General features: G+C 62.6%; 52 protein-coding genes, 1 tRNA gene and 1 riboswitch (2 of these 54 only partly in view). Of the genes, 20 read left to right on the top strand and 33 right to left on the bottom strand.

Going from position 1 to position 56382, the window contains the following annotated elements; all coding sequences use genetic code 11:
* From ACO06O_RS00605 to ACO06O_RS00695, 19 genes are all read right to left on the bottom strand, one after another.
* Positions 1–92, bottom strand: the beginning of a protein-coding gene (locus ACO06O_RS00605; protein ID WP_421875223.1) for an ABC transporter permease. It extends 865 nt beyond the left edge of the window; only the first 92 of its 957 coding nucleotides appear in the window; it begins with the start codon at positions 90–92; the stop codon falls past the left edge of the window.
* Between the two features lie 207 nt (positions 93–299).
* On the bottom strand, positions 300–1910 hold the full coding sequence (locus tag ACO06O_RS00610) for an ABC transporter substrate-binding protein (protein WP_421875226.1): 1611 nt from the start codon (positions 1908–1910) through the stop codon (positions 300–302).
* Positions 1911–2391: 481 nt separating this feature from the next.
* Complete coding sequence (locus ACO06O_RS00615) at positions 2392–4656, bottom strand: nitric oxide reductase activation protein NorD (protein ID WP_421875229.1); 2265 nt, start codon at positions 4654–4656, stop codon at positions 2392–2394.
* A 6-nt stretch (positions 4657–4662) separates the two neighbouring features.
* Positions 4663–5463, bottom strand: coding sequence for a CbbQ/NirQ/NorQ/GpvN family protein (locus tag ACO06O_RS00620; RefSeq protein WP_421875231.1), 801 nt, complete (start codon positions 5461–5463; stop codon positions 4663–4665).
* 66 nt (positions 5464–5529) lie between these two features.
* Complete coding sequence (locus ACO06O_RS00625) at positions 5530–6570, bottom strand: aliphatic amidase (RefSeq protein ID WP_420416041.1); 1041 nt, start codon at positions 6568–6570, stop codon at positions 5530–5532.
* Positions 6571–6629: 59 nt separating this feature from the next.
* Positions 6630–7328, bottom strand: a complete 699-nt coding sequence (urtE, locus tag ACO06O_RS00630) for an urea ABC transporter ATP-binding subunit UrtE (protein ID WP_421875233.1) — start codon at positions 7326–7328, stop codon at positions 6630–6632.
* Entirely contained in the window at positions 7321–8073 is a 753-nt protein-coding gene (urtD, locus tag ACO06O_RS00635; protein ID WP_420416039.1) for an urea ABC transporter ATP-binding protein UrtD, read from the bottom strand. Before urtD ends, urtE begins: the two co-directional genes overlap by 8 nt.
* The gene (gene urtC, locus ACO06O_RS00640; RefSeq protein ID WP_421875235.1) at positions 8070–9221 is read right to left on the bottom strand and encodes an urea ABC transporter permease subunit UrtC; all 1152 of its coding nucleotides are present in this window, start codon (positions 9219–9221) and stop codon (positions 8070–8072) included. The genes urtD and urtC overlap by 4 nt, the downstream gene beginning before the upstream one ends.
* 12 nt (positions 9222–9233) lie before the next feature.
* Positions 9234–10103: an urea ABC transporter permease subunit UrtB gene (gene urtB, locus ACO06O_RS00645; RefSeq protein WP_420416037.1), complete on the bottom strand. Its 870-nt coding sequence runs from the start codon at positions 10101–10103 to the stop codon at positions 9234–9236.
* An 89-nt stretch (positions 10104–10192) separates the two neighbouring features.
* On the bottom strand, positions 10193–11428 hold the full coding sequence (locus ACO06O_RS00650; protein WP_420416036.1) for a transporter substrate-binding domain-containing protein: 1236 nt from the start codon (positions 11426–11428) through the stop codon (positions 10193–10195).
* 261 nt (positions 11429–11689) lie between these two features.
* Complete coding sequence (locus tag ACO06O_RS00655) at positions 11690–12355, bottom strand: ANTAR domain-containing response regulator (RefSeq protein ID WP_420416035.1); 666 nt, start codon at positions 12353–12355, stop codon at positions 11690–11692.
* Positions 12356–12369: 14 nt separating this feature from the next.
* Positions 12370–13509 carry a transporter substrate-binding domain-containing protein gene (locus ACO06O_RS00660; protein WP_421875238.1) on the bottom strand — a complete coding sequence of 380 codons (1140 nt, stop codon included), beginning with the start codon at positions 13507–13509 and terminating at the stop codon, positions 12370–12372.
* A 390-nt stretch (positions 13510–13899) separates the two neighbouring features.
* Positions 13900–14397: a MarR family winged helix-turn-helix transcriptional regulator gene (locus ACO06O_RS00665; RefSeq protein WP_421875240.1), complete on the bottom strand. Its 498-nt coding sequence runs from the start codon at positions 14395–14397 to the stop codon at positions 13900–13902.
* A 70-nt stretch (positions 14398–14467) separates the two neighbouring features.
* On the bottom strand, positions 14468–16063 hold the full coding sequence (locus ACO06O_RS00670) for an indolepyruvate oxidoreductase subunit beta family protein (protein ID WP_421875242.1): 1596 nt from the start codon (positions 16061–16063) through the stop codon (positions 14468–14470).
* On the bottom strand, positions 16060–18213 hold the full coding sequence (locus ACO06O_RS00675) for a thiamine pyrophosphate-dependent enzyme (RefSeq protein ID WP_421875244.1): 2154 nt from the start codon (positions 18211–18213) through the stop codon (positions 16060–16062). The genes ACO06O_RS00670 and ACO06O_RS00675 overlap by 4 nt, the downstream gene beginning before the upstream one ends.
* A 12-nt stretch (positions 18214–18225) precedes the next feature.
* Positions 18226–19542 carry a TRAP transporter large permease gene (locus ACO06O_RS00680; protein WP_420416030.1) on the bottom strand — a complete coding sequence of 439 codons (1317 nt, stop codon included), beginning with the start codon at positions 19540–19542 and terminating at the stop codon, positions 18226–18228.
* 4 nt (positions 19543–19546) lie between these two features.
* Positions 19547–20047: a TRAP transporter small permease gene (locus tag ACO06O_RS00685; protein ID WP_421875247.1), complete on the bottom strand. Its 501-nt coding sequence runs from the start codon at positions 20045–20047 to the stop codon at positions 19547–19549.
* A 10-nt stretch (positions 20048–20057) separates the two neighbouring features.
* Entirely contained in the window at positions 20058–21029 is a 972-nt protein-coding gene (gene dctP, locus ACO06O_RS00690; RefSeq protein WP_421875249.1) for a TRAP transporter substrate-binding protein DctP, read from the bottom strand.
* Between the two features lie 282 nt (positions 21030–21311).
* Positions 21312–22463 carry a TauD/TfdA family dioxygenase gene (locus tag ACO06O_RS00695; protein WP_421875251.1) on the bottom strand — a complete coding sequence of 384 codons (1152 nt, stop codon included), beginning with the start codon at positions 22461–22463 and terminating at the stop codon, positions 21312–21314.
* Between the two features lie 106 nt (positions 22464–22569).
* Between ACO06O_RS00695 and ACO06O_RS00700 the strand changes: the two genes are divergently transcribed.
* Positions 22570–23481 carry a LysR substrate-binding domain-containing protein gene (locus ACO06O_RS00700; RefSeq protein ID WP_421875253.1) on the top strand — a complete coding sequence of 304 codons (912 nt, stop codon included), beginning with the start codon at positions 22570–22572 and terminating at the stop codon, positions 23479–23481.
* A gap of 145 nt (positions 23482–23626) precedes the next feature.
* Here the strand turns inward: ACO06O_RS00700 and ACO06O_RS00705 are convergent.
* From ACO06O_RS00705 to ACO06O_RS00715, 3 genes are all read right to left on the bottom strand, one after another.
* Positions 23627–23715, bottom strand: a tRNA-Ser gene (locus ACO06O_RS00705).
* A gap of 117 nt (positions 23716–23832) precedes the next feature.
* On the bottom strand, positions 23833–24978 hold the full coding sequence (locus ACO06O_RS00710; RefSeq protein WP_421875255.1) for an aromatic ring-hydroxylating oxygenase subunit alpha: 1146 nt from the start codon (positions 24976–24978) through the stop codon (positions 23833–23835).
* A 109-nt stretch (positions 24979–25087) separates the two neighbouring features.
* On the bottom strand, positions 25088–25981 hold the full coding sequence (locus ACO06O_RS00715; protein WP_421875257.1) for a LysR substrate-binding domain-containing protein: 894 nt from the start codon (positions 25979–25981) through the stop codon (positions 25088–25090).
* A gap of 213 nt (positions 25982–26194) precedes the next feature.
* On the opposite strand from ACO06O_RS00715, the gene ACO06O_RS00720 reads away from it, so the two are divergent.
* A complete protein-coding gene (locus ACO06O_RS00720) occupies positions 26195–27151 on the top strand; it encodes a PDR/VanB family oxidoreductase (protein ID WP_421875259.1) in 957 nt (318 codons plus the stop codon).
* A gap of 7 nt (positions 27152–27158) precedes the next feature.
* On the opposite strand, the gene ACO06O_RS00725 is transcribed toward ACO06O_RS00720, so the two are convergent.
* A complete protein-coding gene (locus ACO06O_RS00725; RefSeq protein WP_421875261.1) occupies positions 27159–28055 on the bottom strand; it encodes a LysR substrate-binding domain-containing protein in 897 nt (298 codons plus the stop codon).
* A 119-nt stretch (positions 28056–28174) separates the two neighbouring features.
* On the opposite strand from ACO06O_RS00725, the gene ACO06O_RS00730 reads away from it, so the two are divergent.
* Together ACO06O_RS00730 and ACO06O_RS00735 are read left to right on the top strand one after the other, a co-directional pair.
* Complete coding sequence (locus tag ACO06O_RS00730) at positions 28175–29170, top strand: ornithine cyclodeaminase family protein (protein ID WP_421875264.1); 996 nt, start codon at positions 28175–28177, stop codon at positions 29168–29170.
* A gap of 87 nt (positions 29171–29257) precedes the next feature.
* Positions 29258–29848, top strand: coding sequence for an OmpA family protein (locus tag ACO06O_RS00735; protein ID WP_421875266.1), 591 nt, complete (start codon positions 29258–29260; stop codon positions 29846–29848).
* A 28-nt stretch (positions 29849–29876) separates the two neighbouring features.
* On the opposite strand, the gene ACO06O_RS00740 is transcribed toward ACO06O_RS00735, so the two are convergent.
* On the bottom strand, positions 29877–32330 hold the full coding sequence (locus tag ACO06O_RS00740; RefSeq protein WP_421875270.1) for a CHAT domain-containing protein: 2454 nt from the start codon (positions 32328–32330) through the stop codon (positions 29877–29879).
* 192 nt (positions 32331–32522) lie between these two features.
* On the opposite strand from ACO06O_RS00740, the gene ACO06O_RS00745 reads away from it, so the two are divergent.
* The gene (locus ACO06O_RS00745) at positions 32523–32984 is read left to right on the top strand and encodes a flavodoxin family protein (RefSeq protein WP_420416018.1); all 462 of its coding nucleotides are present in this window, start codon (positions 32523–32525) and stop codon (positions 32982–32984) included.
* A 99-nt stretch (positions 32985–33083) separates the two neighbouring features.
* Positions 33084–33605, top strand: a complete 522-nt coding sequence (locus tag ACO06O_RS00750; RefSeq protein WP_421875273.1) for a PAS domain-containing protein — start codon at positions 33084–33086, stop codon at positions 33603–33605.
* A 23-nt stretch (positions 33606–33628) separates the two neighbouring features.
* On the opposite strand, the gene ACO06O_RS00755 is transcribed toward ACO06O_RS00750, so the two are convergent.
* From ACO06O_RS00755 to ACO06O_RS00775, 5 genes are read right to left on the bottom strand one after another with little or no spacing between them, the layout of a single operon-like run.
* The gene (locus tag ACO06O_RS00755) at positions 33629–34033 is read right to left on the bottom strand and encodes a DUF2155 domain-containing protein (protein WP_421875275.1); all 405 of its coding nucleotides are present in this window, start codon (positions 34031–34033) and stop codon (positions 33629–33631) included.
* Positions 34030–34788: a class I SAM-dependent methyltransferase gene (locus ACO06O_RS00760; RefSeq protein ID WP_421875277.1), complete on the bottom strand. Its 759-nt coding sequence runs from the start codon at positions 34786–34788 to the stop codon at positions 34030–34032. Before ACO06O_RS00760 ends, ACO06O_RS00755 begins: the two co-directional genes overlap by 4 nt.
* A gap of 23 nt (positions 34789–34811) precedes the next feature.
* Positions 34812–35261 carry an outer membrane lipid asymmetry maintenance protein MlaD gene (gene mlaD, locus ACO06O_RS00765; RefSeq protein WP_420416014.1) on the bottom strand — a complete coding sequence of 150 codons (450 nt, stop codon included), beginning with the start codon at positions 35259–35261 and terminating at the stop codon, positions 34812–34814.
* 5 nt (positions 35262–35266) lie between these two features.
* Entirely contained in the window at positions 35267–35752 is a 486-nt protein-coding gene (locus ACO06O_RS00770) for an MlaD family protein (RefSeq protein ID WP_421875279.1), read from the bottom strand.
* A 49-nt stretch (positions 35753–35801) separates the two neighbouring features.
* Entirely contained in the window at positions 35802–36164 is a 363-nt protein-coding gene (locus ACO06O_RS00775; RefSeq protein WP_420416012.1) for an NADH:ubiquinone oxidoreductase subunit NDUFA12, read from the bottom strand.
* Between the two features lie 339 nt (positions 36165–36503).
* Between ACO06O_RS00775 and ACO06O_RS00780 the strand changes: the two genes are divergently transcribed.
* From ACO06O_RS00780 to ACO06O_RS00795, 4 genes are all read left to right on the top strand, one after another.
* Positions 36504–40211 carry a vitamin B12-dependent ribonucleotide reductase gene (locus ACO06O_RS00780; protein ID WP_421875283.1) on the top strand — a complete coding sequence of 1236 codons (3708 nt, stop codon included), beginning with the start codon at positions 36504–36506 and terminating at the stop codon, positions 40209–40211.
* Between the two features lie 147 nt (positions 40212–40358).
* On the top strand, positions 40359–41486 hold the full coding sequence (locus ACO06O_RS00785) for a hypothetical protein (RefSeq protein WP_421875285.1): 1128 nt from the start codon (positions 40359–40361) through the stop codon (positions 41484–41486).
* Positions 41487–41593: 107 nt separating this feature from the next.
* Positions 41594–42028 (top strand): GFA family protein, encoded by a 435-nt coding sequence (locus ACO06O_RS00790; protein ID WP_421875288.1) that lies wholly within the window; start codon positions 41594–41596, stop codon positions 42026–42028.
* Between the two features lie 34 nt (positions 42029–42062).
* Positions 42063–42656: an HAD family hydrolase gene (locus ACO06O_RS00795; protein WP_421875290.1), complete on the top strand. Its 594-nt coding sequence runs from the start codon at positions 42063–42065 to the stop codon at positions 42654–42656.
* Between the two features lie 798 nt (positions 42657–43454).
* Here ACO06O_RS00795 and ACO06O_RS00800 read toward each other — a convergent pair.
* On the bottom strand, positions 43455–43913 hold the full coding sequence (locus tag ACO06O_RS00800; RefSeq protein ID WP_421875293.1) for an Lrp/AsnC family transcriptional regulator: 459 nt from the start codon (positions 43911–43913) through the stop codon (positions 43455–43457).
* A gap of 167 nt (positions 43914–44080) precedes the next feature.
* Between ACO06O_RS00800 and ald the strand changes: the two genes are divergently transcribed.
* Positions 44081–45208: an alanine dehydrogenase gene (ald, locus tag ACO06O_RS00805; protein ID WP_421875295.1), complete on the top strand. Its 1128-nt coding sequence runs from the start codon at positions 44081–44083 to the stop codon at positions 45206–45208.
* A gap of 63 nt (positions 45209–45271) precedes the next feature.
* Here ald and ACO06O_RS00810 read toward each other — a convergent pair whose 3' ends face one another.
* Positions 45272–46615, bottom strand: coding sequence for a glutamine synthetase family protein (locus ACO06O_RS00810; RefSeq protein WP_420416005.1), 1344 nt, complete (start codon positions 46613–46615; stop codon positions 45272–45274).
* 184 nt (positions 46616–46799) lie between these two features.
* On the opposite strand from ACO06O_RS00810, the gene ACO06O_RS00815 reads away from it, so the two are divergent.
* The 3 genes from ACO06O_RS00815 to ACO06O_RS00825 all read left to right on the top strand — a co-directional run bounded on the left by ACO06O_RS00815 (position 46800) and on the right by ACO06O_RS00825 (position 49876).
* A complete protein-coding gene (locus tag ACO06O_RS00815; RefSeq protein WP_421875297.1) occupies positions 46800–48185 on the top strand; it encodes a glutamine synthetase family protein in 1386 nt (461 codons plus the stop codon).
* A gap of 3 nt (positions 48186–48188) precedes the next feature.
* Positions 48189–49466, top strand: coding sequence for an NAD(P)/FAD-dependent oxidoreductase (locus ACO06O_RS00820; RefSeq protein WP_421875299.1), 1278 nt, complete (start codon positions 48189–48191; stop codon positions 49464–49466).
* A 74-nt stretch (positions 49467–49540) separates the two neighbouring features.
* The gene (locus ACO06O_RS00825; RefSeq protein WP_421875301.1) at positions 49541–49876 is read left to right on the top strand and encodes a PilZ domain-containing protein; all 336 of its coding nucleotides are present in this window, start codon (positions 49541–49543) and stop codon (positions 49874–49876) included.
* Between the two features lie 18 nt (positions 49877–49894).
* On the opposite strand, the gene ACO06O_RS00830 is transcribed toward ACO06O_RS00825, so the two are convergent.
* Complete coding sequence (locus tag ACO06O_RS00830; RefSeq protein WP_421875303.1) at positions 49895–50245, bottom strand: tellurite resistance TerB family protein; 351 nt, start codon at positions 50243–50245, stop codon at positions 49895–49897.
* Positions 50246–50459: 214 nt separating this feature from the next.
* Positions 50460–50676: riboswitch (cobalamin riboswitch) on the top strand.
* A gap of 38 nt (positions 50677–50714) precedes the next feature.
* Between ACO06O_RS00830 and ACO06O_RS00835 the strand changes: the two genes are divergently transcribed.
* Together ACO06O_RS00835 and ACO06O_RS00840 are read left to right on the top strand one after the other, a co-directional pair.
* Positions 50715–51032, top strand: coding sequence for a hypothetical protein (locus ACO06O_RS00835; protein ID WP_421875305.1), 318 nt, complete (start codon positions 50715–50717; stop codon positions 51030–51032).
* Positions 51033–51111: 79 nt separating this feature from the next.
* Entirely contained in the window at positions 51112–51702 is a 591-nt protein-coding gene (locus ACO06O_RS00840; RefSeq protein WP_420415999.1) for an inner membrane-spanning protein YciB, read from the top strand.
* Here ACO06O_RS00840 and ACO06O_RS00845 read toward each other — a convergent pair.
* Complete coding sequence (locus ACO06O_RS00845) at positions 51696–52247, bottom strand: NUDIX domain-containing protein (protein ID WP_421875307.1); 552 nt, start codon at positions 52245–52247, stop codon at positions 51696–51698. The two genes, ACO06O_RS00840 and ACO06O_RS00845, sit on opposite strands and share 7 nt — an antisense overlap.
* A gap of 106 nt (positions 52248–52353) precedes the next feature.
* On the opposite strand from ACO06O_RS00845, the gene ACO06O_RS00850 reads away from it, so the two are divergent.
* From ACO06O_RS00850 to rsmH, 4 genes are all read left to right on the top strand, one after another.
* Positions 52354–53469 (top strand): methyltransferase, encoded by a 1116-nt coding sequence (locus tag ACO06O_RS00850; protein ID WP_421875309.1) that lies wholly within the window; start codon positions 52354–52356, stop codon positions 53467–53469.
* 43 nt (positions 53470–53512) lie between these two features.
* Positions 53513–55306, top strand: a complete 1794-nt coding sequence (locus ACO06O_RS00855; RefSeq protein ID WP_421875311.1) for a tetratricopeptide repeat protein — start codon at positions 53513–53515, stop codon at positions 55304–55306.
* Positions 55307–55693: 387 nt separating this feature from the next.
* Positions 55694–56149: a division/cell wall cluster transcriptional repressor MraZ gene (locus ACO06O_RS00860; protein WP_421875313.1), complete on the top strand. Its 456-nt coding sequence runs from the start codon at positions 55694–55696 to the stop codon at positions 56147–56149.
* Positions 56150–56151: 2 nt separating this feature from the next.
* Positions 56152–56382: the 5' portion of a 16S rRNA (cytosine(1402)-N(4))-methyltransferase RsmH gene (rsmH, locus tag ACO06O_RS00865; RefSeq protein ID WP_421875315.1), read on the top strand. Its footprint extends 741 nt past the window's final position; the window shows 231 of its 972 coding nt (coding positions 1–231); the start codon lies at positions 56152–56154; the stop codon falls past the right edge of the window.

Here is a 56382-nt window from a genome sequence, read left to right on the forward strand (position 1 = left end):
TCCACCATCCCGAAAATGATGATGGAAATCACCAGAAGCGTTACCGCCCCCAGTGCTAGGCGCTTGACGATGATGTCAAGTACGTCCCCCATGACTAACCCCCTTTATGAATGCCTGTTTCAGGCATGGACCGGTCGGGCTAAAACGCGCCCGTGCCCGGATTCGACCAACGCTTCGCAGGGCATTCGCGTTTAAATGCACGCCGGCTGCGGACACAACGACCCCGCCGGGCATATGCCCGGCAGGGTCGCCGATTGTCCGGTTCCGGCGAGAGCGTATCTGCCGATAGGGCAGACCACTTAACTGGCGAACCACCAGCGATGGTAACCGCGGCCACCGTCCAGCTCCCAGCTCGACGCCAGGTTTCCGCTGTGCTGCACCGACTTGTCGCGGGCATAGACGAAGTTGGTGAACATCGGCAGCACCGTACCGCCGTCGTCCTTCGCCAGTTCGCACATTTCGCGGTACATCGCCGAACGGCGTTCCTGATCCAGTTCTTTCTTGGCCAGCAGCAGCAATTCGTTGAACCGCTCGTTCTGCCAATGCGACTCGTTCCAGGCCGCGTCGTCCTTGTAGGCCAGCGTGAACATGTTGTCCGGCGTCGGGCGCGCGCCCCACTTCACGAAGCAGAACGGCTTCTTCAGCCAGACATCCGACCAATAGCCGTCATTCGGTTCGCGGACGGCCTTGATATTGATGCCGGCCGGCTTGGCGTGTTCGGAATACAGGACGCACATGTCCACGGCACCCGGCAGCACGCTGTCGGCGGCGGACAGTTCGACGTTCAGTTCGGTCAGACCAGCCTGTTTCAGGTGATATTTCGCCTTGTCCAGGTCGTATGGCCGCTGCGGCAGGTCCGGGTAGTAGGGCATGCCGGGCGAAACATGATAGTCGTTGCCGACCGTCCCCGTGCCGAACAGAATCTTGTCGACCAATTCCTGACGGTTACAGGCATATTTCAGCGCCTGGCGGACATTGACGTCGTTGAACGGCGCGACGTCGCAATGCATCGGCAGGGTGATGGCCGAGCCGCTGGGCACGTTGTCGACTTCGATATTCGGGCTGCGCGCCAGCAGGGCCAGCGTCTTCAGATCGACCGAAGTGACAGCGTGCACGTCGCCGGTGACCAGCGCGGTCTGGCGGGCGTTCGGGTCGTTGAGGACGATGATTTCGATCTTGTCGAAATACGCGCCTTCACGGTGCCAGCCTTCATGGCGGACCAGTTCGGACACCACGCCCGGCTCGTGCTTTTCGATCTTGTAGGGACCGGCGCCGATGCCGCTTTCCCATTCGACCGACCCGTCGTCCTTCGCCGGCAGCATGACCAGGTGGTAGTCGGTCATGATCCACGGCAGGTCGGCGGAACCCTGACCCAGTTCGATATGGATCGTGTGGTCGCCGTCGATCTTGATGTCGGTCACGTCGGCCAGCAGCGACTTCGCCGCCGAGGTCGAGCTTTCGCCGCGATGGAAGTTCAGCGACGCGGCGGCGTCCTTCGCGGTGAATTTGCGGCCATCGTGGAAGGTCGCGTTCTTGTTCAGCTCAAACGTCCAGACACGGGCATCCGGCGTCGCGCTCCACGCTTCGGCCATGTCCGGGCCGAGACCGTTTTCCGGCGTGATTTCGGTCAGATAGCTGCGGGTCGCGTGCGCGATCTGGATCTGACCGACGGATTGATAGGTACCCGGATCGTGCGAGTCGCTGGTGTTCCCGTCGTGCAGACCGACCTTGAACGTCCCGCCCTTCTGCGGCGCCGCCTTCGCGATCTTCGACGTCCAGAGCCCCGACGCGGCGGAAGCGGTCAGACCCGCCGCCACCGAATAGGCCATGAACTCACGGCGCGACAGCCGGCCGCGCCGAGCCTCCTGCGCCATCCGATTCAGCATTTCGTCCCTGTAGCTACCAGACATGATACCCCCTTGGTTTTTGAACGTTGCGTAGCGACTGTTTCAAGTTTCCGGCGACGGAAGGCCGGGGCGAAAAGCGACCGATTATCGACTTTGCGACCATGTAGTTCCGTCACGCTCCCATTCGGCATTGCGATGGTTACACCACCCGCCTTCTATATATGCGGGTCGAATGGCATGCCGCCGCTATCTCGTTAGGTCACGAATTCTTTCTAAACGCGACGCAATGCGGCCAATAGCTGGCCGTAATATCCAACGAGATCGGGGCGACTGTATTCAGTTTAGAACAGCATTGCTGACCTATTCATCACCCCGGACGGCATTCTCCGACACCGTGCTCATGGATGAAATTATACAAGTCGGGGTGAATGGCCAATGGGGTCACGGAAGTTTTATTATCGGGGCCGAGTTCGATTATTATCGTAATCTTGAGACGCTTAGGTAAATCCGACATAGAAATCGGCGCTGGGCGGCGCCGAAAGCCCTAGGTCGTCAGCCGAAAATACAGCTTTGGCAGCACATCCGGCAAGGCGGCGACCCGGTCGATATGCAGAATATTGCGACGTCCGAAGATTCGGTTCAGCTGGCTCTCCCCTGCCCCGGTCAGGCCGACACAGAACACGTCCACCCCCAACCGTGCGATCTCCTGAACCGCTTTCCGAGCGTCTTCGACAAGGTAATGCGGATCCGGCGCATCGACGTCCGACGGCTCGCCATCCGTCACCAGCAGGATCAGCCGGCGATGGGTCGGACGCGCCGCGATTTCCGCCCCCGCATGACGCAGGGCGGCACCGAGGCGGGTCGACAGGCCGGGTTTCAATGCCGCCAGGCGCGCGCGGCTCACCGCGGCGAAGGGCATATCGAAATCTTTCACACGATAGATCCGCACATCCTCCCGTCCGTCAGAGCAGAAGGCCCGAAGCGCGAAGGGATCGCCAATCGCCGACATCGCGTCCGCCAGCAGGGCCGCTGCGGCGCGTTCGATCGAAAAGACGGATTCCGTTGTCCCGGCGATTGTGTCCTTGGTCGATTCCGAGATGTCGAGCAGCAACAGCACCGAAAGATCGCGGTGCAGACGGGCGGTCACTTCATAAACGCGGCGATCCGGCTCGGCCCCGGCACGCCGGTCGATCACGGCGCGAATGCAGGCGTCGATGTCCAGCCTGTCCCCCTCCGGCTGGCGGCGTTGCCGGACCGGACGACTGACCCGCGCCCGATCGACCAGCGCGGCGACGCGGGCGCGGGTATCGCGATAACGCGCCAGGATCGCGTCGATCACCCCGGCAGAGGCCGGCCGGAAGCCGTATTCCAGAACGGTCGTCCAATCCGGACGCAGCCGCTCCGCCCGCCGGTCCCATTCGGGATAGCGCGCCACCGGAATGCCGGTATCGGGATCCGGTTCCACCGGCCGCACCGGCGCCGTCTCTTCGCCTTCTTCCGGCGCGGTATCGTTGCGATCCTTACCGCCGGTTTCCTCCTTTTGCGTCAAACGCACGGAAAGCAGAATTTCCTCCTGCGGCGCGGCGGCATCAGTCGGCGGGTCGCCGAAATCCCATAAGCCGTTCCCGTCATCGCGATAGGGCGGTTGAACGACATAGGTCTTGGGATTGAACTGGACGCGCATCTGGCCGAGGTCGTTCCCCAGCATGCCGCCGATCTCGCGCGACAGGGACGGATCTTCCAGATTTCCTTGCCGTTCCCGGAACAGGTCGACGCCCTTTTGCACCCAAGGGCTGGGATCGTCGAAATCCGGATCGATCAGGGCGCGGGCCAATCTGGCCATCAACCCGTCGGCAATGTTCGGGCCTTCCGGCCGGGCGTCATGAAACCGCCGCCACAGACGGGCAAGGCCCGGATAGCGACGGGCGGCCAGGGTTTCGACCCGCGCATCCTCGATCAACGAGACCAATGCGACCTGCAGCGGGCGAAGGGAGCCGACGGCGAAGCGCGCGCCGGAAAAGGTCAGATGCGCGCCCATATGAGCGACGGCGGCAAAATAGAGAAGACGCTCCTCACCCGCGCTGAACCCGCCGAAGGAATCCGGCAGCCAGAACACCGCGCCGTCGAAGGCGGGCCGGCGCGGCGTGTGCAGATCCGCGGGGGCGGCCACGGGACGCAGGGCGGGTTCGACCCGCCAGAGCGCCGTCGCGAAGGCCTTGATCGCGCCGGACGCCGCGTCCAGCCCGCCCTGCCCGGCTTCTTGATCCAGAACCCGGCGCGCATGGGGGATGGAAAGCTGGAAATAAGCCGTGCGCCCTCGCGTCGAGACCAGCCCGGCCGATACCCAGGCAGCAAACCCTTTGGCATCGACCGTGGACAGCAAGCCTTCCATTCGGTCGAGCACCGGACGCAACAGTGAGGCGTCGGCCGACACGATCGCATCGACCGCGCTCAACCACTCGGTGAAGTCCCCCGGCCGCTCAAGCTTCGGGACGGCCTTTGTGGACTGGACCAGAAGCAGCCGCGCCAGATCGGAACTGTCGGGCTGGCACAGAAACAGCGCGCGCGTGCCCAACATCAGCGCAGCGGCAGGCGACACATGGCGGGCGCAGGTCAAGGACGCGTGAACATAGGCTGTCGCCATCGTCGGTCCCGACGTCGCGCAGAGCCGGTCGAACTGGTCGGTCCAGCTTTCGAGGTCGGGACCTGAGAATTGCCGGTAAACGGCGGTCCAGGTCGGACCGCTGATCCTGTCGAATGCGGCCAACCGGCGGTCACGCCGGCCCGCGCGATCCCCGATCGGATCCATCGCCGTCTATCCGATACAAGCGGCGACGGTTTCGGTCAGCGCGCCGCGCAGATCCGGATCGTCGGTGATCGGCAGGATCATGGTCGCCCGGCAGGCCTCCGCCAGCGGCACGCCCCGCCCGGCGAGACGCCCCGCCTGGATCAGGGTACGTGTCGACGCGCCTTCCGACAGGCCATGGCCTTTCAGATTCCGGGAGCGCCCGGCAATCGCCACCAGCGTGTCTGCCAGGGCGGCATCGACACCGGATTCCCGGGCCACGATTTCCGCTTCGGCGGCCGGTTCCGGATAGGTAAAATCCAAGGCGGCGAAGCGCTGCTTGGTCGATTCCTTCAGATCCTTCACCACGCTCTGATAACCGGGATTGTAGGAGATCACGAGTTGGAAATCGGGATGCGCCGGGACCAGTTCGTTCTTCTTTTCCAGGGGCAGCAGACGGCGTTCGTCGGTCAATGGATGGATCACGACCGTCGTGTCCTGCCGGGCCTCGACGATCTCGTCCAGGTAACAGATGCCGCCATGACGCACCGCGAGGGTCAGCGGCCCGTCATGCCAGACGGTTCCGTCCGCATCCAACAGGAACCGTCCGACCAGATCAGACGCCGTCATGTCCTCATGGCAGGCAACCGTGATCAGCGGCTTCTTCAGGCGCGCCGCCATATGTTCGACGAACCGTGTCTTGCCGCAGCCCGTCGGCCCTTTCAGCATGACCGGCATCCGGGCGTCATAGGCGGCGGCGAACAGGTCGACCTCGTTGGCGACGGGCCGGTAATACGGGGTCCCGTCGATCAAATACGCATCCAGAGACATAGAACTACTCTTCAAAAAAGAGGGACCGGACGGGGCGGAGGGAGTTCACGCCCCGTCCGTTCGGACTCAGCGATGTTTCGCCGTGGATTCGTTCGGAATGCCGTCGATCGGGCATTCCTCCGTCCCGGCCGTGGATCGCGTCATCGCCTCGACCATCTCGCGGGTGCCTTCGGGGTCCGTAACCCATTTGCTGTAGAAGTCGTACGGACAGGCCGCCACGCCCTTGTCGCTCTCGCCGGACCCGATCATGCCCGTATAGCCGCGGTGAACCAGCTTATAGAGGTGGTTCTGCGACTGCATGTTCTTGCGGGCATCGCGGATCAGGGATGTCGACAACTGGGCATACTGGATCCCCATGTCTTCTTCGCCGCATTCCCCGAGCGTACGACCGTCGAAACCGATGATCGCCGAATGGCCGAAATAGGAATAGACGCCGTCGAAGCCGGCAGCATTCGCCACCGCGACATAGCAGTTATTGGCCCAGGCCATGGCCTTGGACATGATCACCTGCTGATCCTTGGCCGGGTACATATAGCCCTGGCAGCGGACAATCAGTTCGGCCCCCTTCATCGCGCAATCGCGCCAGATTTCCGGATAGTTGCCGTCGTCGCAGATGATCAGGCTGACCTTCAGCCCCTTGGGACCTTCCGAGACATAGGTGCAGTTGCCCGGATACCAGCCCTCGATCGGCACCCAGGGCATGATCTTGCGGTACTTCTGGACGATCTCGCCCTTGTCGTTCATCAGGATCAGCGTGTTGTAGGGCGCCTTGTTCGGGTGTTCCTCATGCCGTTCGCCGGTCAGGGAGAACACGCCCCAGACCTTTGCATTGCGGCAGGCCTCGGCGAAGATTTCCGTCTCCTCGCCAGGGCAGGAGGAGGCGGTTTCGTACATCTCCTTCTGGTCGTACATGATACCGTGGGTGCTGTATTCCGGGAAGATCACCAGATCCATTCCCGGCAGGCCGACTTTCATGCCCTCGACCATCTTTGCGATGTTGCGGGCGTTATCTAGAACCTCCGCCCGGGTATGCAGGCGAGGCATTTTGTAATTGACGACAGCGACCCCGACTGTGTCGCGGCTGCTGGAAATATCACCGTGAATCATAGCGTCCTCCGTTCTGTGTTTAGCTACTCGGTCCGGTCCGGCTGCGCCTGTCTCCGCCCCTAGACCGCCATGTGCCGATGGACGAGGTCGTCCGTTAGGTCGGCGATGGCTCCTGTCGCCACGGCGCAGCCCTTCTCCATGATCACGAAGGTGTTGCTGGCGCGGCGCGCGAATTCGACGTCCTGTTCCACCAGCACGATGGCGATCCCGTGCTTGCGGTTCAGGGCGACGATCGATTCCTCGATCTGTTCGACGATGTTCGGCTGGATCCCCTCGGCGGGCTCATCCAGCAGGATGATCTTGGGATCGGTCAGCAAGGCCCGCGCGATGGCGAGTTGCTGTTGCTGACCGCCGGACAGGTTGCCGCCTGCCCGGCCGATATGTTCCTTCAGGGCCGGGAACAGGTCGAAGACGATATCCTCCAGATCCTGCCGGTCGCCGGGGCCGCGGGCGAAGCCCCCGACCCTCAGGTTCTCCATGACGGAAAAGCGCGGCAGGATTCCCCGTCCCTGCGGCACATAGCCGATCCCGGCCCGCGCCCGCATATGGGTGGCCAGGCCCGTCATCTCCTCGCCGTCCAGCCGGATCGATCCGACCGTCCGGTCCAGCAGCCCCAGCACGGCGCGCATCAGGGTCGTCTTGCCGACCCCGTTGCGGCCCAGCACACTGACGAAACCGCCATCCGGGACATTGACGTTGACTTGCTGCAGGACGTGGGAATTGCCGTAGAACCCGTCCAAGCCGTTGATCTCAAGCATGACCGATCCCCACTTTTCCAAGATAGACTTCGCGGACCTTCTGGTTGGCGCTGACTTCGTCGGCGCGACCCTCCGCCAGCATGGATCCCTGGTGCATGACCGAGATCACGTCGCCGATTTCCTTCACGAAACCCATGTCGTGTTCGACCACGATGATCGTGTGCCGCCCCTTCAGGCGATTGCAGATATCCGCGGTCTTCTGGGTTTCCTGGGACGTCATGCCCGCCGTCGGTTCGTCGAGCAGGATCAGTTCGCTGTCCTGAGCCAACAGCAGCGCGATCTCCAGCCATTGCGTCTGTCCGTGCGACAGGTAGGACGCCGGATGATCCAGGAAGTCGACCAGCCCGACGAAATCGGCCAGTTTCTCCAACCCATCGCTTTCCGGCGTGCGGCCGATCCGGATCAGGTTGGCGAAGACGCCGGTCCGCTTGCAGTAGGCGACCTCCAGGTTCTCCCGCACCGTCAATTGCTTGAAGACGCTGGGCACCTGGAACTTCCGGCCGACCCCGGAACGGGCGATCAGATGTTCCTCCATCTGTGCCAATTCCTGACCGCGATAGCGGATCGAGCCCGAGGTGGGTTTCGTCTTGCCGCAGATCAGGTCCAGCGCGGTGGTCTTGCCTGCCCCGTTGGGCCCGATCAGACACCGCAATTCGCCCTTCGCGACCTTCAGGTTCAGACCGTCCACCGCCTTGAAGCCGTTGAAGCTGACGGCGAGGTTCGAGAGTTCGAGATGTGTGGTCATGACCGTTCCGCCGCCCCCTTGTCGGCAAGGACGGCGGCGTCCGTCGCGCCTTCCGTCGGTTTTTCGGCAGGCTGGGCCGCCAGTCGCCGGCGCAGCATTTCGAACAGCCCGGCCAATCCGTTCGGCAGGAACAGAACGACCAGCACGAAGGCCGCCCCCATGATCAGGGTCCAGGTGTCCAGGAAGGTTTCGGATTCCGACAGGGTGCCTTCCATGCCGGCGACAAGGATCGCCCCCAGAAGCGCGCCCAGCAGGCTCTGCCGGCCGCCGACCGCGCACCAGATGACGATGGACAGGCTGAGCGGCACGCCGAGGAAGGTCGGCGAGGCGAATTCCATCACCACCGTGTAGAGCATGCCCGCCACACCGGCGATCCCGGCGGAGACGGAGAAGGCCAGCACCTTGTACCAGGCGACGTCGTAGCCGAAGAACCGTACCCGGTCTTCGTGGTCGCGAACGGCCTGCAGGATCAGCCCGGCCTTGCTCTTGGTCACGGCCAGCGCCAGGAACAGGCAGACCGTCATGCAGACCGCGACCAGGTAATAGGTCGACTTGCTGTAGGCGTCGAATTCGATGCCGAACAGCTCCAACTGCGCCAGATCGGTGATGCCGTTGAAACCGCCGGTAAAGCGTTGCTGGTCGATGATCAGCAGGTTGCCGACCACCAGGGTGGCAAGCGTGATGATCGCGACATAGACGCCGGTCACCCGCCCCCGGAACATGAACCAACCCAAGATGACGGCCAGGAAGACCGGGACGATAATCCCCGCCAGCAGGGCGAAGGGCATGGAATGAAAGGGTTGCCAGAACCAGGGCAGGGTTTCGACATTGTTCCAGACCATGAAGTCCGGCAGGCCGCCCTCCCCGGTATGGACCGGAACCGTGCGCAGTTTCAGCGCCATGGCCATGCAGTAGGACCCGATGCCGAAGCTGAGCGCCTGACCCAGATTGAGGATCCCGGCATAACCCCAGGACAGGCTGAGCGCCATGGCGGCCATGCCGAGCACCAGATAGCGGGCATACCGGTTCAGCAGGAAGTCATTGTCCAGAACCAGCGGGAACAGGAAGATCGCGCCGCAGACAATGGCGTAGACCGTGATCTGGACCGCCGTCCGGTTGTTCAGGAATGTGGTGAATGCGTTAGACATGATGGCGCCTCCTCACGACCGGATACGGGAGACGAACAGGCCTTGGGGCCGGAAGCGGATCAGCACGATGATCGCGAGCAGCACCAGCGCCTTCGCGATCGTGTCGTTCCACAGATAGGCCAGACCGCCGGTCAGCTCGCCCAGCATCAGGGCACTGGCGACCGTACCGAACAGGCTCTGCACCCCGCCCAGGACGACGACGAAGAAAGCATCGACGACATAGGTCGTCCCCATCTCGGGCGAGACGCTCTTCAACGGCGCGACCAGCGCGCCCGCCAGGCCGGCGAGACCGGCGCCGTAAGCGAATGTCAGGCTGTAGACCTTGTCGGCGTCGATTCCGAAACAGGAGGCGACGCTGCGGTCCTGAACCACGGCACGCAGTTTGGTGCCGAAAGTCGTCCGGAACATCAGATACCAGGTCACCGCGAACAGGGCGGCGACGAAGACGAAAATGAATACGCGATAGCCGGGCACGTCGACGCCCAGAATGCCGACCGTCCCGGTCAGCACGGAGGGCATTTCGACATAGCGCAGCTCACCGCCGGCCGAGAGGCGGATCATCTGCTGCAGCATGACGCCCAAGCCCCATGTCGCCAGGATCGTGTCCAAGGTGCGCCGGTAGAGGAAGCGGATCACCCCGCGTTCGACCAGCCAGCCCAGGGCGCCCACGCCCAGAAAGACGACGATGAGGCTGGGCAGAAGGCCGACACCGAAGAAGGCGTTCATCGCCCAGGCGCCATAGGCCCCCAGCATCACGAATTCGCCATGCGCCATGTTGATGACGCCCATCGACCCGTAGATGATCGCGAGACCGAGCGCGATCAGCAGCAGGATCGACCCGATGCTGAGCCCGGTCATGATTTGTTGAAGAAAGAATTCCATCTGATGTCCCGATCTGTCCGGGTGCGGCGCGTCCCGGTCCCGAAGGACACGGGACGCCACCGCACGGGGGTTCAGCGGCTATCCGCGCGTCAGCTCTGCACCAGGCCGTCGGCGGTGCAGTGCTGGTTGGGATAGGCGGCATAGGGTTCGGGTTTCAGCCATTCCTTGGAATCGCGCAGCACCTCGAACTGGCCGTCCGACTTCGCCATCGCGATCTTCGGCCACAGCCAGGTGTGCAGGTTCTCGGCTTCCAGATGGACCTTGCCCTGCGGCGCGATCAGTTCCTGGCCTTTCACCGCCTCGCGGATCGTGGTCGGATCGATATCGCTCGCCGCCAGTTGCTCAACCGCCTGCTTGAACAGATAGATCTGGAAGTAGGACGGTTCCGACACGAAGTGGGTGACCTTGTCGCCGCCCCAGCGTGACTTGTAGGCCTCCACGAAGCGTTCGTTCTCAGGCGACTGGTGGACCATGAAGTACGGCGCGGAGGTGAAGTGACCGGCCGCCGCGTCGCCGCCCATGGCCGCGACTTCGTTTTCCGACGTCGTCAGGCTGGCCATCGGCATCTTGTCCGGATCGAGGCCGGCCGCCCGGTACTGGCGGTGCAGCGCGACGACGGAATCGCCGACGACCGTGGAGAAGATGACGTTCGGCTGGGTGCTCTGGATCTTGTTGATGACCGAGCTGAATTCGGAATGACCCAGCGGGACGTATTCCTCGTTCACGACCTCGGCGCCAAGCTCTTCCAGCAGCTTCTTGCAGTAATTGTTCTCTTCCTTCGGATAGATGTAGTTCGATCCGATCAGATAGAATTTCTTGCCGAACTTCTCGACCAGCCACGGGATGAATTCATCCTGCTGCTGGTTCGGCACGGCGCCGGTATAGATGACGTTCTTGGAGCATTCGCGGCCCTCATAGAGCGTCGGATACCAGTACAGGTTATCCCGCTTTTCGAAGACCGGCAGGACCGCCTTGCGGCTGGCCGAGGTATAGGAACCGAATACCGAAACGCATTTGTCGCCGACGACCAGCTTGCGTGCCTTGACCGCGAAGGTCGCGGGGTCGGAGGCCGGATCCTCGACCACCGGCACGATCTTCATGCCGTTGATCCCGCCGGCATCGTTGATCTCTTCGATCGCCAGCAGCGTCGCCTTGTTCAGCGATTCCTCGATGATGCCGGTCGTACCGGTCAGCGAAAACAGAACCCCGACCTTGATTTCGCCATTCGACGCACGCGCCAGGGACGTGTCCTTGCGCCAGATATGCGGGGCCGCGGTGAAGGCGCCGGTTGCCGCGGCGCCGATCAGAAAGTCTCTTCTCTTCATGCTCATTCTCCCTGTCCGAAACACAAAAAGCCCCGAGCCGATCCGCGGGATGCGGTCGTTCTCGGGGCGCCATTGCCAACACTGTGTTATGGACGGCCGCGCGGCCGCCGGAATCGAATCTTGGGGGAAGCAACAAAAAGCCCCACGGACTCGCGCATCGGCGGAATCATCGTGGGGCGGCTTCGCCTTAGATTTTCAAGACGGCATCCTTGCCGTCGGCACTCTCGTTCGGATCGTTCTTTTCACGATCCGAGTAAAAGACTAACCGAGGATCTCCTGGGAGTCAATCAGCGCGTTCGCGACACTGCCGATCGACACCCGGCGTTCCATCGCCTGACGGCGCAGGAAATGATACGCATCCTCCTCGTTCAGGTTCTTCATGCGCATGACAATGGCCTTGGCCCGTTCGACACTGCGCATGGTGCGAAGGTTCTCGTCCAACCGATCGATCCGGCCTCGCAGGCGGCGTTCGTAAAGGAAATGTTCGCGCGCCAGAAACAGGCTGGACTGAACCCCGGCCGGCTGCAGCGGATAGTGCAAGATGGACTGCGCCGCGCAATTCCGGACCAGTGCAAAATCCAACGGCGCTTTCCCGGTCGAGACCAGCACCAGCGCCGCCTCAGGTTCGCCCGGGACCCATGGCAGGCGGCTGGGAAGATCGTCGGTCAGCTCGCAGAAGATCACATCGAAATCGACGGGCAGTTGCGGGGGCACCGGCCAGATATGCTGAACCCGGACCCGTGCGCGTTGCAGTTCGCGGATCAACCGCTCGCCGTCATCGCCGCGATCCACAATCACGGCGACCGACATATTTGCAAAACGGAAGGACGATGCCGTCTCCTTGCCTTGTTGGGCGCCCTGGCTTCGTCCGGCCGCCCCGCCGCGTGGCCGGGCCGGGCCTTCCTGCCGATGGATCATACCGCTCATCGCCGCCGTCTCCTTCAGCCGAACGCCAGGTTTCGGCTATACCCGATCAGATACGGATCGGCCTTCACCCGGTCTTTCGATTCGAAGACCAGATCGAACTGTCCGTTCTGATTGGCACGGCCGATCCGAGTCCACAGATCGGCATGACCGCAAACCGGGTTGATCGAAATCTCGCCTTGCGGCGCTTCATATTCCGATCCGATGACCGAGGCGCGCAGGATTTCGGTGTCGATGGAGTTCGTCTCCCCCAGCGCCTTGGCGAAGACATGAACCTGAAAATAGGACGCTTCCAGGCACATATTGGTCGGCTCGTCCTCGCCATAGCGCCGCTTGTAGAGATCCACGAAGGACGAGTTCCGGTCGTTCCCGATGCCCTGGAAATAGGGGGCGGCGGTAATGTGCCCCTCCCCGACATCGTATCCCATGGCCTTGATCTCGGCCTCGGTCGTGGTCAGGCTCGCGATCGGTGTGACCTTCGGGTTGAAGCCGAAATCATTGTAGGCCTGATAGAGATGCACCGTCGCATCGCCGACCACGGTCGAGAAGATCACGTCGGGTTGCGCGTTCTTCATTTCCCGCAGGATCTCGTTGAATTCCCGCCGGTCTGCGCCGAGGCGCACATAGCGCTCGCCAACCACTTCGCCGCCGCTGTTCTTGACCAGTTCGCGCATGATCCGGTTGGATTCGCGCGGATAGATGTAATCGGAGCCGACGAAGAAGAAGCGCTTGCCATACATTTCCATCAGAACGCGGCATAGTTCCACGCTGTTCTGGTTCGGCGCGGCACCGGTATAGATCACGTTCGGGGAATACTCGAAGCCTTCATAGAGGGTCGGATACCACAGCAACCCGTTCAGCCGTTCGACCACCGGCAGGACCGCTTTCCGGCTGCTGGACGTATAGCAGCCAAAGATCGTATTGACCCCGTCCTCTACCATCAGACGCTTCGCCAAACGCCCAAAGGCGCGGGATTCCGATCCCGGGTCATAGATGACCGGCTCTACCTCGCGGCCGTTTATGCCTCCGGCTGCGTTGATTTCCTCAATGGCCGTCAAGGTACCGCGGAGTTGCGTCTCCTCAATCACCGCCATGAAGCCGCTTTGAGAGAACAGTACGCCGACACGCCAAGGTTCGGTCGTATTCGTTGTCTCCATGCCTGTCGTCTCCCGTCGTCGGACTGCCTGTTACAGTCAACACGATTGGACAGGTCTTGCCGCCTTGTATTTTTGCGGTCATTGCACCCGTCCAACTTGCGGAACGTCGATTTCCCGGCCGATCGTTCCCCCTGCCCCCTCCCCAAATCCAGACCGGAGGATGCGGGAGCAGGACATCCGGGCCGTCGTCTCATTACCGGCCGGATGGACAAACCAGCGGCAGATAATGAAAAAGGGCGAAGGGGCTTCCACACGGCCCTGCGCATTGCAGAGTCATCCGGAGGCCACTTCGCCCTGATATTTTGCGCGGCGCCAATGCCGCTGGTCCGCATCGCGAACCATCTGAAACGCTAACCCCGCCAGAAAGGCGAGTCAACGCCCTAACGCAGATCAGGCTTTCAGGGGATAGGTGTCCAGATTGGCGCGCATGACGGAAATCAATCGTTCCAGCGCCGATTTCTCTTCTTCGGACAGATTCAACAGCGCGCGTTCCGCATGCGCCATGGTGATCGACTGAACCTGCGTGTAGATCTCCCGGCCCTTGTCCGTCATGGAGATGGAACGCACCCGGCCGTCTTGGTCGATGCGGTCCCGCCGGACCAGGCCCTCTTCCTCCATCCGCGTGATCAGACGGCTGACGGTCGATTGCTCAATCATCGCATAGGAGACGAGTTCATTGATCGAGGCGGATTCGTTGTAGTCCAGCACCGCCAGGAGGCGCCAATTGGAAATCGTCAGCCCCAGCTTGCGCAAATCCTGGTTCAAGAGCTGGTTCATCCGGAATGTCAGGCAGTTCATCAGATAGGGCAGAATGCTTTCCAGCACGATTCCCGGTCTGGGCTGGTCGTGCGCCTCCGCAACATCCATCTTTTCCGCCGTATCCGCCATGGGTTCGAACCCCCTCCCATCAATCATTCAAATCCGCCTATACCGGAATATCAGGAGTCCAGAAAGCCGATCAATTCGTAGCACCGGGCACGGAGTCGTCGATAAAGCTGCGGATGGTCGCCAGCGCGCCGTCCAACGCCTCCCCCTTTTCGTCGGCCAAGGCGGCCTCGCGCAGTCGCCGCACCCAGTCGGCGGCATCCGGTCGACCGGCCACCAGATCGGCGCCGTCCAACACTCGATCGAATTTCGACAGGCCCCGCGCATACGTATCGCTGTAGCCCTTCACCAAGCGGCGACAGGTCAGAATCTCGACGGCGAATGCGTAATCCAGTCGCAATGCGGTTTGCGCCCGGTCGATCCAGCTTTCCCAATGTGCCTTCTCCCGGCGATGGCGCAGGGTACCGCGCCGCCACCGCCGCAGACCGCCGACGCAATAAAGGCTGAGAAACGGCAGAAGCGAGTCCGTCCGGATTCTGCGGCCCCGGTTCACCAACCGATCGACCACACGATACAGGCCCGGCCGCGCCTCAACCGCCGCGCCTATGCGCCACGGCATCAGGCCGCAGATCTCGGCGACACCGGGATGCATGAATTCGGTGATCCGGACCAAATTGCTGTCGGACGCGCCGGCATGATCGCGTACCCGGCGGAACCGGGCGGACCGAACCTTCAGATCCGCGACGCGGATAACATCGTCATAGGCCATCGCATTGGCCAGATACTTCGCCAGTGTCCGGGCATAGGCGAAGCCGTGCGACGCCCCGCCTGCCCGGCTGTCCGCCAGGGCCGCGCGTTCGACAGCGTCCAGATAGTCGTCGCCATAATCCGGGTCCTGAAAATCCACGACCTTCCGCACTCCCCGGCGCGCGATGTCGCGGACCGGTTCCGGCAGATCGGCAATCCGGGCGTTCAAGGCGGACCATCGTTCAAGCAATCGCCGCGGTCCGGTCACCGGCTCTTGCGGATCGTCGGAGGCCGGCGGGGCGGATGCGGTCGCCTCGGCCTCTCCTGTCGCGGCGGCATAGGCGCGGTCGAAGGCGCGCAGGCTCGCCTCGACACCGCGCCCCGCGGCACGGATCGTTTCCTCGAAACTCTCCTTGGAGAAGGGCAGCGCGCCCGACCCCGCCAACCCGCCCAGTAAGCAGGCGGAGATATGGCTGCGCGTCTCGACCGCGATACTGTCCATCGGGAAACAGACGAAATGGCGGGACGCCTGTTGCGCGCTGCGCAGCACCACATCGACATCGGCGCGGCCATCGCCCGGCACGATCTTTTCCGACACCGCATACATCCGGTGGTTCGACGCGATCAGCGTGGTCCGGTCCGGCGTTACAAACCCGCGGGTGATCGCGCGCCCAGCCTCCATGATCTCGGCCGCGACAAGCACATCGACATCGCCCGGCGCCGGCATCAGGGCAAAGACCGGCTCCCGTTCCGTCGCGGGCATCATCTCGACATAATAGATCGTCGCACCGGTGCGCTGGGCGACGCCGGGCACGGATGTCGACTGCGCGTGATAGCCGTTGCGCTCCGCCACATCGACGATCCAGTCGGTCAGAACGCCGCCGCCCTGCCCCCCGACGGCCAGCACCGCAACCTTGATAATGCCTTCGGTTTGATCCTGGCCGGCCGTTGCGGTGAAGTTTCGGACTGCCGCGTCGATCATGCCGCATCCCCGAAACTAAGGCGCTTCGATTCCCGGCGGGCCTGCAGCCAGCCGATCAGGCGGGCGGACTGGCGCGCCGCCCAGGATTCAAACCGCCCGGGGTTATGGACAGTGTCGGCACGATAGAAGGAAGGGCACAGCACCGCCGCATCCGCGACCTCCCCGCAATTGCCGCAACCGACACAGGATTCGTCGATCGCCGCGACCGGGTCATCGCGCAAGGGATCGTCCAGTTTCTTCATCGTCAGGGAAGGACAACCGGACAGGCGCATGCAGGCATGGTCCCCGGTGCAGACATCCTCGTCGACACCGAATTTGGGCACCTCGACCCGGCCCCCGTCCCGCATCGTCTTTGCGCGGACCGGCCGTTCCCGGCGCTGGCGGTTCAACATGCATTCCGACGACGCGATGATGACCTTCGGTCCCTCGGCGTCGGTGGTCAGGGCATCCTTCAGCGTGTCCCGTACCTTTGTCACGTCATAGGTCCGGTCGATCTGGCGAACCCATTTGACGCCCACCCCGCGCACCGCGCTTTCAATGGAATGCTGCGTCGACTTCGACTTGTTCTCAGCCCGGGAGGACAGGATGTCCTGACCGCCGGTCGCGGCCGAATAATAGTTGTCGACGATCATCACGACGCCGTCGGACTTGTTATAGACCGCATTGCCGATGCTGGACGTCAGACCGTTATGCCAGAAACCGCCATCGCCCAGGATGGAGATCGGCCGCCGTTCGCCGCCACCGTCAAAGGCCGCGTTCGAGGCCGGCCCCAGCCCGAATCCCATCGTCGTGCCACCGATTTCGAAGGGCGGCATGATAGAGAACAGGTGACAGCCGATATCCGCCGCGATCTGGTGCGGACCCATTTCCTGTTCGACCAGTTTCATCGCCGCGAAGATCGGCCGTTCCGGACAGCCTGTGCAGAAACCCGGCGGCCGCACGGGCACCGTCTTCGTCAGGTCTTCGCCATAGGAATCCGGGGTTGGCTTGTTCGGCGCCCGGTCCTTGGCCTGCAACATCGACGGGTCGAAATCCTTCAGGAAGGATGAAATGCCGTCCAGCATCGCGGCCCCGGTATATTCCCCAGCGGGCGGCAGCACGTCCTTGCCGATCAGTTTCGTCACCACCCCGGACTTGTAGAGCATGGCGCCGAAAGCTTGCTCGATATAGGCGGGCTGGCCCTCCTCCACGACCAGAACGGCGTCCTTGTCGCGGCAGAAATCGAGGAATTCCTGATCGATCAGGGGATAGGTCACATTCAGGACGTAGAGCGGGATCGCCGTATCGCCGTGAACATTCGCAAGGCCCAGACGCTGCAGCGCGCGAATGACCGTGTTGTACATGCCGCCTTGCAGGACGATCCCGGTCTTCGCCGATTTCGGGCCGAAGAATTCGTTCAGCCCACGCTCGCGAATGAATTTCACTGCGGCGGGCCAGCGCTCGGTCACCTTCTCCTGCTCATGCTTGAAGGCGGCCGGCGGAAGGACGATGCGGTCGGTCTTGCGTTGCGGGTTCTTCAGCGCGTCGCGCACGGACAGGGGCGGCGGCACATTGTCCTTGGCGGTGAAGCGGCCATGGACATGGCAGGCCCGGATGCGTACCTCCAGCATGACCGGCGTATTCGAGGCTTCCGAAAGCTCGAACCCGTCATGGACCGCCTGCACCATGGACGGCAAGTTCGGGCGCGGATCCAACAGCCAGATCTGCGACTTCATCGCGAAGGCGTGGCTGCGCTCCTGCATGATGGAGGAACCCTCGCCGTAATCCTCCCCGACGATGACCAGCGCCCCGCCGGTCACGCCGCCGGACGCCAGATTGGCCAGCGCGTCGGAGGCGACATTGGTGCCCACCGTCGATTTAAACGCGACCGCGCCGCGGATCGGGTAATGCACGGATGCGGCCAGCATCGCCGCCGCTGCGGCTTCCGACGCATTTGCTTCATACCGCACGCCCAGTTCCGCCAGGATGTCCTGCGCGTCCGCCAGCACGTCCATCAAATGCGAGATCGGCGCCCCCTGATAGCCGCCGACATAGCCGACACCCGCCTCCAGCAGCGCCTTGGTGATCGCCAGAATGCCCTCGCCGCGGAACTCCTCACCCGCGCCGATGCGCAATTGCTGAACCTCTTTGACGAAAGATCTTTCGGCCATCGGATGCCTCCTCTAGCGCGTGATCAGGGCGGGCAGCCATGTGCCCAGCGCCGGTACCGCGACGACCAGCGCCAGCACCAGCAGCTTGATTGTCAGGAAGGGCGCAACGGCCGCATAGATCTGTTTCATCCGGATCGATTCCGGCACCACACCGCGCATGACGAACAGCAGCAGCCCGAAAGGCGGCGTCAGCAGCGCGATTTCCATCGTCAGCAGATAGACGACGCCCAGCACCAATTCGTCGATCCCGACCGCTTTCGCCAGCGGAATGAAGATCGGGATCGTCACCATCAGCATGCTGACCTGGTCGATGAAGCAGCCCAGGAACAGCAGGATCAGGATCATGCCCACCAGCACCTGCAACGCCGTCAGATCCCAGCCGTTGATCAACCCGATCAAGCCGGACGTCGCGCCGCTGAAGGACAGAATCTGACTGAAGGTCTGGCTGGCCGCGATGATGAACATGATCATGACGGTCAGCAGCACAGTCTCACGGACAGCCGCGATCAGATTGTCGAGCGACAGGGAGCGATAGGCGGCACTGGCCACCACCGCCGCCAGACAGCCCAGCGCCGCGGCATCGGTCGGCGACGCGATGCCGATCAGCAGGCTGCCGATCACCACCATGAAGATGCCTGACAGCGGCAGGACATAGATGCAGAACGGCCGCCAGCGCTCCCACAGGGTCATGTCCGGCAGATCGTCCGCCGGGGCCAGATCGGGCTTCGCCACCGAAGCGGACACGATCAGGATCACGAACAGCGTCGACAGCAGGATCGCCGGCAGAATGCCCGCGACCAGCAGTTTCGAAATTGAGATCCCCGCCAGGCTGCCCAGCAGCACCGCCAGCGCCGAGGGCGGGATCAACATCGCAATCGCGCCCGACGCCATGATCGGCCCCATGGCGAGCGTCGGATGATATCCCTTCTTCAACATGCTGGGCATCAGGGTCGACCCCAGCATGGCGGTATTCGCGATGGTCGATCCGGACAGCGCCGAAAAGATCGTGCCGCCGAAGACGGTGACGACGGACAGGCGACCCGGCACGCGGGTCACGATCCGCTCAATGGCATCGATGGCCCTGTGCGCCACCCTGGACTGGAACAGAATCTCGCCCATCAGGATGAACAAGGGAATCGGCGCCAGCTGGAAGTTGGAGACGGAGCGCGTCGCATTGCGCGCCATCTGTACCAAGCCGTTCTCGCCCCCCAGGATAAAGAAGGCGCCCACGACATTGACGGCGATAAAGGCGAAGGCGACGGGCAGGCCCAGGGCCAGCAACACGACCAGCGCGCCCAGCATCGCCACCAGGATCATGATCCAATCCATGATGCTACAATCCCGTCTGCATGCGTTCGATTCTGGGCTGGGCCATGGCCTTGGCGATGAATTCCGCCGCCAGCAGCACGCCCGCGATCGACGGGGCCATCAAGGGCACCCATTCCGGAAAGACCAGGATGCCGCGCACCATCGACCCGCGTTCGACGGCGGTGACCAGCGCGGTGATCGACGACCAGGACAGGACCGCCGACATCACCGCACCGAACAGCATCATCGCTACGGTCAGCCTGCGGCGCCCGGTCTCGGGCAGGGTTGTCAGGACGATGTCCACCGCCACATGCCCGTTGCGCCGCAGGACCCATGGCGCCGCCAGGAAGGTCGCCGCCATCAACCCCAACTCAATCGCGTCCACCATGCCGTAGAGACCGCCATAGCCCATCGCCCGGAACGCCACATTGACGATCAGGGCCAGCGTCATGGCGGTCAGGACCGCGCCCGCCGCGATGGCGAACGCGGTCACGATCCGCTGGTGAACAGATACCAGAAAACGCATGGCCTTACGGTCAGCGCATGCAGGACTGCAGGGCCGCCGCCGTGTCCGCGTCGATCGCGGCCACCTTCTCCCACCCGGCGTCGCGGGCGGTGTTCAGCCATTTTTCCTTATCGCCGCCATCCAGTTCGATGACTTCGATGCCGGCCTCGGCCTGTTTCGCCGCTTCGGCCTGGTTGATGTTCAGATTCTCGGCGTTGCGCTCTTCCAGCCAGGCGATGCCTTTTTCCAGCAGCGCGCGCTGTTCGTCGGACAGGGACTGCCAACGGTCCAGGTTGACCAGCACATCGACATCGACCTGATAGAAGCCCGGGTCGACGCGGTATTTGGTCTGCTCGTCCCAACCGAGGTCGAGCACGCCCTGGATCGGCCAGCCATAGCCGTCGATCGTGCCACGCTCCAGCGCGGTGTAGACGTCGCCCGGGGGCGTACGGATCAGCGTCGCGCCCAGCTTTTCGAACATCGCCTGATAGACCGGCGTGGTCCGGATCGTCAGACCGGACAGATCGGCGCCGGCCAACGGCTTGGTCAGGTACAGGTGAAAGCTGATGTGATCCCCGGTGCGGCCCAGATATTTGACGTTCATCTGCTCCTGGTGCATCGCGTCGATCTTGTCATAGCAGCCATTCGCGCGCTGATCCTGGATCCTGTTCTCCGCCAGTTTCAGGGCGTCGCCCATCGGCAGGATATTTGTGTAGAAGGCCGCCGTGACATTCGCGATGTCGACGACACCGGTAGACACGGCATTGCCGACTTCGAAGGGCGGCATGGCTTCCGGACCGCCGACGGTCTGGATCTGCAGCACGCCCTTGCCGTTCTCGTTGATCCATTCGACAAAGGCCTCATAGGGGCGAGAGAAGGTCGTACCCTGCGCGAAAGCCGTCGTGCCGCGCAGCGTCACCTCGTCCGCCGCCGCGCTGCCGGCCGCCAGGCCACCCGAAACCAGCGCCGCGGCCAGCGTGGCGCATACAAACTTGCGATTCATCTTGTCTCCTCCCTCTGGAAATTGGATCGGTTTTCGCACCCCTGACCGGGATATTCGTATTCGGGCAAACTATACCCATTTGCATATAGTTTGACGGATTTTCTGAAACGGTCAATGACGAACCTGAAAACGAAATTAAATTTCACACCTGAATGCCAGAAGATCGAAAACGTACGTCGAAAACCACGTCCCCTTCCAGCGCCGCCCAGCCAAAGGTAGCGCGCCGTTCGAACCGACAGCTCGAACGGCGGCGAATACATGGACCTTCCGACGACGAAGGCGCTAGGAATTGCTCGCCTTGAACCGGCCTTCGGTCACCAATGCGCGATAGCTTGAGCGCATTTCGGCCCGGTCGGCATAGGTGCCCCGCAGATAACGCTCACCGCTTGTTGCGCTGTAAGCCGCGCGACCGTGAACGATGCGGTGGTTGTCGAACACAATGCATTCACCGGCGTTCAGGGTGAACCGCATGATATACCGGTCGTCCTGCAGCAACTTTCCGAAGCGGCAAAATGCCGGGTACCAGGCGTCGAGCTGTTCCTGCGGCAGGTCCATGAGATCGAGCATGTGCTGGCTGATCGTCACCCCTTCCACCGCACCATGCCGGTCCAACTCGATGATCCGCTGATGGGACCGCATGTCATAGGTGTCGTGTTCGCAATAGAAGGGCACGTCGGTTTCGGCCAGCAAGTGAAACCCTTCGGGATCGATGCGGCGAAAATCCTCGGCGGCGGCGACGCCGTCCCCGAAAAGATTCCGTCCGCCTGTGACGGTGTTTGCGCGCATATGCAGGAATTGGACGCCGGGTGCATGTTCTTCCGCCGGCGTGTCCGTATGCAGTTCCAGCGCCCCGGCCGTATAGGCGGAGTTCGTCGGCTTGATATGGGTGCGCACGTCGAAATAGGTGCCGAAGAAAGTCGGCCGCACCTGCCCCATCAATTCCACCAGTTCCGTCAGGGCGGCATCGGAATCGGGCATGTCGCGCACGATCGCGATTCCTTCGACCAGGATCGCCTCCAGCCAGTCGCGCACGGTGGTCTTGTCCGACAGCAATTGCGCATGGGTGAAACGGGCTACAGCGTCGTAATGATCCCCATACCAGGCCTTGCGCGGCAGATCGGCGGGATCGGCCCGGCGCTTACCTTCCGCATAGGCCTCAAGCCAAGCGACCGGCATGCGTGTCACGTGATCCTCTTCCGCCCAGTTGATCACCAGCGCATCCCAGTCCAGATAGGCCGAACGCGCGGTCGGCGGTGCATCAAGGTGAAAGATATCGAAGGTCCGCTCCCGCGTTTCGGAACTGAAGCTGGACGGGCAATTGTCCCGTAACCAGAAATAGTTGAAGTATCTGGGGCCGGACGACAGCGGGACCGTAAGACCGGTCGTTCCAAGGATCACATCGGCGGCACTGGTCGCGGAATTCAAGAAGCTCATCGGGGGCGGCCTCGGGTCGTGGTCAACGCCGGAAAGCAATCTTATTTTGCAGTGCGGGAAAAGGCGGATAAAACTAACCCTATGTTAATCTAAAGGTTTACTTTCCATGGACCGATTGCCCCCGCTTCGCTTGTTGACGATCTTCGATGCCGTACACCGGCTGGGGTCGATGCAACTCGCCGCGGCAGAGCTCAACGTGACCCGACCGGCGGTATCGCAAGCGATCCGGGCGCTGGAGGACCATGTCGGCGCCCAACTGGTGGACCGCAGCGTCAAGCCGGCCGTCGCGACCGAAGCCGGCGAACGGTTGGCCAGATCGACCCGAAGCGGTCTGGCCCAGATTTCGGACGCCATCGAAGAAATCCGCTTTGCTGCCGGACTGGCCGAAAGACAGGTCACCGTGTGCTGTACGCTCGGCATGGCGACCCAATGGCTGATGCCCCGCATCGCCGGCTTCTACTCCGAACATCCGGGCATCATGGTCAATGTGCAGGCGCCGCCCTCCGACCTGCCGCATTTCGCGGCCGGGGTCGATATCGCCCTACGCTACACGACCAAACCGTCGGAAGACGGCGTGACCGAACTGTTGTTCCCGGAACGGGTCTGCCCGGTCGGCAGCCCCAAGGTCATGACCGCGCTGAAGGACGATCCGGCAAACCTGCGGGACGCGACGCTGATCCATGTACGTGTACCGCAAAGCTATGGCTGGCCCGGCTGGTCCGAATATCTCGCGTTGAAAGCGCTTCCGCGTCCGAAGGGACCGAAACAGGTCTACGACAACTACATTCAGGCCGTGCAGGCGGCCCTGGACGGACGGGGCGTCATGCTGGGATGGCGGTCGATCACATCGGCCTTGGTCATGGAAGGCAGGCTGGTTCCCCTGCCGGGCGGCGGCCACGATTTCGGCACGTCCTATTGGGCGACCTGCGCGCCCGACAGCCACCACAAACCCGCCGCCCGCATATTCATGGAATGGGTCAGCAAAGCCGCCCGGCCTTTGCGCGAGGAGGCCGCCTAGGCGCCACACGCCTGACCACTCTTCAGAAGGTTCCGATTGCTCGGGGACGGCTCAGAAATCAGCCGATGCCGATTACCAGCCCCACACAGCGACAGGGCCAAGCATCGGCCCCCGGCGGGGAAGATAAATCTTACGATCGGGAAAATGGCGGAGGGACCGGGACTCGAACCCGGGGACCGCTTTAACACGGTCACGGATTAGCAATCCGCTGCATTACCGCTCTGCCACCCCTCCGCATGACGGGCCGCTACGGTCTGTCGGAGGCGGTGCAATAGCGGCTTCGGGGGGCGCTTGTCAATGCGCCTTACGCCGTCCATTCACCGCCGCCGCGACCGGGGCGCATTCGGCGCCTCAGGCGCGCATCCGGCCCGCGACCCAGCGGTGGAACATATGGGTCGGCCCATCCATTGCCGGGGCGAAATGGCCACCGTCGAATCCGGGGGCGTGGCGGCCCTGCTGCATGCCTTCGACGACGAAGACATCCTCGACGAAAATCCCCTTCCACTGCCGGGCGTTGCGGTCGCGCAGATCGGCGTAATTGCCGTCCAGCATCGCTTCCGACGCATAATAGATTTCGACCCGCTCCACGGTCCTGTCGAATCCATGCGGTTCCAACAGGATGGCATAGACATGGTCGCGGTGAACGCCGAACAGGACATTCGGGTAGAGCGCGATGTACTCCGCGGCCATATCCCATTTGTCCGACAGGCCGTCGAAATTCACGAAGGCCCGGCCGGATCCGTCGAGCTGAGGGTTGTAGACCAAGGTGCCCTGGCCGGAAAACTTACCGTCCTGCTCGATATGGTAATGATCCTCCAGCCGCGAATAGCTGTTCAGGCCGGGATGGACCATCGGCAGATGATAGCTTTCGCAGTAATTCTCGACCGCCAGTTTCCAGTTGCATTTCACCTCGAGCTGGAACGAGCTTTCCGGCCCGCCATGGAAGATCGGCCGGTCGAATTCCGACCAGCGCCCGATCAGTTCGGCGGCATATTCCTCGAACGGCGGCGCGTCGCCCGACAGGTTGACGAAGACGACGTCGTGGAACATGGCCGCGCGCACCTCGACCAGCCCAAGTTCCGATTTGTTGAAATCCGGATGCTCGTTGACGCCCGGCCCGCCGACATCCGGCGTCGTGCGCAGGCTGCCGTCCAGCCCGTAGCACCACGAATGATACGGACAGCGGATGACGCCGCGGATCGTCGTCGGCTCCTGGACCAGGATCATGCCGCGATGACGGCAGATGTTCTGAAACACCCGGACCGCGCCCGACCGGTCGCGCAACATCAGAAGCGGCATGCCCTGGAAATCCACGGGCACGGCGTCGCCGGTGCGCGGCACGTCCTTGCCGAAGCCGATCCCCGCCCAGGTCTCGAAGAAGACCTTCTGCCTTTCGCGTTCAAAGGTTTGCGGGTCTATATAGGCGGCGTTGGGAAGCCCCGTCGCCTGACCGATCGGTTTCAGTACATTGTCGAGTTCGACGGTATCCAGGGGCATAACGGACCTCCGCAGATTGGCGATTGCTGTACGACCGGTACTGCCGAACGGCCGCCATGCTCAATAGCGAAAAACCGCAATGTCGATTGAAGTCAGCTCAATCGCATTTCTACTGGGTCATGACCCAGTCACGGAAGGCGGCCATGGCGGGGGTCACCACCCGGTCCGCCGACCAGGCCAGGTAATGCGCGCCGGGGGCCGGCATGGCCAGATCCGTCAGCCGCACCAACTCGCCGGATTCGATCATGGGGCCGACCAACCTCTCCCAGCCGAGCGCAACCCCCTGCCCGTCCCGCGCGGCCTGAATCACCACCGTGTAATTGTTCAAGCTGCGGCCGCCCTTAGGCCGTTCGATGGGCCCCAGACCGGCCCAGGCCAGGAAGCTGTCCCAGTCGATCCAGGCCGGGTCGACGCCTTTCAGCCGCAACAACGGCAGGCGGGACAGATCGCCCGCCCGGACGCCGGCATGGGCCGCCTTGAAGGCGGGCGAGCAAACCGGAAAAAGGCGGTCCCCGAACAGCTTGATCCGGTCCGTTCCGGGCCAGTCGCTCAACCCGTATCGCAGCGCCAGATCCACCGGTCCGCGCCGAAGATCTATCGGGTCGTCGGACACCGCATGATTGACCGTGATTTCCGGATGATCCTGCCAGAAGGCACCGATCCTGGGGATCAGCCAGAACCCGGCAAAGGCGGTCGTCACGCCGATGGTCAGGCTGGGCCCGTCGGTCGCATCCCGGATGCGCCGGCAGACATCGGCGACATGGGTGAAGCCGCGCGCCAGCGCTTCCGACAGTTCCGCCCCGTCCAGCGTCAGTTCGATGCCCCGATGGACACGCACGAAAAGCGGCCGGCGCAGCTCGGATTCCAGCGCCTTTACCTGGCGGCTGACCGCGCCCGGCGTGACATTCAGCTCCGCGGCGGCGTCCTTCATGCTGCCGTGCCTGGCCGCGGCCTCAAAGGCGGCGAGCGTTGTCAGCGGCGGCAGATCGTAGGGTCGTCTCATCCCATCTTTCCCGATCCGAAACCAGAGGGCGAGTCAGTAAGTCCACACGAATGAGTTTGACGCAAGCGTACTTCGTCGCAAAAGGAACATGGAACGGCGCTCGGCGCGCTTGCGGGACGGTGCGGATTGCGGCACCGTCCGACCTTCGTGACCGGGCCCGAAGGCCCGCTCTATCCGCAACGCCCGCCCCGCGATCTGACTACGGAGTGCGCGATGACCCCCCTTCCCTTTCCCGCGATCCTAAAAGACGTATCGGATTTGTCCGACGAAGTGCGCAGTTTCACCTTCGAAGCGCGCGGCGGCGCGCCTTTTGCCGCGGCACAGGCCGGTGCGCATGTGGACGTTGCCCTGCCCGGCGGCCTGCAGCGACAATATTCGCTGTGGCAATGGGACCCGGACGGCACATGGGGCAGCGTCGCCGTCAAGCGAGAGGATACCGGCCGGGGCGGTTCGCGCGCGATGCATGCGCTGACGCCGGGCACGGAACTGTCCCTGGTCGGACCGCGCAATCAATTCACCCTGGACGAAAGCGCCACGCATTCGATTCTGATTGCGGGCGGCATCGGGGCGACGCCGATCTATGCCATGGCCGCGCGTCTCGCCAAGCTGGGCCAATCGCAGCAGGTGCATTACCTGACCCGCAGCCGGGCCCATGCTGCGTTTCAACCCGCTTTCGAGGGGTTGGGGCTCGGCGACGCGCTGGAATGCCGGTTTGACGACACCCATGGTCTGATCGACCTCAAAGCGCTGTTCGGCGCTGCCTCGAAAGACAGCCATGTTTATGTTTGCGGCCCGGAACCGCTGCTGGCTGCCGTGCTGGAGGTGGGCCGCGCCCATTTCCCGGATTCCCAGGTCCATTTCGAACGCTTCTCCGCCGATCCCAGCGCCCTGGAAGGCCCGTCCGACGCGTTCGAGGTGGAACTGGCGCAAAGCGGCAAGACCCTGTCCGTTCCGGCGGACAAGTCGATTCTGGACGTGCTCCTGGAGAACCGGGTCAGTGTGGACTATAGCTGCACCGAAGGGGTGTGCGGTGCCTGTATCGTCGACGTGCTGCAAGGCGAGATCGACCACCGTGACAGCGTGCTGACCCCCGACGAGCAGGCGGACAACGAGCTGATGTGCGTTTGCGTATCCCGGGCAAAGGGCGGGAAGTTGATCCTGGATATCTGACCAGGATCTAGGCGCGCGCGGCCGGCCCTGTCCTTTCCTTCAGCAGCCATGTCCGGAATCGCTTCGCCGCACCGGACAGATCCGCGCGAACCGGAAAATTCAGGAAGTAATGGGCACCGGTATCGACCGTGATTGGAAAAGGCCGTACCAGCCGTCCGCATTCCAGATCCTCGGCAACCAGATCGTGGCATAGCAGCGCGAATCCATCGCCGTTCAGCGCGATCCGCCGCAGCGCGTGGGTGTCGTCGATCCGGGTCGCGGCGCATCCTTCCGACCCTGCAACACCGGCCTCCTCGAACCACCGGGTCCAGTCGGCCCGGGCGAACTCATAGAACAGGCGTTCCGCCATCAGCGCGCCCGGTCCGTTCCGCAGCAGGGCCGGGTCCACCCGGCCCGGCGCAGCGACCACGGTCAATCCGCCATCCATCACCTTGACCGCCTCGACGCCCGGCCATTGTCCATTTCCCCAATTGATCCCCAGATCGACCCGTTCGCGCGCGTAATCCGGCGGCGCATAGGAATGGTGCAGACGCAGATCGATATCGGGATTGGCGCCAATGAACCCCATGACCCTGGGCGTCAACCAGACCGAGGAGAAGAACGGGGCGACGCTGACCGTCAGCATCGCGCGCGCCGGCCAGGCGGATACGGAACGAACCGCCTCCTCGATCCGGTTCAGACTGTCGCATAGCGGGGTATAGAGTGCCCGACCGGCCTCTGTCAGGTCGTTGCCGCCCGGTCGCCGGACGATCAGAGGCACCCCCAACACCTCCTCCAGCGCCTTGATCTGCCGGCTGATCGCCGCCTGGGTGACCCCCAGTTCCGCCGCCGCCGCCGTAAAGCTGCCGGTCGCCGCCACCGCCTCGAAGGCCCGCAGCGCGGAAAAGGAGGGAAGTTTTCGCATCAACGTCATTACCTTTGGTTATGCCATATGGCGGGGAACTCATTTGAAACCCGTTACTCACAGGCATCCTATCGGTGTTCTAGCAAATCCTCGATAACCTTAGTGACAGGAGCCAGGCCATGGAACGCCCCCATCGCAGAAGCGCCGCCGAAATCGTGAAAGGCGAACAATCCGTTCTCACGATCAGCGAAGCCGACGTCGAGAGACTTCTCGACCCGCAAAACCTGATCGATGGGTTGGCGGAGGGCTTCCAGGCCCTAGGACGCGGCGAAATTCAGACGCCCGACCGGCCGGAGATCGCCGTCCCGGGAAAGGGCTTCATGCTGTCCATGCCGGCCTGGCAGGCGGGGGGCCCGATGATGGTCAAGATGGTCTGCGTCTTCGAAGGCAATCTGGACCTCGACCTGCCGAACCACCTGGCGCTGATCACCCTGTTCGACGCCGATACCGGCATGCCGGTCTGTGTCATGGACGGCACTTATATCACCGCCATCCGGACGGCAGCGGCGGCAGTTCTGTCCGTACGGGAATTGGCGCGCCAGGATGCCAAGGTCGCGACCATCATCGGCGCGGGCGTCCAGGGGCGGCAACATCTGCATCTGTTGCCCCTGGTGCGGGATTTCGACGAGATTCAGATCTGTTCGCTCTATCCCGAAGATGCCGAGAATCTGGCGGCAACGGTCCCGAATGCCCGCGCCGTACGCGATGTCGAATCGGCGGTCCGGCGATCCGACGTTGTGTGCCTGTGCAGCCATGCTTACCAGCCCGTGATCGAAACCGATTGGGTGCGACCTGGCACGCACGTCTCCTCGGTCGGATACACGCCCTGGCCGGGAGAATTGCCGCAGGACCTGATCCGCCGGAACACCCTTTTCGTGGAAGACGAAGCCGCGTTCAGGCCGCAACCGGTCGGCTGTGCCGAGTTGGATGGATTGGACCCGTCGATCGCCATCACACTGGGCGATATGTTGAACGGCGCGGCCCCCGGCAGAACGTCGTCGGGACAGATTACGGTCTATAAAGCCATGGGCATTGCCATGGAGGATCTGGTCGCCGCGAAACTGGTCTACCGACGGGCCTTGGATCAGGGGGGACAGGCCAACGCCCGCTTCTGACAGGGTCACCATTTTGCGCGCCGCCGGGTTTTCCGTGCCTCCCCCCTCCATAAGCGTTTATGATGCGGGGCCACGTCGGGGAAGGGAATGATGCGCAATTTCATACTGATAACCGCCGCCTGTGTAGCCGTTCTGGGTTCGGCCGCCACCGGTCACGCCGAAACCATCCGTTTCTTCGAACCGGGCGAAGCGACCGCCGAAGATTTGATGGACGCCATGACCGGCCCGCAAAGTAATGGCGTCGGGTTGACCCGGGGTGCGACCAGGAGCGGCGCCAAAGACGGTGGCGGGCTGCGCGGTCTGCCCGGTGCCAGTCCGGAAACCACCCCCGCACAAAGCGGCGGCGTTGTCGGGTATCGGATTCGCTTCGACTTCGATTCCGACCGGATCTCTCAGCGCGACGCCCCGTTTCTGTCGGAGCTCGCCCGCATGCTGGCCTTCCCGGAAATGCGCGACCGGATCCTGGTGATCGAGGGCCATACGGACGCGGTAGGCAGCGATTCCTATAACCTAAAACTATCCAAGAGACGGGCGTTATCGGTCAGAGACTATCTGACCGACCGTTATGGCGTCGATCCGTTGAGCCTGCAGATCATCGGACGCGGCGAAACCGCGCCGATCGATCCCATCGACCCGGAATCCGATGCCAACCGGCGGGTTCAATTCTATCTGCGCTGATCCCGCCCATAGGCATACTTCCCCCCTCTTACCCCCCAGTCAGTTGAAACGCGGCCCAATAGAAAGGATGCTCGAAGCGACGGCGCGTTTCGATTTGTGCCTGTCGCAACGCATCCGCATGGGAAGCGCCTTTGCCTAGCTCGGCATAGAGCACGCGCATCAACGCCTCTGTCGCGTCGTCTGATACGGACCACAAGCTGGACACGATCCCGCGGGCACCGGCATAGAGGAAGCCCCGGTTCAACCCGACGACATCATCCCCGGTCGATACATCGCCCAGGCCCGTCTCGCAGGCCGAAAGGGTCACAAGGTCAGCCTTCAGGGCCAGACCATAGATTTCTGGCACAGTCAGACTGCCGTCATCCCCTTCCCCCGGCGCCAACAACAATCGTGAGCTCAGCGGATCATTCGCCACGAATTCCCCATGGCTCGCCAGATGCAGCATGCCAAAGCTGGACGCAGTTCGTTTGAATGCGGATTCCGTCGCTACGTCGCGCAAGAGTACATGAGCCTTGTCGAATGAGGCGCGGATGGCCATCGATTCCCGTTGGGCACCAGGCAGATCGAACTTCGGATCGCCCAGATCCGGGTTTCCGAAAATCAGCAACCCTGCACCATCGCTCTGGATGCCCTCCGTCTTCAGGAAGGGCAGGACATTGGCACTGGGCAGCAGGCGGATCTTGTGGCGATCCATCAAATAGCCGCTCCCGTCCCACAGGGCGGCGAAAGGCAGGTAGTGCAGCGCGCCATGCGGTACGATCGATACCATCCCGGTGCGCAACTCGCCCGAGACCGGCCGGATCAGCAGATCGAATAGCGCGGCGGCATGTCGGCGCCAAGTTTCACCCTTGGCCCGCCGCAGGGCCTCGCGCAAAGCCACCACTTCACGCTCCAAGCCCGGCGCTTCCAGTTCCTTTGCAATGATCTTGTCACGGGTCGCTATCACGGCGAAGACCTTGTCCGCGCCCGGATTGAAGAAGAATTCCAACAGGGTCTCGTCCGCTCCCAATAGGACCTGGATCTTTTCAGCCGGCACCGGACGGACCGCAACCAGACTGGCCAGTTCGGCATCAACGGCGGACAATTTGTCCAGCGCGGCGGCGCGCAGGGTCGCGCCATCAACGGTCGTGGCGGCCTGGAGGCTCTGTTTCTCCAGCCGGTCGATTTCAGTCAGAAGCGAAGCGGTCTGAACCGGATCGCGCCGACCTTTCGTCATTTCGGTACGTTGTGCCAGCAGATCGACCAGCGCCCGCCCCTTGGCACGCTCGGCGAATTCCAGCGCGGCGGCCCCGTCTCCTGCCGCCACGGCCGCTGCGACAGCGTCGGCATACAGCGCTGTTTTGTCACCGGCGAAACCGACTTTGTAGGCGTCGATGTTAATGGAGGACCGCTGCGCTTCGATCACATCCGCACTCTGGCGGAACAGTACCAGCGCTGTCGCATAATCACCCTTCGCGGCCAGGCTCTCCGCAAGACCATGCAGCGCCAGATAATGCAGCTCCCCAAAATCCTTGGATCGCGGCTCCGCGAGGATCTCCTGGAAACCCGCTTTCGCCTGGTCGACCTTACCGACCCGCAGCCTCGCCCGGTTCAGCATCAACTCCCCTTCGAAGCCCTGCACGAACTCCCAGGTTTGCGGCGACATGCCATAGGCGGCGTAAAGCGGATAGGCGATTGGATTCAACTTCGCATGCAAGACCAGTATCTCCCACAAGGCGCCGCCGGCCCCGACCTTGCCGCTGCCTTCCAGGGATTCCACCACGCCGGCAAAATCGCCCATATCGTATTGCACGCGGGCGAGCCAGTGGCGCCGTCCGGAATCGGTCGCGCGCGTGAAGAAACCGCCGGTATCGAGCTCCTTCAACGCGGTGATCGCGTCCTGGGCCCTAGCCGTGTCACCCACTCGTGCGGCCGCCATACCGACCACCCCCAGCGACCGGGCACGCACCAGCGTATTCGTCGACCCTCTTTGCCCTTCGCTGACGCCCAAGGTGAACAGGGCCATGAGTTCGCGGTTGTCTTCCGATGGGCGATCCACAAATTGGTTCTCGACCGCCAGACGATCCGCCTCAGACGCCAGAGTGAGGGCTTCGGTGTTACGGCCCAGCCCCAGCAAAGCCTCGGCTTTCAAAATTTTCAGATAGAACTGGCCATAGGGCCGATTCATGTAATTGCCGGCGGGGTCGGCGTTCAGGAAGACATCGTCGTTGCGAGTTTTGATGTATCCATCCTTCGCGGCGACGCGTTGGGTCAGGACGTCGTGGCAGGTAAAGAAGGGTTCGTACCGGCGAAATTTCAGATAGGCGTCGCAGAGATTATAGACCTCCGACGTATCCAATGCGGCGAAGGAGCTTTCATCCCGAGCCGTCCCGGCAACACTGCCATAGTTCCCCGTCAGAACCGCTCGCTCCGCCTCTCCTCCCGTTTGACACCCGGTCAGAACCAGGCCCGCCGCCACCAACAACCCCCACCGCCTATTCATGCGACCCCCCGTGTGAATGATCCATTCAAATCTCGCTATGCCTCTGCGAAACGTCCGTCAACTTTTTGTTTTTAGGGATTTTTTCGGGAAAATCTTATGTCTATGGAAGCTCTGGAAATGGTTTGCGGTTGATTCGATCCATCACGAACGACACGCTGTAGGAAGAGTGTCCGAAACAGCTAACGGCGGCTCATGAAACGGCTTTTGATTGTCACACACGCCCCGTCACCCAATACGCGAAAACTACGCGATGCCGCGATCGACGGCGCACGGGAAGGCGGCGACGGTGCCGTGGAAATCGTCGCGAAACCGGCCCTGGAGGCAGGACCGGAAGACGTGCTTGCGGCCGACGGCATCCTGTTGGGCACCACCGAAAACCTGGGATACATGTCCGGCGCGCTGAAGGATTTCTTCGACCGGACCTATTACGGCGTGATCGAGGAGAAGCAGGGCCTGCCCTTCGCGCTGTATATCCGCGCCGGTCTGGATGGAACGGGAACGCGACGGGCGGTGGAGAGCATCGCCACCGGCCTGCGCTGGAAGCCGATGCGCGATCCCTTGATCTGCCGGGGCGACTGGCAGGACGCATTCGTCGACGAATGCCGGGAGTTGGGCATGCTGGCTGCGGCGGGACTGGACGCCGGAATCTACTGATTTGCCGGTCCCTGTATCAAATTGTCTTAGGCACAAGTCCGTTCTTTCGGTGCGATTCGAATTGGGGTATCCCTGTACGCGCGCGATCGAAAGAGTGTCATGGCTGACGATATCCTGACCGACCGCCACCGGCGATTGCTATCGCATTGGCGGTCCCTGATTCCTGCGGGGCGAGATATTCCGCCACGCCGCAGTTTCGATCCTGTCGATATCCCGGACATTCTGTCTTTCCTGGTGCTCGCCGATATCGAGGGGCAGGAACTGCGCTTCCGCGTCGTCGGGACCGAAATGACGGAAGCCTGGGGCAAGGACTATACCGGCCAAACCCTGTCCCAGATCATGGGCGGGGAGTATCACGACTTCATCCGGGATCTGTTCGACACCTGCATCTCAAGCCGGGCGCCGGTAGTGTCGCACAGCCGGTTCCAATGGGACCGAGGCCGTCATTTGGATACGATCCGGATCATGGTGCCGCTGGCCTCAAACGCCGATCCCGACAGGGTTGGCCATGTCGTGGTGGGTCAGTCCTTCGACTATTCCCAAACGGGGCCTCAATCGCCCCGCGTCTACAGTTTGAAGGACGGCACTTTCGCGGAGATCTCGCGCACGATCCTGACGTGACGACCGCCTTGGGACGGTTGTGATTATTCCTGCGGCGCGGGCGTTTGCGGGTCCTTGCAGTCGAGAAGCCAGACGTCATAGACGGCGTGTTCAACGGCGTTCAATCCCGGGCTGGACGCGAACATCCACCCGGTGAACAGGACGTTCTGTTCCTGCCCAGGGCGCAGTTCATCGATCTCAATGAATGCCGCCGCCTCGGGGCGCTCTTCCGGCGGCGTACGGTCGCAATGCCGGACCCGGATGCGCAGAGCGCCGAAATCGATCGGCTGATCGATCTGAACCTCGAAAGTCGAAACCCGCGCGGTGACCTTGTCCAATCCCTGTAGGACGGCAATCGACTTCGGATCCGCCGATGCCGTGCCAGCACCGGCCGCCAGAGCGGCAGTGAAGGCAACGCCGGAAACGAGACGCGCAAACCAGACGGTCATTGGGGCAGCTCCGCCGAGAACCGCAGGCGCACATAGTCGGCGATCCAAACCCCGTCCGTGTCTGTCAGCATCGGGCGCAGTGCCTCGCGGATCTGATCGATCGCGGCGGTCCGGTCCGATGCGTCGATCCGGTTCAGGAAACTCTCCCCGAATACCGCCAGCCACCCGTCGACATCGCCCGGCAAGGGTGTGGGTCGGTCGATCAGTTCAATGGATTTGACCACGAAACCGGCGTTCTTCAGAACGGCGCTGTAGACCTCCGTGGTCGGGAAATACCAGGGATCGGCAGCGTCCGGGTCGACACCGCGCGCCGCGACCGCGACGCGCAGCGCCGTGCGAAGCGTCTGCACATTGCCGGCCCCACCGAATTCGCCAACGAAACGTCCGCCCGGCTTCAGGGCGCGCCGGACCCCGGCGACGACCGCGGCGGCATCCTTCATCCAATGCAGCGCGGCATTGGTGAAGACCGCATCGAACTCAGCCTCGAAAGACAGGTTCTGACCGTCGACCACTTGGGCGTTTAGGCCTTCTTCGCGCGCCTTTCGGATCTGGTCCGCGCTGGCATCCGCGCCGACGACGTCGCAACCCAGCGCCGCCAGTTTCCGGGTCAGCGCCCCGTCGCCGCAGCCTAAATCCAGAATGCGCTCGCCCGGGCGTGGGGCCAGAAGGTCCACGACCGGCATGCCCAGCTCCGCCACGAAACCGGCATTCTTGCGATATCGGTCCGGGTCCCAATGTTGATCGGCGACCGTCATGCGGCGGCTCCTTTCCCTGGGGCCTATTCCTCGGTGATCAGGAAGATCGCCCGACCCAGCAGGTCCTCGAGCGCGACGACATCTCTTGTGTCCAAGATCTCGTCGCCATCGGCCAGAACTTCACTGTCCTGACCCGGGACCAGTTTCACATACATCCCGCCCAGCAATCCGTCGCCGGTAATGGACACGGTCGAGTCGGCGGGCACCTGCACCCCATTCTGGATCGTCATCTCCACGACCGCTTGATACAGCTCCGGATCGATCGAGGTATCGGTTACGGTCCCGACCTTGACGCCGCCGATACGGACATCGGCCCCCAGGGTCAGGCCGTCCACCGCGCCGAAACGGCCGGACAGTTTGAAGCCGCTGCGGTCGGCGGCAAGATCCGTCGCCTGATAGGCGAGATATAGGAACAGGCCCGCAACGATCAGGACGACCGCGCCCATGATGGTTTCTATGACGCTGCGCTGCATGGCCCCTACTCCGCCGGTTCTTGCTGTTCGGTGCGGCGCGCTTCCGCCATCAGGATAATCTTTTCGAACAGGTCGAAAAACGAGATCGAGTTGCGCGTGAAGTCGAAAGCGCCGCCAGGGGGCAGAATGTCATAGTCGCCGCCCGGAACGACCCGGATGTATTTGCCGCCCGCCAGACCATCGCTGATGATCGACGCCTCGCTGTCGACGGGAATTTCGAAACCGTCATGGATGTTCAATTCGACGACGACCTCATTCGTGGCCTTGTCCAATCGCATGGCGTGGACATTGCCGATGGGCAAACCCGCCATCAGAACGCGGCTGCCGGTACTGAGACCGGCCGCGGATTCGTAATAGGCAAACAGGCGATAGCCGTCCGCCCCCCGATTGGTCGGTTCACCCAGATAGCCCAGCACAAAAAACGCCGCCAGCGCGGTACATGTCGCCGCACCGATAAGGCAATGTCTGGCATCGCGGGAAAGGCGGGCCATGGCTACTCCGTCAACAGGGGCCGGCGCGGCATGCGCGCCCGCGATCGCGTCATTCCGGCGACCAGGCCTCGTAATCGCCCGTGGCCGAGGCGCGACGACCGCCGGCAAGCGTATGTCCGGGCGGACGATAAGCCTCGACCGTGCCGGTCAGATTCGGAACATGGTCCCGCTGCCAGTCGAATTTGGGGCGGCTTTGTGCCGAAGGGAAGGCATCGATCGTGTAGTGCAGCCAGGCATGATGCTGCGGCGGGACACGGGAGGCCTCGTCCAGGCCGTCCTTGTAGATGACCCAACGGCGGCGGCGCGATCCGGCCGACGTCTTACGGTCCTGATAATAGACATTGCCGTGCTCGTCCTCACCCACGCGTTCGCCGCGCAGCCAGGTCGTCAGCCGGGTAATCGCATTGGCCATGGCCGGTCGTATCCTTGAATCTGAATGCCTTCCTGATTGCCGCGACTATGGCAAAGCCGCGCCCTTCCGTCCAGCCTGCAGGCGGCCGATCCGGGCGCCCGCCGCAGAATTCCGCACAAACCCGAGAGTCGTGAAAAAATCAATATATAGAATGCAATCTAATTCTCTGCGGTTTGGGGATACTGCATATTGTATCTGTCCACAGATGGTGTACCATCGTCGACGGTTCACAATATATAGCGCGTCGGTCGGCAAATGCAGGCGGGGAGTTAAGCCTGTCGCCGAGAAACGGTCGTCCCGGCGCTCGGCAATCTGGCAGCCAAGGGGGTCAGCGTACTCATGCGTATCGCGAGACGGTTCACCAATAAAAACGAGTCGCCCTATGCGGCGATCCAGTTCCGCAAGACCAATTCGGAAATCCGGAACCCGGACGGAACCGTCGTTTTCCAATTGAAGGATATCGAGATCCCCTCGAATTACAGCCAGGTCGCGGGCGACGTCCTGGCCCAGAAGTATTTCCGCAAGGCCGGCGTCCCCGCCGCGACCAAGCCGGTGAAGGAAAAGGACGTTCCGGAATTTCTGTGGCGCCGAATCCCCGATGAGGGCGCGCTCGACAAACTGCCCGAAGACGCGCGTTACGGCAGCGAGACCAGGGCGACGCAGGTTTTCGATCGTCTGGCCGGCACCTGGACCTATTGGGGCTGGAAGGGCGGCTATTTCGATGCCGAAGAGGATGCCCAGGCCTATTTCGACGAAATGCGCTTCATGCTGGCGCGCCAGATGGCCGCGCCGAACAGCCCGCAATGGTTCAATACCGGCCTGCATTGGGCGTATGGCATCGACGGACCAAGCCAGGGCCATCACTATGTCGACTACAAGACCGGCAAGCTGGTCCGGTCCAAATCGGCCTATGAACATCCGCAGCCCCATGCCTGTTTCATCCAGTCCGTCGACGACGATCTGGTGAATGACAACGGCATCATGGACCTCTGGGTCCGCGAGGCCCGACTGTTCAAATACGGCAGCGGCACCGGCACCAATTTCTCGCGCATTCGCGGCGCCAACGAACCGTTGGCGGGCGGCGGCAAATCCTCCGGCCTGATGAGCTTCCTGAAGATCGGCGACAAGGCCGCGGGCGCGATCAAGTCCGGCGGCACGACGCGCCGGGCGGCCAAGATGGTCGTGGTCGATATCGATCACCCCGACATCGAGAAATTCGTCGACTGGAAGGTAATCGAGGAACAGAAGGTCGCCGCCCTGGTCGCCGGATCGAAGCTGCACGCCCAGCATCTGAACGCGATCATGCAGGCTTGTAACGAGGGCCGCCTGGACGATGGCGCGGTACTGACCGGGGACGCCCGCTTCGATCCGAAGCGCAACCGCACCCTGAAGGCCGAGATCCGCGCCGCGCGCCGCGCCCAGATCCCCGAAAACTATGTCCAGCGCGTCATCCAATTCGCGCGTCAGGGCTATACCGGTATCGAGTTCCCGACCTATGACACGGACTGGGATTCGGAAGCCTACAGCACCGTTTCCGGTCAGAACGCCAACAATTCCGTCCGTGTGACCGACGATTTCCTGCGCGCGGTGGAAACCGGCGGCGACTGGAAGCTGACCAACCGGACCGATGGCAAGACGGCCAAGACGATCAAGGCGGCGGATCTTTGGGAAAAGATCGGTCACGCGGCGTGGGCCAGCGCCGATCCCGGCATCCAATACGACACGACGATCAACGACTGGCACACCTGCACGAATTCCGGCCGGATCAACGCGTCGAACCCGTGTTCGGAATACATGTTCCTGGACGACACGGCATGCAATCTGGCCTCGCTGAACCTGATGCAGTTCCGGCGGCCGGATCGCGGTTTCGACATCGAAGGCTTCAGCCACGCCGTTCGCCTGTGGACCGTGACGCTGGAAATCTCCGTCCTGATGGCGCAGTTCCCGTCCAAATCCATTGCGGAGCTGTCCTACAAATACCGCACGCTGGGCCTGGGCTTCGCCAATATCGGCGGTCTGCTGATGGCGGCCGGCCTGTCCTATGACAGCGATGAGGGCCGGGCGATCTGCGGCGCGATTTCCGCCCTGATGACCGGCGTCTCCTACGAGACTTCCGCCGAGATGGCCGCCGAGCTTGGCGCCTTCCCCGGCTACGAGGAAAACCGCGACGCCATGCTGCGCGTCATGCGCAACCACCGTGTCGCCGCCCATGGTTGGGGCGACGGCTATGACGGGCTGGCCGTGACTCCGGTGCCGCTGGATGTGCCGAACTGCCCGGACGAAGTACTGGCGAAGGCCGCCGCCGATGCCTGGGATCGCGCCGTGAAAGCGGGCGAACAGCATGGCTACCGCAATGCCCAGGCCACGGTCATCGCGCCGACCGGCACGATCGGTCTGGTCATGGATTGCGATACGACGGGGATCGAGCCGGACTTCGCGCTGGTGAAATTCAAGAAGCTGGCCGGTGGCGGCTATTTTAAGATCATCAACCGTACCGTGCCAGAAGCCCTGAAAACTCTGGGCTACAGCGAACGGGAAATCGGTGAGATCGAACGGTATGCCGTCGGGCATGGCACGCTGGCCGGCGCGCCGGGCGTCAACCATGACAGCCTGATGGCCAAAGGGTTCGGCCCGGAGGAAATCGCCAAGCTGGAATCCGCCCTGGGCAATGCCTTCGACATCAAGTTCGTGTTCAACAAGTGGACGTTGGGCGAAGCCTTCTGCACCGAAATGCTGGGCTTCGACGCCGACGATCAGAACAACATGAGCTTCGACATGCTGGCCGAACTGGGTTTCGAGCGGCATGAGATCGAGGCGGCGAACACCTATTGCTGCGGGGCGATGACACTGGAAGGCGCTCCGCATCTGCGCAGCACCGACCTGCCGGTCTTCGACTGCGCCAATCCCTGCGGCAAGAAAGGCACCCGCTTCCTGACCGCGGAAAGCCATATCCGGATGATGGCGGCGGCGCAGCCCTTCATCAGCGGCGCCATTTCCAAGACGATCAACATGCCGAATTCGGCCAGTGTCGAGGATTGCAAGGCGGCCTATATCCTGAGTTGGAAGCTGGGCCTGAAAGCCAATGCGCTCTATCGCGACGGTTCCAAACTGTCCCAGCCGCTGGCCTCCAGCCTGCTGGACGACGACGACCTGCAGGACGATCTGGCCGACGCGACACCGGCCGAGGCCATTCCGATGGTCGCGGAGCGAATCGTCGAACGCATTATCGAGAAACGTGCGGACCGCAAGAAACTGCCGCATCGCCGCAAGGGTTATACCCAGAAGGCGATCGTGGGCGGCCACAAGGTCTATCTGCGCACCGGCGAGTACGAAGATGGCAGCCTGGGTGAGTTGTTCATCGATATGCACAAGGAAGGCGCCGCCTTCCGCTCGCTGATGAACAATTTCGCCATCGCCGTCTCCATCGGCCTGCAATACGGCGTACCGCTGGAAGAATATGTGGAGGCCTATACCTTCACGCGCTTTGAACCGTCGGGGATGGTCGAGGGCAACGAGGCGATCAAGATGGCGACCTCGATCCTGGACTATATCTTCCGCGAAGTGGCGATCAGCTATCTGGGCCGCGACGACCTGGCCCATGTGCAGCCCGAAGACATGCTGCCGGATACGACTGGCGGCGGTGACAAGGAAAGCGAACTGGCGGAAGAGACCGCCCAGGCCATTCAGGCGATCCAACGGATCACCAGCCGGGGCTTCGTCCGCAAGTCGGACCTGACCGCCTATACCAGCGTCGTGACCCAGCTGGGCGGCGGAGGCGCCGCCGGCAGCATGACCAATTCCGCGCCTACCGCCTCTCGCGGCGGTGCGGGCACACAGTTTGTGGAGACCGGGGCGGTCGGCGACACCGCCGTCCAGGTCGACGAAGCGGTGCGCGAACAAGTGGACGGCCGTCTGGAACGGATCCGCGAAGCGCGCGCCAAAGGGTATGAGGGCGATCCCTGCGGTGACTGCGGGAACATGACCCTCGTGCGGAACGGCACCTGCCTGAAATGCGTCACCTGTGGCGCCACCAGCGGGTGTTCGTAAGGGCCCGGCCCTTCCTTTTTCGTCGGGCCCTCGGCGCGGATATCCCTACTCCGCGCCACGGTGCTCCCTGTGACCTTGCCCCCGGCACGCGCCGGGGGCATTTTTCGATGCGAGCGTCCCCTCCTTAAGATACAACCAGAATAATGAATGACGTCGGGGGACCGCATTGTGAGGAAAGTAGCATTCGGCGCGGCCGGCGCCCTGGCCGCAGCAGCGGCTTTGTTCATCCTGTTGCAGACACAACAGTCAGGCAGCAGCGGCTACGTCCCACTGCCTAAGCTGCCCTCGAACGGCACGATCGAGCTTCGCGTCGCCCTTATCGAAAACCCACGCCTGACGACTTTCTCCGCCGCAGAGTGGCAACAGGTGCTGAAGACCGCGAGAGATCTGACGCAGGAACATTTTGGCCTGGACGTGGCTTTCACGGATCCGGCTCCGTTGTCCCTGGAAGACGTGTTCGACCGGTTGGACAACAACCTATCGGATGCTCACAAGGATCATATTGCCGGACTAGATCCGGATCGGATCGATTGGAACCGAATGGCGGAGGCTATTCTGCCTACTCTCCCCACTCATGACGAAGGCCTCTCCGCCGCCTTTGAGACCGTGAAAGCGCATACCGGCGCAAGCTATAGTGAGATGACGTCGGTTGCCGTGGAAACGCGCCGGCGGCAATTGGCGCTAATTCTGGCTGATCTCTTGAAGGAAAAACTGGCAGCCTATCGATCCGGAGACAGCGCAAAGGCCATTCAAGATTCGGAGCGTCCCGGCAGGCCCGGATACAATGAATGGATCTATTGGGACGCGCTGCCGTCCTTGTCGTTGCCCTACGACATCTATCTTACGAACCAGCCGGTCATCAGCGTGGAGTACACTCAATACCCGATCCACGCCGTCATTGGCGGCGGCGTGACCGCCGGCACGACGAGCGGCGCCACGCAAGGACAATTCGGAACTGCGGCTTGGGTGACGAACTTTTTCAACATGGCCAGCGACCCAGTATATGCCGCTATTCGCGGTGGTACGGAAACGTCGCGTACACAGGCGATCAGGATGACCGCGCTGACGCTGACCCACGAAATCGGGCATGTCCTGTTTCACTTCGGGCATCCCTGGGAGAACCCGTCCTGCATCATGGCGCCATCCCGCTTCGAATCCGCGGAAGGGGCGTTTCGTCGGATCGATGCGAACGCCTGTCAAATCGGCTCCAGCCCCGATATGACCCCCGGCGCGGCTAAAATACCCGCTCCCTACTTTAAGGAGATGGACCGTTAACCCCTGAGAGTTCCGATTTTGGACGCTCACCGCCACCTATCCGAAACCGTTTCAGGTCAGGTCGATATCGATGGAAGAGAACACCCCCCCCTCTCACCGGCGGCTGCATGTGCGGATCGGTGCGGTATGAAGCGCGGGGAGAGCCGTTGGTCGTCGGACATTGCCACTGTCATAGCTGCCGTCGCCATACCGGCGCGCCGGTCGTGACTCTGGTGGCCTTCACCGCCGACCGGATACGGTTCACCGGACGGACGCGCAGCATCTACAACTCCTCACCTAGCGTGAAGCGGGCCTTCTGCGACCAATGCGGTACGCCATTGACCTGGGAAGGGTTCTCCCGGGCCAGCAATGCCGAGGTCATCGAGGTTCATATCAGCACCCTGGACGATCCGGCGCGCGTGTTCCCCACCGAACATTGGCTGCATGACGAACGAATCCCGTGGTTCGACACCGCCGACGGGCTTCCGCGGTACCGCGGCAAGGGTGCTGCGGGAGAAGAGCCCTATCGCCATGGGCCTGTCGAAGACGGACTGCCCGATTGATCGATTGTCACACTTCCGCGTTACAGGACCTTTCATGAAAATTGACACCTATCTGTTCGACATCGGCGGCGTTCTGGTCGATTGGAACCCCGATCACCTGCTCCGCAGCTTGCTGCCGGACAACGACGCCATTCGCGCCTTTCGCGCGGAGGCCGTGACCCAGGACCGCATCCTGAAGATGGATCGCGGCCAAACCTGGGACGACCAACTGGCGGAGATCGCGGCGAGTGCGCCGCATCACCTCGGCACGACGCGCGCATATCGCGACCGATGGGTCGAGACTATCGCCGCGCCGATCCAGGAAACCGTGGACCTCATGCTGGCGCTCAAAGGCGAAGGGCATCCGATCTTCGCCCTGTCCAATTACGGGGCCGAGAATTTCGAGCGTTCCGTCGCCGTTTATCCGTTCCTAGACGCGTTCGACGGGCGGGTGGTTTCGGCCTATGAGGGCGTAATCAAGCCCGACCCGGCGATCTATGACATCGTCATCGAGCGTTTCAGCCTGACGCCGGAAACAACGCTGTTCATCGACGACCGTCCGGAGAACACCGACGCGGCCGCCGAGAAGGGCTTTCAGGTGCATACTTTCACGACACCCGAAAGTCTGAAGCGTTTTCTGGGACGGTAAGCGGCGACCGCCGCTTTCCTGCGAAAGCAGGAACCTTCATCGATACGGCACGGTGCGTCCCCATCGAAGGCTCCTGCTTTCGCAGGTGCACGAGACATCTTATCGCTGTCGCTAGGCATCCCTCCGCCGTGTTCCTGCGAAAGCAGGAACCTTCATCGATCAGGTACGGCGCAGACACATCGAAGGCTCCTACTTCCGCAGGAGCACGTGATGTCTTATCGCTATCGCTAGGCTTCCCCCGCCGCGTTCCTGCGAAAGCAGGAACCTTCATCGATCAGGTACGGTGCGTACACATCGAAGGCTCCTGCTTCCGCAGGAGCACGTGACATCTTATCGCTATCACCCGGCATCCCCCCGCCGCGTTCCTGCGAAAGCAGGAACCTTCATCGATCAAGCACGGCGCAAGCCCATCGAAGGCTCCTGCTTCCGCAGGAGCGCGTGATGTCTTATCGCTATCGCCAGCACCCCCTCCGCCATGTTCCTGGGAAAGCAGGAACCTTCATCGATACGGCAAGGTGCAGACACATCGAAGGCTCCTGCTTCCGCAGGAGCACGTGACATCTTATCGCTATCACCCTGCAGCCCCCCGCCGCGTTCCTGCGAAAGCAGGAACCTTCATCGATACGGCACGGTGCAGACACATCGAAGGCTCCTGCTTCCGCAGGAGCACGTGACATCTTATCGCTATCACCCGGCATCCCCCCGCCGCGTTCCTGCGAAAGCAGGAACCTTCGTCGATACGGCACGGTGCAGACACTTCGAAGGCTCCTGCTTCCGCTGGAGCACGGGCTGAGCATTTCACCGGACCGGTGGCGGCTTTCGGACGATGCGGCGTAGGGCCATGTTGGATTGAATTCGGCTGACATGGGGCAGGCGCGAGATGTGGGTTTTGTGGATGCGTTCGAAATCGCGCATATCGCGGACGACCAGTCGCAGCAGGTAATCCGCCTCCCCCGCCATCAAATGGCATTCGACCAGTTCGGGAATGGCGGCGACCGCGCGTTCGAAATCGGTCAACGCCGCCTCGCTTTGGCCGCTCAGCGTAATCTGCACGATGACGCTGCCGTCGAACCCCAACCGCTCTTCATCCAGAAGCGCCGTATAGCCTTCTATGATCCCCTCCTCTTCCAACCGGTTGAGCCTGCGCTGGCAAGTCGACGCGGAGATCGCCAGGCGCTGGCCCAGTTCGGCCAAGGTCAATCGGGCGTTTTGCTGCACCGCATCTAAAAGGGCGAGATCGGTATCGTCCAAACGCATCTTGCAAGATTCCGTCACAAATAAATTCAGAATGCATGTTTCTTCGAATTGGTACCGCTTTAAGAACCTTCTTCGCAAGCACATTTCGGGCAATTCGGCGTATCATCCAAACTTCCGAAACAAGTGGCTCTCACGGGCTGGAAAGACGAATACCAAGGGGTGGATCAATGCTCATCGGCGTGCCGAAAGAGATCAAAAATCATGAATACCGCGTCGGCCTCGTGCCCTTCGCGGTCCGCGAGTTGGTGCATAACGGCCATAAGGTCGTCATCGAGACCCAGGCCGGGTCCGGCATCGGCGTCAGCGACGACGACTACCGGGCGGCAGGCGCGGAAATCCTGGGCGACGCGAAAACGGTCTTCGAAAAGGCCGAGATGATCGTCAAGGTGAAGGAGCCGCAGGCGGTCGAATGCGAGATGCTGCGCGAAGGTCAGTTGCTGTTCACCTATCTGCATCTGGCACCGGACCTGCCCCAGACGGAAGGCCTGCTGAAATCCGGCTGCGTCGCCATCGCCTATGAAACCGTCACCAGCCCGCGCGGCGGCCTGCCGCTGCTGGCGCCGATGAGCGAGGTCGCAGGCCGCATGGGTCCGCAGGCCGGCGCCCATTGCCTGGAGAAGGCGCAGGGCGGCCGCGGCGTGCTGATGGGCGGCGTGCCGGGCGTGGCACCGGCGAAGGTCGTCGTCATCGGTGGCGGCGTGTCCGGCACCAATGCGGCCCGGATCGCGCTGGGGATGGGGGCGGAAGTCACCGTTCTGGAACGCAACATCGCCCGGATTGCACAGCTGGATGACATGTTCCGCGGCACCGGCATGAAGACGCTGTATTCGACCGTCGATGCGGTCGAGAAAAGCGTTCAGGACGCAGATCTGGTGATCGGTGCGGTACTGGTTCCGGGCGCGGCGGCACCGAAGCTGATCAACCGCGATATGCTGAAATCCATGCCGGACGGCTCGGTCGTGGTCGATATCGCGATCGACCAGGGCGGATGCCTGGAGACCTCCCGGCCGACCACCCATGCCGACCCGACCTTCGTCGAGGAAGGCGTCGTGCATTACTGCGTCGCCAATATGCCGGGCGCCGTGGCCCGTACGTCGACCTTCGCGCTGAACAACGCCACCCTGCCCTTCGCGGTGGCCCTGGCGAACAAGGGATATCGCGGTGCGCTGGCCGAAGACCCGCATCTGCGCCAGGGGCTGAACGTGGCCGAAGGCAAGATCACCTACAAGGCGGTCTCCGAGGCACATGGCCTGGGATACACCGCCCCGGAAGAAGCCCTGGGCATTTCTTTCTGAACCGGATCCTCCCGGTGACGAACCTGCGGCCCCGGCGCATCGCCGGGGCCGCTTTTTTCGCCGTCAGACGTTCAACAGAAGGTTCTCGCGTTCCCAGGAACTGATGACCCGCTGATACAGATCGTATTCGTGGTTCTTCACATCCATATAGGCGCGGGAGAAATTCTCCCCCAGCGTATCCTTCAGCGGCTTGGCATAGTTGAACTTATGCAGCGCATCGCCCTGGTTCCGGGGCAGCGCAAAGGCAAAACGATAGGCATCGCCCTCGACCGGGTTGGACGGTTCGATCTTTTCCTTCATGCCCAGATAGCCACAGGCCAGGGTCGCCGCCATCGCCAGATACGGGTTGGCGTCGGACCCGGCCAACCGGTTCTCGATGCGCCGCGCCTGGGGCGAGGAATCCGGCACGCGCAACCCGCAGGTCCGGTTGTCATGCCCCCAATGTACGTTGATCGGCGCGTCGGAATAACGCGCGATCCGACGATAGCTGTTGACGTTCGGGGCCATCAGCGGCATCGCCGCCGGCAGATAGCGCTGCAGCCCGCCGATATAGTGCAACAGCGTCTTGGAATCCTTACCGGACTTGGTCGCGAAGACGTTCCTGCCGGTATACATGTCGACCAGTGATTGGTGGATATGCATTGACGATCCCGGCTGATGCTGGTGCGGCTTCGCCATGAAGGTCGCATAGATATCGTGCTTCAACGCCGCCTGTCGGACCAGGCGCTTGAACAGGAAGACTTGGTCGGCCAGTTCCAGCGGGTCGCCGTGGTTGAAGTTGATCTCCATCTGCGCCGCGCCGGCCTCATGCGCCATCGTGTCGACGTCCAGATTGGCCGCCTCGCAGAAATCGTAGATATCCTCGACAATCGGATCGAACTCGTTCGCGGCCTCGATACCATAGGCCTGGCGGCCGGATTCCTGGCGGCCGGACGCGCCGATCGGCGGCTCCAACGGATAGTCGGGATCCAGGTTCTTCTTTACGAAATAGAATTCCAGTTCCGGCGCCACGACCGGGCGCAGCCCCTTCTTCGCATAGAGTTCCAGGATCCGGCGCAGCAGATAGCGCGGCGAGATGTCGACGGGCTTTCCGTTCAAATGGAAGGCATCGCAAATGACCTGCGCCACCGGTTCCGGGTACCAGGGGACCAGGCGGATCGTGTTCGGGTCCGGCACCATGGCGATGTCCTTGTTCGTATCCGCCACCACATCGGTTTCAAACACGAAATCGCCGGTCACCGTCTGAATGAACAAGCATTCCGGCACCCGCAAACCGCGGTCGCCCAGGCCGTCGATGAATTTCTGCGTCGGCAGGATCTTGCCCCGCGCGATCCCGGACATATCCGGCAGCAGACATTCGACCTCGTCGATGTTCCGTTCCTTAACCCACTCGATCAGATTACTCACGTTACCCTACCTCTACCGCGCCCCAGGCAGGTGTCGGTATGAGCCCCCCAGACAGAAAAAAGCGCAGCGCCAAAGATTGTGATCACATTTTTTATGCCTTATAGTCTCGTCCGACCGCAAGGGGGAATCGGCTTGCGGTATCCGATGTCCGCTTCAAGGACGCTTCTCAGCAACGGTGTGTTCCATGACTGCCTGGCTCAGTAAAAAAGAAGTCGACGCCTTCGTGAAGGCCAATCCCGGATTGAAGGGCGTCGACATGCTCGTGCCGGACATGTGCGGGATCCTGCGTGGAAAGCGGATCGGCGTCGAGGCGATCGACAAGCTGCATGAAGGCGGCGTCGCCCTGCCCGGATCGACCTATCTTTTGGATGCGACCGGCCAGAACTGCGACACGATCGTCTATGGCACGTCGGACGGCGACCCGGATTTCAACTGCCTGGGCGTCGCCGGCACGTTGAAGCCGGTACCCTGGGCCCATGCGCCGACGGGCCAGGTCATCGCCAGCATGGTGACGGCGGAGGGAGACCCCTTCTTTGCCGATCCGCGCTTCATCCTGGCGCGCGCGACCCAGCCGCTGGTCGATATGGGCTATACGCCCGTCACCGCGATTGAGCTGGAATTCTACCTGATGGACGCGAAGCTGGGCCCGTCCGGCATTCCGAACACGGCCAGTTCCCCCGCGACCGGACAGCCGCAGACCACGACCCAGGTCTACGGCATTGAAGAACTGTACGAATTCGAGGATTTCCTGACCGATGTCGAGGATGCCTGCGTCGCGCAGGACGTTCCCGCCGACACGGCGACGGCGGAATACGGGCCGGGTCAGTACGAAATCAACCTGCATCACGTCGACGACCCGATCAAAGCCTGCGACGACGCGATCCTGTTGAAGCGCATCATCAAGGGCGTCGCACGCAAGCACGGCATGATCGCGACCTTCATGGCCAAACCGTTTTCCGAACGCGCGGGCTGCGGCATGCATATCCATCTCAGCCTGTTGGATAAGAACGGCAACAACATCTTCGCCGGGCCGATGGACAAGGAAATCGGCCTGCCGGCATCGAAGGCGCTGCGCCACGCCATCGGCGGCCTGGCCGCGACGACGGCCGATTCCATGGCTGTCTTCGCCCCGAACGCCAATTCCTACCGCCGGTTCCAGGCAAATTCCTATGCCCCGATCAACACGGCCTGGGGTGTCGACAACCGCACGGTGTCGCTGCGCATTCCGCGCGCGGACGAGAAGGGCATGCGGGTCGAACATCGGGTCGCGGGCGCGGATGCCAACCCCTATCTGACCATGGCCTGTGTGATGGCCGGCGTGCATCACGGCCTGACCAAGAAGCTGGACCCGGGTCCGATTGAAAAGAGCAACGCCTATGAAAAGCCGGTGACGGAACTGCCGCTGCGTTGGTGGCAGGCGCTGCAGACCTTCGGCGAAAGCAAGATCCTCCCGAAATATCTCGGCGCGCATTATTGCGAGACCTACGCAGCGGCGCGCAGCTTCGAGAACGACGCGTTCCAGGCGCAGATTCCGCCCCTGGATTACGAATGGTACCTGCGCACGGTGTAAGACATGGCAAAGTTCGACGATACCCGATCCTATTACCGGGCGACCGCCCATGCCGCCCCCAGCCATCCCCGGCTTGAAGGCGAGCACAAGGCCGATGTCGCCATTCTCGGCGCCGGCTACACCGGGCTTTCCGCCGCACTGGAACTGGCGGAGGCCGGTTATTCCGTGATTGTTGTCGAAGCGGAAACGGTCGGCTTCGGTGCGTCCGGCCGCAATGGCGGGCAGGTATGCAGCGGCTTCAACAAGTCGATGCATCACGTCGAAAAGGTCGTCGGCAGCGAGGGAGCGAAAGTCGCCTGGGAAATTGCGGACGGCGCGCCCAAACTGGTCGGTGAGCGGATCAAGAAATACGGCATCGATTGCGACCTCAAATGGGGTTATCTGCATGCCGCCGAGAAGAAGAGCCAGTTCGAAGGCCTGAAGGAAGACCAGGCGGAATGGGAAAAATGGGGCTATACCGGCTCCAAACTCTATGAAGGTCCCGCCGTCCGGGAAAAGATCGGGACCGACCGCTATGTCGGCGCGTTGTGGGAACCGGGCGCGGGCCATGTCCATCCGCTGAACTATTGCCTGGGCCTCGGCAAAGCCGCCCATGAGGCCGGCGCCCAGATTTTCGAGAACAGCCGCGCCATTCGTCTGGATACCGGCGACAAGCCCGCGATCCATACCGAACATGGATCGGTGCATGCCGAACACCTCATTCTGGCCGGCAATGCCTATCTGCGCGAGACGGAGCCTTATCTGTTTCGACGCCTGATGCCGGTCGGCAGCTACATCGTCGCGACGGAGCCGTTGGGCGACAATCGGGCGAAGACGCTGCTGCCCACCGACGACGCGGTTTCGAACTGTAATTTCATCGTCGACTATTACCGGCTCAGCGCGGACAAGCGCATGCTGTTCGGCGGTCGCGCGACCTATTCAGGGTTGGAACCGAACGATCTGGGCGGTTTCGTGCGCCCGCGCATGCTGCATGTCTTCCCGGAACTGGACGATGTGAAGATCGATCACGTCTGGGGCGGCTATATCGGCATCACGGTCGATCGCATGCCGCATGTTGGACGCATCGGCAACCGCACCTATTTCAGCCAGGGTTATTCCGGACACGGCCTGGCGCTCAGCAATATGTGCGGGAAGATCCTGGCGGAGGCGATCAAGGGCCAGACGCAGAAGTTCGACATCATGCACAAATTCAAGCACCCGATCTTCCCCGGCGGCCGGTTCCGCACGCCCCTCCTGACACTCGGCATGTTTTGGTATCGCCTGAAGGACGCTTTGGCGTAAGCTCCCGTCCGGCACGATTCCTGCTTGCCCGACGAGCGGGGGAGCGGATTGTTCGCCGTATCGAGGAAACCAGCATGTTCAGCCGCCTGATGCGCATCATCAAACCGGGCGACCGGCGTAAGGAACGCCGGGTCAAGGTCCGGTTCCCCGCCGAAGTGGGTGGCCTGAAGGGCCGAGTCACCGATGTCAGCCTGGGTGGTTTCGGGTTCTACCCGGATCAGGAAGGGCTGGCCGAAGGCGACGAGGTCATGGCGGTTCTGATGCCGGACGAATTCACCACCATCGAAATTCCCTGCCGAGTGGTCGGCGCGGATGACGAGGGCATGGTGGTCTGCGTCGCCTTCATAAAGGTGACCCCGGACCAGTTCGATCCGCTTCAGGACATTATCGCCCACCAGGCGTTGGGCTGATTCGGCCCCTGATTCCGCTTACAGAAAGTCTTCCAGTTCGAGGCCCAGCACGTCGCAGATGGCCTCGCATTGGGCGCGCTCGCTTTCCAGGAAAACGCCGTCCGCGCGGCTGATCGCCAGGGCGACCTTGACCAAAAGTACGGCGTCCCCGGCCTCATGCCGCATTTCCTTGACCGCTTCCAGCGCGTGGCGGCGGCCCTTGGCCTCGGCCTGGACGATGCCGTCGACATAGCCGTTGAACAAATCAACGGCCTCATGCACGTCGAAAAAGCGCAGCTTGTCGATGGCTTCCAGGATCTGGTCGACGCGCCCGCGTTCCGACAGGGATACTTCGCCATCGGCAATCGCAACCAGGGCACAGCACGCCATGCACGCCTCCAGGAACGGCCGGTTCCTGCGCCGTGCCGTTCGCTCTTCGATTGCGTGCCGAACCCCCTCGAACATACCGATCCCCCGACCAGGCGCCATCCCCGGATTGGCGCAGGCCGACAATGTGCCCTTGCCGCAGTGCAGCGGTCAAGTGACGGGTCTGCGCGCAAGCAGGTCGTTTTTTCCTTAGTCGCCGCCCCGAATTACACTAGAGTGATGCGATCGAGAGAGCGGTTCCCCGCAAGGGGATCAAAAGGGAATTCGGTGTGGCGACGGACGCAATGTCCCGACCCGAGGCCGAAGCTGCCCCCGCAACTGTAAGCGGCGAGCCGACCGCCACGTCCAGGCCACTGACGGGATACCGTTGGGAAGGCCAGGCGGACCGGCACCGACCCGCGAGCCAGGAGACCTGCCGCTCACTGAAACGCAACCCTATTGTCCGGGCGGGGTGTCCCGGGAGGAGGTTTCTATGAGTAGTGTTCCGTCCGCATTTCCGGCTGCGGAAATCGATATTGCGGCGTTCGACCCCGGACAGAGTCTGTCCGCCCTTTACATGGCCGAAGAGCCTTTGCCGCGCGGTGCGGCGGAAGGGGCAATTCTGTCCTGGCTTCTGGCCCTGCCCGATGGCACCGATCCGGCGCGGGCTGCCCAAATTCTCGGCGAAACGTCGCCTTTCTCCGATGCCTCCGGCGGCGAAGCCGGCAAGGCGAGCGAATTGCTGAGGCAGATCGCGCAGTTTCCGGCCGAACGTCTGGCCCGGCCGAGACGCCGGCGGGTCAGGAACTAGAATGTTCCATCGGCATTCAGGGACCGGTGGCGTGAAGGAACGGATGACGCGGCCAACCGCATCGCCTATATAGCCTCCTATGACGGATGTTCCTTCCCGCCCCGGTCCTCCCTGGCTGACCCAACTGGTCGATTTCGCGCCGCTGGCAGCCTTTGTCGTCACCTATTTCCTCAGTAACGATCTGTTCCTGGCAACAAAGGTCGTGATGGGCGCCAGTGCGGCAGCCGTCGTCTTGTCGCTGGTGGTTGCCCGTCGGATTCCGTGGATGCCGCTATTGACGGCCGTCCTGGTCGGGGTATTCGGCGGTTTGACGCTCTATCTGAACGATCCCAGCTTCATCAAGATGAAGCCCAGCATCATCAATACGCTGTTCGGGATCGGCCTGCTGGCGGCCCTGGCTTTCGGCAAGATGCCGCTGCGATCGGTCATGGGCGGCAGCTTCACCATGCCGGACCGAGCCTGGAAGGTTCTGACGCTGCGTTGCGCCATCTTCTTCCTGTGTCTCGCCCTGCTGAACGAGGTCGTGTGGCGAAGCGTATCGGAAGAGATTTGGGTCTATTTCCGGTTTCCCGGGCTGATCGCGATAACTTTCCTGTTCTTCATCGCCCAGGTGCCCTTCATGATGCGGCACAGCGAAACCGACACGGCGGAAGAAGCCGGAGATCAGTAATCCCCGGTCTCGCCGTCCGGATTGCCAAATGGCGCGGAAGGAACCGGCCCGGTCATCGACCGGCGGTGGGCCAAGGCCCAATGCACCGACGGGAAGGCGATCTCCACCGTCTGGATTTCATCCCAGTCGAAGAACCGGACCTCCAGGCTTTCTTCGCCCGCGGCAATCCCGGGCGACGCCAGATGCGCGGCATAGATCAACTGTACCTGGCTGATCCTGGGGATCGTGTAGACCGCCAGCAGGCCGTCGATCGCGATGTCGGCGCAGGCTTCCTCGTGCGCTTCGCGCCGGGCCCCGTCTTCCACCGTTTCATTCAGTTCCAGATAACCGGCCGGGATCGTCCAGAAGCCACGGCGCGGTTCGATCGACCGACGGCACAGCAATACCTTGCCGTCTTCGACGACGACGGCGCCGGCAACGATCAAGGGGTTTTCGTATTGGATGAAGCCGCAATCCGGGCAGGTCAGGCGCGTACGGTTATCGCCTTCCGGAACCTTTCGAACCGTCGGGCCGCGCGCAGTGATCTTGTCGGATTTGTCGCCCATCGCGGGCCGATCATGCGACTTGGGCTTGTCCGTCGCAAGTGACAACTGCTATTCGCTTGGCGCGGCGCGGGGATCGCCCCCGGGGCGCGGCGAGGGGGATTATCGCATGGCCGATCTGCGGCGTATTATCGACGAGGCGGAAGAACATTACCGGCGCGGGCGCCTGCACGAAGCCGCCGAGGCGTATCAGCGTGTCCTGGATCGGCGACCCGACGATGTCGAAGCCCTGGAATGGCGCGGCGAGATCGCGGTCCAGTTGGACGACTACGAAACGGCGGTCGAAGCGCTGGGCCGGGCGCGGGAACTTCGCGGCGACGATGCGTTTACGGAATACACCAATCTGGGCCTGTCCTATTACGAGTTGAACCTGCCGGCGGAAGCGGTCGAAACCCTATGGCAGGCCGTGCGCCGGGACGCGACAGACCTTGTCTCGCATTCCAATCTGGGCAAGGCGCTTTACGACCTCTACGCCAACAATGGCGAGGAAGAGGCTGTGCGGATCGCCGCGGAATGGATGCGGCGGTTTCCGGAAGTCCCTGACGCCCAGCATATCGGTCCCGCGATCTCCGGCCAGGGTCTGCCCAAGACCGCCAGCGCGGCCTATGTCGAGGATATCTTCAACGATTATGCGCCGATATTCGACGAGAAGCTGGCCGAACTGGGATACCGCGCCCCGGCGCTGATCCTGAAGGCGCTGCAACCGCATCTGCCGCCGCCGAACCGGGATCTGGTCGTGCTGGACGCCGGCTGCGGGACCGGCTTGTGCGCCCCGCTGCTGTCGCCCCTGGCGCAACATCTGGACGGTGTCGACCTGTCGCCGAAGATGCTGGAGAAGGCGAAGACAAAGAACCTGTACGACCGGCTCGAGAAGCGGGAGCTGACCGCCTTTCTGAACGACGCGCCCGACACCTATGACTTGATCGTGGCAGCCGATGTCCTGTGCTATTTCGGCGATCTGGCCGAGGCGGCGGACGGGTTCCGGCAGGCGCTGGTTCCCACCGGGCGGCTGGGTTTCTCGGTGGAGCGACTGGCGGATGACGACGCCGTCGCCGGAGGGTACCGCCTGGATCAAAGCGGGCGCTACAAGCATGACGAGGCCTATGTCGCCCGCGTCCTGGAAGAGGCCGGGTTGATCCTCATCGACATCGCCCGGGAAGACCTGCGCAGCGAATACGGCATCCCCGTCGGCGGGCTGATCGTGACCGCCGCGAAGCCCGCTTGAACAGCACTTTCCCGCCGCCCCGCACACAGTGTATGGTCTGACGATGGACGATAAGGACGCAACCCAGGGCGGCGAAACTCAGACACCGTCGACCGCCGACCCGAACGGGACCGGCGGAACAGAGACCGACCGCGCCTCACCGCCCGCCAGTCAATCCGCCTTGAAGGCACGGCCGGTCGCGAAAGCCATCGTCAAGAAGCCAGGCGCCCGCACAGGTGGGGCGAGAATCCAACCGGCCAAAGTCGTCGCCAAGGCGATCCCCGTGAAGAAGGCGGTCGCCAAGGCCCGGCCGGTCGCCAAGGCCATCGTGAAGGCGGCACCCAAGAAAGTCCCCGTACCGCAACAATCCGCCCCGGAACAACCGGGCGCGGCACCCGCGGTTCCCGAACCCGCCAGCGCCCCGGCCACTGCCCCGACAGAAAAGAGCGCCCGTCCGCCGCAACCGGTGGCGCAGGTCGTGGCGCGGCCGGAAGCCGATCCGCAATTGCTGATGCGCCGCGCCCTTCGCGCCCATGGCGAAGGGAAACTGGACGAGGCTTCGGATCTTTACGGCCGCATTCTGTCCATCGACCCGGAATTCGCACCCGCCTGGATCAATCTCGGCGTTCTGTTGCGCCGGATCGGCAAGCTGAATTCCGCCGTGACCTGTCTGAAGCGCGGTATCGCCCTGAAACCCAATGACGGCCCCGCCTGGTCCAATCTGGGGAACGCCCTGCGGGCGGTGAACCGACTGGACGATGCCATCGCCGCCCAGCGCCGGGCATTGGACCTGTCATCGGATGTTGCACGCATCCACTACAATTACGGGCTGACCGTTCGCGACAAGGGCGATCTGACGGAGGCTGGAAATGCGATCCGCCGGGCAAGCCTGCTCGGCTACGATGCGCCGGAACTGCCGTGGGATCAGTCGCTGACGCAGCTGCTGTCCGGCAATTTGGCGCAAGGTTTTCAGACCTATGAAAGCCGATGGAAACTGCCGGAGATCAAGCGGCTTCACACCAATGCGCCGGATTGGGACGGCGCGCCTCTGGACGGCAAGACGCTGCTGGTCTGGGCAGAGCAAGGCATGGGCGACACGCTGCAATTCTGCCGCTATGTCATCGATTCCTCCGACGGAATCGCCGGGGCCGGCGGCAAGATCGTCCTGGAGGTTCAGGCCCCGCTGGCGCGCATTCTTCAGCGATCACCGGAATTCTCGAAGGTCACGGTCATCCCGCGCGGCACAAGGCTGCCCAAGTTCGATTTCCAGGTACCGCTGCTCAGCCTGCCGCGCCTGCTGGGCACCACATTGGATTCGATCCCGGACCACTGCCCTTACATCCTGCCGCCGCCCGATGCGGAAAAGCCTGCCGGTCTGCATCCCGAACGCATGAAGGTCGGGCTGTGCTGGGCAGGGAAGCCCAGCCACAAGAACGATCGAAACCGGTCGGTCTCGCTGGAGGAATGCGCCACGCTGTTCGACCTGCCGAAGACGGATTTCGTGTCGCTGCAAAAAGGTCCCGCCGTCCAGGACATCGCCAACCTGTCTCTCGGCCCGCTGCTACGGGATCTGGGCAGCGGCTTTCGCGATTTCGCCGATACGGCGGCGGCGATCCGGGCCCTGGACCTCGTCATCACCGTCGACACCTCTGTCGCGCATCTGGCCGGCGCGATGGCGCGGCCGGTCTGGGTTCTGCTGCCCTATGCCCCGGATTGGCGCTGGATGCTGCACAGGGACGACAGCCCCTGGTATCCGTCCATGACGCTGTTCCGCCAGACCAGCCCAGGCGATTGGAGCGAGGTCTTCAGTCGGGTCCGTCACGCCTTGATCCGCAAACTTCGCATGGCCAACAGGTAGGCTCGGGCACCCCGGACCAACTTTGTTCCGTTTTGTTCTCTTTAGTAAAAATGGGAACAAAACAAGAATTACCTCACCGCTTCTGACCCTAATCACTTTCCAACGGCTTGTCGGACCCCTTGTTCCTTTCCGAACGGGCCGCTTTGTCTTGTCTGAATATTCGACAAGAACTTCAAATACGCCGGATTTCCAGGGCTTATTCATTGACGAATAGCAAGTTCCCATGATATCCCATGATTACCCATAGACGTGCGTGGTGGCAAAATGTGGTCGGACTACGTCCGCATCGCGCACTGAAGGGAGTTGGAGCCCGGGAGAACCGGGGGTTCCGACGGAGGAACGGCGATCCGGACGCGGACCGCCAGGCGACAAAGGGGTGACGGCGACATGGCGCTGTTTACCGGCACGTTCGAAAACAAGGTCGATCGGAAGGGACGCGTTTCCCTGCCGGCCGATTTTCGTGCCGAACTGCCGGAAGGCGGAGAGCGAGTCGTCTACATCTACCCCTCGCCTAAGCACGATGCGCTGGAAGCCTGCGACAAGGCCTTCATGCAGCGCCTGGTGCAAGCCATCGAGGAGCAGCCGCTCTATTCCGATGAAGAGGAAGACCTGAACCAGTCCATCGTCGCCCAGGCCCGCAAGGCCTTGCTGGACGAGACGGGTCGCCTCGTACTGGCGCCGGAACTGGCCGGCCACGCCGGGATCGACGACAAGGCCGTGTTCGTCGGCCAGGGTTCGCGGTTCCAGATCTGGTCGCCCGAGCGCTATTCCGATCACAGCGAGCGCGCCCGCGCCCGCGCCAAGGGCCGCACATTGGCTCTGAAACCGGCGGGGGGTGCGTGACCATGCAAACACAGCACGCCCCGCACCTTCCCGTCATGCTGCCTGAGGTCCTGGAGGCCCTGGTCCCGGCGGAAGGCGAAACGCATCTGGACGGGACCTTCGGCGCCGGCGGGTACACCCGCGGCATCCTGGAGGCCGCTCCGACCCGCGTCTTCGCAATCGACCGAGACCCGGACGCGATCCGGCGCGGCGAACCTCTGGTCGAGCAGTTCAAGGACCGGCTGACGCTGCTC

Source organism: Pacificispira sp. (assembly GCF_965228185.1).
Taxonomy (GTDB): Bacteria; Pseudomonadota; Alphaproteobacteria; order UBA8366; family Aestuariispiraceae; genus Pacificispira.

What these genes read in the sequence shown, in the direction of transcription:
- urtC (WP_421875235.1), bottom strand. Translation starts at nt 9,221, where the DNA reads ATGTCTAACGCATTCACCACATTCCTGAACAACCGGACGGCGGTCCAG.
- ACO06O_RS00710 (WP_421875255.1), bottom strand. Translation starts at nt 24,978, where the DNA reads ATGCCCCTGGATACCGTCGAACTCGACAATGTACTGAAACCGATCGGT.
- ACO06O_RS00785 (WP_421875285.1), top strand. Translation starts at nt 40,359, where the DNA reads ATGACGTCGGGGGACCGCATTGTGAGGAAAGTAGCATTCGGCGCGGCC.
- ACO06O_RS00820 (WP_421875299.1), top strand. Translation starts at nt 48,189, where the DNA reads ATGGCAAAGTTCGACGATACCCGATCCTATTACCGGGCGACCGCCCAT.
- urtE (WP_421875233.1), bottom strand. Translation starts at nt 7,328, where the DNA reads ATGCTTGAGATCAACGGCTTGGACGGGTTCTACGGCAATTCCCACGTC.
- ACO06O_RS00740 (WP_421875270.1), bottom strand. Translation starts at nt 32,330, where the DNA reads ATGAATAGGCGGTGGGGGTTGTTGGTGGCGGCGGGCCTGGTTCTGACC.
- ACO06O_RS00665 (WP_421875240.1), bottom strand. Translation starts at nt 14,397, where the DNA reads ATGGCGGATACGGCGGAAAAGATGGATGTTGCGGAGGCGCACGACCAG.
- ACO06O_RS00735 (WP_421875266.1), top strand. Translation starts at nt 29,258, where the DNA reads ATGATGCGCAATTTCATACTGATAACCGCCGCCTGTGTAGCCGTTCTG.
- ACO06O_RS00770 (WP_421875279.1), bottom strand. Translation starts at nt 35,752, where the DNA reads ATGGCCCGCCTTTCCCGCGATGCCAGACATTGCCTTATCGGTGCGGCG.
- ACO06O_RS00680 (WP_420416030.1), bottom strand. Translation starts at nt 19,542, where the DNA reads ATGGATTGGATCATGATCCTGGTGGCGATGCTGGGCGCGCTGGTCGTG.
- mlaD (WP_420416014.1), bottom strand. Translation starts at nt 35,261, where the DNA reads ATGCAGCGCAGCGTCATAGAAACCATCATGGGCGCGGTCGTCCTGATC.
- ACO06O_RS00715 (WP_421875257.1), bottom strand. Translation starts at nt 25,981, where the DNA reads ATGAGACGACCCTACGATCTGCCGCCGCTGACAACGCTCGCCGCCTTT.
- ACO06O_RS00790 (WP_421875288.1), top strand. Translation starts at nt 41,594, where the DNA reads ATGTGCGGATCGGTGCGGTATGAAGCGCGGGGAGAGCCGTTGGTCGTC.
- ACO06O_RS00800 (WP_421875293.1), bottom strand. Translation starts at nt 43,913, where the DNA reads ATGCGTTTGGACGATACCGATCTCGCCCTTTTAGATGCGGTGCAGCAA.
- ACO06O_RS00795 (WP_421875290.1), top strand. Translation starts at nt 42,063, where the DNA reads ATGAAAATTGACACCTATCTGTTCGACATCGGCGGCGTTCTGGTCGAT.
- ACO06O_RS00650 (WP_420416036.1), bottom strand. Translation starts at nt 11,428, where the DNA reads ATGAAGAGAAGAGACTTTCTGATCGGCGCCGCGGCAACCGGCGCCTTC.
- ACO06O_RS00850 (WP_421875309.1), top strand. Translation starts at nt 52,354, where the DNA reads ATGGCCGATCTGCGGCGTATTATCGACGAGGCGGAAGAACATTACCGG.
- urtD (WP_420416039.1), bottom strand. Translation starts at nt 8,073, where the DNA reads ATGACCACACATCTCGAACTCTCGAACCTCGCCGTCAGCTTCAACGGC.
- urtB (WP_420416037.1), bottom strand. Translation starts at nt 10,103, where the DNA reads ATGGAATTCTTTCTTCAACAAATCATGACCGGGCTCAGCATCGGGTCG.
- ACO06O_RS00745 (WP_420416018.1), top strand. Translation starts at nt 32,523, where the DNA reads ATGAAACGGCTTTTGATTGTCACACACGCCCCGTCACCCAATACGCGA.
- ACO06O_RS00840 (WP_420415999.1), top strand. Translation starts at nt 51,112, where the DNA reads ATGACGGATGTTCCTTCCCGCCCCGGTCCTCCCTGGCTGACCCAACTG.
- ACO06O_RS00760 (WP_421875277.1), bottom strand. Translation starts at nt 34,788, where the DNA reads ATGACGGTCGCCGATCAACATTGGGACCCGGACCGATATCGCAAGAAT.
- ACO06O_RS00655 (WP_420416035.1), bottom strand. Translation starts at nt 12,355, where the DNA reads ATGAGCGGTATGATCCATCGGCAGGAAGGCCCGGCCCGGCCACGCGGC.
- ACO06O_RS00755 (WP_421875275.1), bottom strand. Translation starts at nt 34,033, where the DNA reads ATGACCGTCTGGTTTGCGCGTCTCGTTTCCGGCGTTGCCTTCACTGCC.
- ald (WP_421875295.1), top strand. Translation starts at nt 44,081, where the DNA reads ATGCTCATCGGCGTGCCGAAAGAGATCAAAAATCATGAATACCGCGTC.
- ACO06O_RS00695 (WP_421875251.1), bottom strand. Translation starts at nt 22,463, where the DNA reads ATGAGCTTCTTGAATTCCGCGACCAGTGCCGCCGATGTGATCCTTGGA.
- ACO06O_RS00845 (WP_421875307.1), bottom strand. Translation starts at nt 52,247, where the DNA reads ATGGGCGACAAATCCGACAAGATCACTGCGCGCGGCCCGACGGTTCGA.
- ACO06O_RS00835 (WP_421875305.1), top strand. Translation starts at nt 50,715, where the DNA reads ATGAGTAGTGTTCCGTCCGCATTTCCGGCTGCGGAAATCGATATTGCG.
- ACO06O_RS00860 (WP_421875313.1), top strand. Translation starts at nt 55,694, where the DNA reads ATGGCGCTGTTTACCGGCACGTTCGAAAACAAGGTCGATCGGAAGGGA.
- ACO06O_RS00625 (WP_420416041.1), bottom strand. Translation starts at nt 6,570, where the DNA reads ATGATTCACGGTGATATTTCCAGCAGCCGCGACACAGTCGGGGTCGCT.
- ACO06O_RS00685 (WP_421875247.1), bottom strand. Translation starts at nt 20,047, where the DNA reads ATGCGTTTTCTGGTATCTGTTCACCAGCGGATCGTGACCGCGTTCGCC.
- ACO06O_RS00670 (WP_421875242.1), bottom strand. Translation starts at nt 16,063, where the DNA reads ATGATCGACGCGGCAGTCCGAAACTTCACCGCAACGGCCGGCCAGGAT.
- ACO06O_RS00725 (WP_421875261.1), bottom strand. Translation starts at nt 28,055, where the DNA reads ATGCGAAAACTTCCCTCCTTTTCCGCGCTGCGGGCCTTCGAGGCGGTG.
- ACO06O_RS00780 (WP_421875283.1), top strand. Translation starts at nt 36,504, where the DNA reads ATGCGTATCGCGAGACGGTTCACCAATAAAAACGAGTCGCCCTATGCG.
- ACO06O_RS00660 (WP_421875238.1), bottom strand. Translation starts at nt 13,509, where the DNA reads ATGGAGACAACGAATACGACCGAACCTTGGCGTGTCGGCGTACTGTTC.
- ACO06O_RS00825 (WP_421875301.1), top strand. Translation starts at nt 49,541, where the DNA reads ATGTTCAGCCGCCTGATGCGCATCATCAAACCGGGCGACCGGCGTAAG.
- ACO06O_RS00855 (WP_421875311.1), top strand. Translation starts at nt 53,513, where the DNA reads ATGGACGATAAGGACGCAACCCAGGGCGGCGAAACTCAGACACCGTCG.
- ACO06O_RS00615 (WP_421875229.1), bottom strand. Translation starts at nt 4,656, where the DNA reads ATGGATCCGATCGGGGATCGCGCGGGCCGGCGTGACCGCCGGTTGGCC.
- ACO06O_RS00700 (WP_421875253.1), top strand. Translation starts at nt 22,570, where the DNA reads ATGGACCGATTGCCCCCGCTTCGCTTGTTGACGATCTTCGATGCCGTA.
- ACO06O_RS00675 (WP_421875244.1), bottom strand. Translation starts at nt 18,213, where the DNA reads ATGGCCGAAAGATCTTTCGTCAAAGAGGTTCAGCAATTGCGCATCGGC.
- ACO06O_RS00815 (WP_421875297.1), top strand. Translation starts at nt 46,800, where the DNA reads ATGACTGCCTGGCTCAGTAAAAAAGAAGTCGACGCCTTCGTGAAGGCC.
- ACO06O_RS00730 (WP_421875264.1), top strand. Translation starts at nt 28,175, where the DNA reads ATGGAACGCCCCCATCGCAGAAGCGCCGCCGAAATCGTGAAAGGCGAA.
- ACO06O_RS00775 (WP_420416012.1), bottom strand. Translation starts at nt 36,164, where the DNA reads ATGGCCAATGCGATTACCCGGCTGACGACCTGGCTGCGCGGCGAACGC.
- ACO06O_RS00620 (WP_421875231.1), bottom strand. Translation starts at nt 5,463, where the DNA reads ATGTCTCTGGATGCGTATTTGATCGACGGGACCCCGTATTACCGGCCC.
- dctP (WP_421875249.1), bottom strand. Translation starts at nt 21,029, where the DNA reads ATGAATCGCAAGTTTGTATGCGCCACGCTGGCCGCGGCGCTGGTTTCG.
- ACO06O_RS00720 (WP_421875259.1), top strand. Translation starts at nt 26,195, where the DNA reads ATGACCCCCCTTCCCTTTCCCGCGATCCTAAAAGACGTATCGGATTTG.
- ACO06O_RS00830 (WP_421875303.1), bottom strand. Translation starts at nt 50,245, where the DNA reads ATGGCGTGCTGTGCCCTGGTTGCGATTGCCGATGGCGAAGTATCCCTG.
- ACO06O_RS00750 (WP_421875273.1), top strand. Translation starts at nt 33,084, where the DNA reads ATGGCTGACGATATCCTGACCGACCGCCACCGGCGATTGCTATCGCAT.
- ACO06O_RS00610 (WP_421875226.1), bottom strand. Translation starts at nt 1,910, where the DNA reads ATGTCTGGTAGCTACAGGGACGAAATGCTGAATCGGATGGCGCAGGAG.